This is a genomic window from Verrucomicrobiia bacterium (genome assembly GCA_035460805.1).
Classification (GTDB): Bacteria; Patescibacteriota; UBA1384; order CAILIB01; family CAILIB01; genus DATHWI01.
Genome location: DATHWI010000117.1, coordinates 1 through 49,963 on the forward strand (window position 1 = coordinate 1; position 49,963 = coordinate 49,963).

The 49,963-nt window shown below is 54.0% G+C and carries 49 protein-coding genes; 25 read left to right on the forward strand and 24 right to left on the reverse strand.

Annotated features, from left to right (window positions below; all coding sequences use genetic code 11):
- Window positions 1–693, forward strand: a 693-nt coding sequence (locus VLA04_04700; protein HSI20964.1) for an EAL domain-containing protein, incomplete at its 5' end; no start/stop codon positions are given.
- Between the two features lie 266 nt (window positions 694–959).
- On the opposite strand, the gene VLA04_04705 is transcribed toward VLA04_04700, so the two are convergent.
- Window positions 960–2,162 (reverse strand): GGDEF domain-containing protein, encoded by a 1,203-nt coding sequence (locus VLA04_04705; protein ID HSI20965.1) that lies wholly within the window; start codon window positions 2,160–2,162, stop codon window positions 960–962.
- A gap of 91 nt (window positions 2,163–2,253) precedes the next feature.
- Window positions 2,254–2,913, reverse strand: a complete 660-nt coding sequence (locus VLA04_04710) for a M23 family metallopeptidase (protein ID HSI20966.1) — start codon at window positions 2,911–2,913, stop codon at window positions 2,254–2,256.
- Window positions 2,914–3,001: 88 nt separating this feature from the next.
- Here VLA04_04710 and VLA04_04715 point away from each other — a divergent pair, with 88 nt between their 5' ends.
- Window positions 3,002–3,577, forward strand: coding sequence for a sigma-70 family RNA polymerase sigma factor (locus VLA04_04715; GenBank protein ID HSI20967.1), 576 nt, complete (start codon window positions 3,002–3,004; stop codon window positions 3,575–3,577).
- A complete protein-coding gene (locus VLA04_04720; GenBank protein ID HSI20968.1) occupies window positions 3,574–5,025 on the forward strand; it encodes a hypothetical protein in 1,452 nt (483 codons plus the stop codon). The genes VLA04_04715 and VLA04_04720 overlap by 4 nt, the downstream gene beginning before the upstream one ends.
- Here VLA04_04720 and VLA04_04725 read toward each other — a convergent pair.
- A complete protein-coding gene (locus VLA04_04725; GenBank protein ID HSI20969.1) occupies window positions 5,009–5,440 on the reverse strand; it encodes a DUF3052 domain-containing protein in 432 nt (143 codons plus the stop codon). The genes VLA04_04720 and VLA04_04725 overlap by 17 nt on opposite strands.
- 85 nt (window positions 5,441–5,525) lie before the next feature.
- Here VLA04_04725 and msrB point away from each other — a divergent pair, with 85 nt between their 5' ends.
- From msrB to VLA04_04750, 5 genes are all read left to right on the forward strand, one after another.
- Window positions 5,526–5,921 (forward strand): peptide-methionine (R)-S-oxide reductase MsrB, encoded by a 396-nt coding sequence (gene msrB / locus VLA04_04730; protein HSI20970.1) that lies wholly within the window; start codon window positions 5,526–5,528, stop codon window positions 5,919–5,921.
- Window positions 5,921–6,457, forward strand: coding sequence for a peptide-methionine (S)-S-oxide reductase MsrA (msrA, locus tag VLA04_04735; protein ID HSI20971.1), 537 nt, complete (start codon window positions 5,921–5,923; stop codon window positions 6,455–6,457). Before msrB ends, msrA begins: the two co-directional genes overlap by 1 nt.
- Window positions 6,458–6,507: 50 nt before the next feature.
- On the forward strand, window positions 6,508–9,165 hold the full coding sequence (locus VLA04_04740) for an ATP-dependent Clp protease ATP-binding subunit (GenBank protein HSI20972.1): 2,658 nt from the start codon (window positions 6,508–6,510) through the stop codon (window positions 9,163–9,165).
- Between the two features lie 68 nt (window positions 9,166–9,233).
- Window positions 9,234–9,536, forward strand: coding sequence for a hypothetical protein (locus VLA04_04745; protein ID HSI20973.1), 303 nt, complete (start codon window positions 9,234–9,236; stop codon window positions 9,534–9,536).
- Window positions 9,533–10,246 (forward strand): 6-phosphogluconolactonase, encoded by a 714-nt coding sequence (locus tag VLA04_04750; GenBank protein ID HSI20974.1) that lies wholly within the window; start codon window positions 9,533–9,535, stop codon window positions 10,244–10,246. The genes VLA04_04745 and VLA04_04750 overlap by 4 nt, the downstream gene beginning before the upstream one ends.
- Here VLA04_04750 and alr read toward each other — a convergent pair.
- From alr to VLA04_04765, 3 genes are read right to left on the reverse strand one after another with little or no spacing between them, the layout of a single operon-like run.
- Window positions 10,243–11,367: an alanine racemase gene (alr, locus tag VLA04_04755; GenBank protein HSI20975.1), complete on the reverse strand. Its 1,125-nt coding sequence runs from the start codon at window positions 11,365–11,367 to the stop codon at window positions 10,243–10,245. The two genes, VLA04_04750 and alr, sit on opposite strands and share 4 nt — an antisense overlap.
- Complete coding sequence (gene murI, locus VLA04_04760; protein ID HSI20976.1) at window positions 11,364–12,161, reverse strand: glutamate racemase; 798 nt, start codon at window positions 12,159–12,161, stop codon at window positions 11,364–11,366. The genes alr and murI overlap by 4 nt, the downstream gene beginning before the upstream one ends.
- Complete coding sequence (locus VLA04_04765) at window positions 12,161–12,328, reverse strand: hypothetical protein (GenBank protein HSI20977.1); 168 nt, start codon at window positions 12,326–12,328, stop codon at window positions 12,161–12,163. The genes murI and VLA04_04765 overlap by 1 nt, the downstream gene beginning before the upstream one ends.
- A gap of 62 nt (window positions 12,329–12,390) precedes the next feature.
- Between VLA04_04765 and VLA04_04770 the strand changes: the two genes are divergently transcribed.
- From VLA04_04770 to VLA04_04780, 3 genes are all read left to right on the forward strand, one after another.
- Window positions 12,391–13,464, forward strand: coding sequence for a PilT/PilU family type 4a pilus ATPase (locus VLA04_04770; protein ID HSI20978.1), 1,074 nt, complete (start codon window positions 12,391–12,393; stop codon window positions 13,462–13,464).
- A gap of 83 nt (window positions 13,465–13,547) precedes the next feature.
- Window positions 13,548–14,564 carry a thymidylate synthase gene (gene thyA, locus VLA04_04775; protein ID HSI20979.1) on the forward strand — a complete coding sequence of 339 codons (1,017 nt, stop codon included), beginning with the start codon at window positions 13,548–13,550 and terminating at the stop codon, window positions 14,562–14,564.
- Complete coding sequence (locus VLA04_04780) at window positions 14,561–15,514, forward strand: dihydrofolate reductase (protein HSI20980.1); 954 nt, start codon at window positions 14,561–14,563, stop codon at window positions 15,512–15,514. Before thyA ends, VLA04_04780 begins: the two co-directional genes overlap by 4 nt.
- Before the next feature lie 23 nt (window positions 15,515–15,537).
- On the opposite strand, the gene VLA04_04785 is transcribed toward VLA04_04780, so the two are convergent.
- From VLA04_04785 to VLA04_04805, 5 genes are all read right to left on the reverse strand, one after another.
- Window positions 15,538–16,395: a deaminase gene (locus VLA04_04785; GenBank protein ID HSI20981.1), complete on the reverse strand. Its 858-nt coding sequence runs from the start codon at window positions 16,393–16,395 to the stop codon at window positions 15,538–15,540.
- Window positions 16,395–16,958 (reverse strand): adenylyltransferase/cytidyltransferase family protein, encoded by a 564-nt coding sequence (locus VLA04_04790; protein HSI20982.1) that lies wholly within the window; start codon window positions 16,956–16,958, stop codon window positions 16,395–16,397. Before VLA04_04790 ends, VLA04_04785 begins: the two co-directional genes overlap by 1 nt.
- A 230-nt stretch (window positions 16,959–17,188) precedes the next feature.
- Window positions 17,189–18,274, reverse strand: coding sequence for a glycoside hydrolase family 15 protein (locus VLA04_04795; protein HSI20983.1), 1,086 nt, complete (start codon window positions 18,272–18,274; stop codon window positions 17,189–17,191).
- 9 nt (window positions 18,275–18,283) lie between these two features.
- Window positions 18,284–20,044 (reverse strand): alpha-glucan family phosphorylase, encoded by a 1,761-nt coding sequence (gene glgP, locus VLA04_04800; protein HSI20984.1) that lies wholly within the window; start codon window positions 20,042–20,044, stop codon window positions 18,284–18,286.
- Between the two features lie 33 nt (window positions 20,045–20,077).
- Window positions 20,078–21,298 carry a DUF2157 domain-containing protein gene (locus VLA04_04805; protein ID HSI20985.1) on the reverse strand — a complete coding sequence of 407 codons (1,221 nt, stop codon included), beginning with the start codon at window positions 21,296–21,298 and terminating at the stop codon, window positions 20,078–20,080.
- Between the two features lie 90 nt (window positions 21,299–21,388).
- On the opposite strand from VLA04_04805, the gene VLA04_04810 reads away from it, so the two are divergent.
- The gene (locus VLA04_04810) at window positions 21,389–21,868 is read left to right on the forward strand and encodes a hypothetical protein (GenBank protein ID HSI20986.1); all 480 of its coding nucleotides are present in this window, start codon (window positions 21,389–21,391) and stop codon (window positions 21,866–21,868) included.
- A gap of 336 nt (window positions 21,869–22,204) precedes the next feature.
- Here the strand turns inward: VLA04_04810 and VLA04_04815 are convergent, their stop codons facing one another.
- From VLA04_04815 to VLA04_04825, 3 genes are read right to left on the reverse strand one after another with little or no spacing between them, the layout of a single operon-like run.
- On the reverse strand, window positions 22,205–23,965 hold the full coding sequence (locus VLA04_04815) for an amylo-alpha-1,6-glucosidase (GenBank protein HSI20987.1): 1,761 nt from the start codon (window positions 23,963–23,965) through the stop codon (window positions 22,205–22,207).
- Between the two features lie 4 nt (window positions 23,966–23,969).
- The gene (locus VLA04_04820) at window positions 23,970–25,730 is read right to left on the reverse strand and encodes a glycosyltransferase (protein ID HSI20988.1); all 1,761 of its coding nucleotides are present in this window, start codon (window positions 25,728–25,730) and stop codon (window positions 23,970–23,972) included.
- 6 nt (window positions 25,731–25,736) lie between these two features.
- Window positions 25,737–26,069, reverse strand: a complete 333-nt coding sequence (locus tag VLA04_04825) for a hypothetical protein (protein ID HSI20989.1) — start codon at window positions 26,067–26,069, stop codon at window positions 25,737–25,739.
- A gap of 336 nt (window positions 26,070–26,405) precedes the next feature.
- Here VLA04_04825 and VLA04_04830 point away from each other — a divergent pair, with 336 nt between their 5' ends.
- Together VLA04_04830 and VLA04_04835 are read left to right on the forward strand one after the other, a co-directional pair.
- On the forward strand, window positions 26,406–26,798 hold the full coding sequence (locus VLA04_04830) for a hypothetical protein (protein HSI20990.1): 393 nt from the start codon (window positions 26,406–26,408) through the stop codon (window positions 26,796–26,798).
- 133 nt (window positions 26,799–26,931) lie between these two features.
- Complete coding sequence (locus VLA04_04835; protein ID HSI20991.1) at window positions 26,932–27,285, forward strand: MGMT family protein; 354 nt, start codon at window positions 26,932–26,934, stop codon at window positions 27,283–27,285.
- Here the strand turns inward: VLA04_04835 and VLA04_04840 are convergent.
- Complete coding sequence (locus VLA04_04840; GenBank protein ID HSI20992.1) at window positions 27,203–28,510, reverse strand: glycoside hydrolase family 57 protein; 1,308 nt, start codon at window positions 28,508–28,510, stop codon at window positions 27,203–27,205. The genes VLA04_04835 and VLA04_04840 overlap by 83 nt on opposite strands.
- A 7-nt stretch (window positions 28,511–28,517) precedes the next feature.
- Window positions 28,518–29,822, reverse strand: coding sequence for a glycosyltransferase (locus VLA04_04845; GenBank protein ID HSI20993.1), 1,305 nt, complete (start codon window positions 29,820–29,822; stop codon window positions 28,518–28,520).
- Between the two features lie 229 nt (window positions 29,823–30,051).
- Between VLA04_04845 and VLA04_04850 the strand changes: the two genes are divergently transcribed.
- The 3 genes from VLA04_04850 (at window position 30,052) to VLA04_04860 (ending at window position 32,012) form a co-directional block, all read left to right on the forward strand.
- Window positions 30,052–31,107, forward strand: a complete 1,056-nt coding sequence (locus VLA04_04850; protein ID HSI20994.1) for a hypothetical protein — start codon at window positions 30,052–30,054, stop codon at window positions 31,105–31,107.
- 18 nt (window positions 31,108–31,125) lie between these two features.
- Window positions 31,126–31,506 carry an MscL family protein gene (locus VLA04_04855; GenBank protein HSI20995.1) on the forward strand — a complete coding sequence of 127 codons (381 nt, stop codon included), beginning with the start codon at window positions 31,126–31,128 and terminating at the stop codon, window positions 31,504–31,506.
- Between the two features lie 101 nt (window positions 31,507–31,607).
- Complete coding sequence (locus tag VLA04_04860) at window positions 31,608–32,012, forward strand: hypothetical protein (protein HSI20996.1); 405 nt, start codon at window positions 31,608–31,610, stop codon at window positions 32,010–32,012.
- A gap of 48 nt (window positions 32,013–32,060) precedes the next feature.
- Here the strand turns inward: VLA04_04860 and VLA04_04865 are convergent, their stop codons facing one another.
- Genes VLA04_04865 through VLA04_04875 form a run of 3 tightly spaced genes read right to left on the reverse strand, consistent with a single transcriptional unit; the run spans window position 32,061 to window position 34,643 of the window.
- Complete coding sequence (locus VLA04_04865) at window positions 32,061–32,381, reverse strand: ferredoxin (protein ID HSI20997.1); 321 nt, start codon at window positions 32,379–32,381, stop codon at window positions 32,061–32,063.
- Window positions 32,381–33,949, reverse strand: coding sequence for a DNA polymerase III subunit gamma/tau (gene dnaX, locus VLA04_04870; protein HSI20998.1), 1,569 nt, complete (start codon window positions 33,947–33,949; stop codon window positions 32,381–32,383). The genes VLA04_04865 and dnaX overlap by 1 nt, the downstream gene beginning before the upstream one ends.
- Before the next feature lies 1 nt (window position 33,950).
- The gene (locus VLA04_04875) at window positions 33,951–34,643 is read right to left on the reverse strand and encodes a coenzyme F420-0:L-glutamate ligase (GenBank protein ID HSI20999.1); all 693 of its coding nucleotides are present in this window, start codon (window positions 34,641–34,643) and stop codon (window positions 33,951–33,953) included.
- Between the two features lie 119 nt (window positions 34,644–34,762).
- Between VLA04_04875 and VLA04_04880 the strand changes: the two genes are divergently transcribed.
- Genes VLA04_04880 through VLA04_04905 form a run of 6 tightly spaced genes read left to right on the forward strand, consistent with a single transcriptional unit; the run spans window position 34,763 to window position 40,418 of the window.
- A complete protein-coding gene (locus VLA04_04880) occupies window positions 34,763–36,721 on the forward strand; it encodes an ATPase, T2SS/T4P/T4SS family (protein HSI21000.1) in 1,959 nt (652 codons plus the stop codon).
- A 1-nt stretch (window position 36,722) separates the two neighbouring features.
- Window positions 36,723–37,928: a type II secretion system F family protein gene (locus tag VLA04_04885; protein HSI21001.1), complete on the forward strand. Its 1,206-nt coding sequence runs from the start codon at window positions 36,723–36,725 to the stop codon at window positions 37,926–37,928.
- Between the two features lie 23 nt (window positions 37,929–37,951).
- Complete coding sequence (gene pilM, locus VLA04_04890) at window positions 37,952–38,926, forward strand: pilus assembly protein PilM (GenBank protein ID HSI21002.1); 975 nt, start codon at window positions 37,952–37,954, stop codon at window positions 38,924–38,926.
- Window positions 38,923–39,495, forward strand: a complete 573-nt coding sequence (locus VLA04_04895) for a hypothetical protein (GenBank protein HSI21003.1) — start codon at window positions 38,923–38,925, stop codon at window positions 39,493–39,495. Before pilM ends, VLA04_04895 begins: the two co-directional genes overlap by 4 nt.
- A gap of 5 nt (window positions 39,496–39,500) precedes the next feature.
- Window positions 39,501–40,097 (forward strand): type 4a pilus biogenesis protein PilO, encoded by a 597-nt coding sequence (gene pilO, locus VLA04_04900; protein HSI21004.1) that lies wholly within the window; start codon window positions 39,501–39,503, stop codon window positions 40,095–40,097.
- A gap of 9 nt (window positions 40,098–40,106) precedes the next feature.
- Complete coding sequence (locus VLA04_04905; GenBank protein ID HSI21005.1) at window positions 40,107–40,418, forward strand: hypothetical protein; 312 nt, start codon at window positions 40,107–40,109, stop codon at window positions 40,416–40,418.
- A gap of 42 nt (window positions 40,419–40,460) precedes the next feature.
- On the opposite strand, the gene VLA04_04910 is transcribed toward VLA04_04905, so the two are convergent.
- The 5 genes from VLA04_04910 to VLA04_04930 all read right to left on the reverse strand — a co-directional run bounded on the left by VLA04_04910 (window position 40,461) and on the right by VLA04_04930 (window position 46,720).
- The gene (locus tag VLA04_04910) at window positions 40,461–40,871 is read right to left on the reverse strand and encodes a response regulator (GenBank protein ID HSI21006.1); all 411 of its coding nucleotides are present in this window, start codon (window positions 40,869–40,871) and stop codon (window positions 40,461–40,463) included.
- A 66-nt stretch (window positions 40,872–40,937) separates the two neighbouring features.
- On the reverse strand, window positions 40,938–43,112 hold the full coding sequence (locus tag VLA04_04915) for an ATP-binding protein (protein ID HSI21007.1): 2,175 nt from the start codon (window positions 43,110–43,112) through the stop codon (window positions 40,938–40,940).
- Between the two features lie 16 nt (window positions 43,113–43,128).
- Complete coding sequence (locus VLA04_04920) at window positions 43,129–44,139, reverse strand: hypothetical protein (protein HSI21008.1); 1,011 nt, start codon at window positions 44,137–44,139, stop codon at window positions 43,129–43,131.
- Complete coding sequence (locus VLA04_04925; protein HSI21009.1) at window positions 44,136–45,308, reverse strand: ThiF family adenylyltransferase; 1,173 nt, start codon at window positions 45,306–45,308, stop codon at window positions 44,136–44,138. Before VLA04_04925 ends, VLA04_04920 begins: the two co-directional genes overlap by 4 nt.
- The gene (locus VLA04_04930; protein HSI21010.1) at window positions 45,290–46,720 is read right to left on the reverse strand and encodes a phenylacetate--CoA ligase family protein; all 1,431 of its coding nucleotides are present in this window, start codon (window positions 46,718–46,720) and stop codon (window positions 45,290–45,292) included. Before VLA04_04930 ends, VLA04_04925 begins: the two co-directional genes overlap by 19 nt.
- A 93-nt stretch (window positions 46,721–46,813) precedes the next feature.
- Here VLA04_04930 and trpS point away from each other — a divergent pair, with 93 nt between their 5' ends.
- Together trpS and dnaB are read left to right on the forward strand one after the other, a co-directional pair.
- Window positions 46,814–47,785: a tryptophan--tRNA ligase gene (trpS, locus tag VLA04_04935; GenBank protein HSI21011.1), complete on the forward strand. Its 972-nt coding sequence runs from the start codon at window positions 46,814–46,816 to the stop codon at window positions 47,783–47,785.
- A 9-nt stretch (window positions 47,786–47,794) separates the two neighbouring features.
- Entirely contained in the window at window positions 47,795–49,189 is a 1,395-nt protein-coding gene (gene dnaB / locus VLA04_04940; protein ID HSI21012.1) for a replicative DNA helicase, read from the forward strand.
- Window positions 49,190–49,963 lie beyond the last annotated feature (774 nt).

Below are 49,963 nucleotides of genomic sequence, written 5' to 3' on the forward strand. Positions count from 1 at the left end.
AAGGCCGAGGCCTTGGTGCGCTGGAACCATCCTACCCGCGGCTTTGTCCTGCCAAACGAGTTCATTCCGGTGGCAGAAGAGGGCGGGCTGATTGTGGAGATTGGTGAGTGGGCCATTGAGCAATCTTTGCTTCAGGTGAAAAAGTGGGAGTCGCAAGGGGTGAGGGACTGCCTCATCATCAGTGTGAACATTTCGCCCATTCAGTTTATTCAACCCGATTTCATCGATAAGCTGCGGAAGATCTGCAAGCGTCTCAAGGTGAAGGACCTAAGCTGCCTGCAATTTGAGATTACAGAGGGGACGCTCATGAACAACTTGTTCGTGGCTAGTGAGCAGTTGTATGCCTTGAAGGAACTGGGTGCCAATATTAGCATCGATGACTTTGGGACAGGCTACTCCTCACTGAGCTACCTTAAGGAGCTTCCCATTGATCAGCTTAAGATTGACCAGAGTTTCATCCGCCACTGCCTTACTGACGAGCGGGACCGCGCAATTGTGGCCACCATTATTTCCCTGGCACGCTCCCTTCACCTCAATGTGTGCGCGGAGGGGATTGAACATAGCGAGCAGCTAGGCTTGCTCCGCGGCCTTTCCTGCGACGCAGGCCAGGGCTACTTGTTCAGCAAGCCGTTGGCCCCAGACGAGTTTGCCCGCCACTGGAAGAAGGGCAAAGCCACGAAGGTATTAAAATAAGACCCCGGGCGGGGTCTTATTTTGTTATACCAAGGTAAGGATGGCTGCTACGGTGAGGCCGATGCCAAGTGCCACCGTGAAGAGACCCTTTACGCAGTAGTAGTCCGGATCAACGTTGTTGTCCGCCATAACGCCTCCTCAATTTACGTGGATAGGGTGCTCCCTTCTCCGGGGCACCGTTTTCATAGCTAACTTGTAGCAAGAAAAGGCCAAAATGGCAATAAGAAAAGGCCCATCCAGGTTGGATGGGCCATGAAGGGCTGAGGCTATTCGCCTTGGGGATTTTCCCTGAGCCGCATTTGTTGCTCATGGTATTCCTTCAGGGTCAGGCCTTTCTCGAGGGCCTCCTCAAGCGAGGGGAGAGGTGCTTTGCCTTCCCGGATATTTAAGAGGTCCTCACGGAGTCTTTCCCTGGTGTGGCGAAGTATCTTTGTCTCGTCCTTGGAGGCGATCATGTCCAGCGAGGCTTCGTTGACGATGCCCGCAGGGTCCAGGTAGTCGCTGAAATCATCGACAATCCTGATGCCGGCAGTGACGCTGACGCGCACTGGCACGCCATCGATGACGATGGTCCGGTTCCGCATGGTTTCCGAGACTCGGCGGGCGAGGCTCTTGATCAGCTTTACCTGGTCCGAGCGAATGGGCTCGACGCCGTCCGTCTTGATGAGAATGTCCGGGTGTTTCCACCAGGGCAGGTCGTAGGGGACGATCCAGCAGAACTCGTCACCGCCTTTTCTGTAGACGGCATCTAGGCTTCGGATGTTCTCGCTAAGGATGGCACCAAGTTCGCGGATGACAATATCACCGCCGCTGTGCCCGTACTTAGTGTTGAACATTTTGAAGTCATCAATGTCGAAAAAGATGACAGCAAAAGGATGCCTCTGCTCGATGAGCGATTGGATGCACCGCTTCCCGTGGGCGTCCGTGTAAACACAGCTCACCATTTGGTCACGGTTTTTCAGCTCAAACGTTTCCGTATGGTCCACCAAGTCCACTTTGACGAGTGGCACGCCTTGCCGTAGCGGTGACGCGGTCACCCCTATGTACCGGGCATGGATCAGGTGGGCCAGCGGCTCATCTTCCCGGTTGGTGTACCGGGGGATGGTGAGCATGACATGGTCGGTCCTGCCAGCGCGCATTTGCTCGGAAAGGTGTTTCCAATTCCTCATGTGGTCATGATGCCGCTTAAAGAACGGCAGCATCGTGAAGTAAAAGGGGCTGGGCACCTCTGGCAGGGCAAACATTTCCAAGGCGGGCTCGTTCAGTGCTACGACTACAGGGTCTGCGCTATCGGGCTGAAGGCGTAAGAGCGCTACCGGAATATCGCTCATGGCGATGTTCTCTTTGCACTCATGAATGAGCTCGCGCTCGGTGCATTGGGGGTCAAAGACCTGTTTGACGTGTGCGAGCGTTGAGCGCCACGCACGATGAAAATACGTTTTTGGCTGCTTCTGGGCTCTGGTAAACACGTTCTCTCCTTTTTCAAAGTGCCAATATTTTGACACTGACAAGCATGCCTTGACCGTACTGCACGAAGCCCTTTTAGTCAACCTGTACAGGTTAGAAGAAGGTCAGCGGGTCAAGCCATTTGGTGAGCTCTGCCTTGTCCTGCACGTACCCCCTAAGGTCAATGGAATCGCTTTTAAGCAAGCCAAAGTGCAGGTGGCGCCTTTCCCCACTCGTCTCGGCGCTATAGGCCGTGCCTAGTACCCCTAGCTGGTCACCTCGCTTCACTGGACCTTCCTTAATAAGTGAAGATGGCCGGAGGTGGCCATAGATGCTGTATACTTTTTCTTTTTGAAAAAGATGTTCAATGACAACCAGTCCGCCGTAGCCATCCACTACGGTGCTGCGGACCACGGTCCCGGCAGCAATAGCCATCACGGGGATGTCGCTGGTGATATCGCCATACTCTACATCTACGGCTGTGTGGTAGCCCCTAAAGCGCTCTGGCTGTACAGGTGAGTTGGAGGGGCTTACAAACGTGCCTACTACCTTTTTGGTGGCGCGCTCCCGGAACTCTGCAATGGGAAAGGTGTAGGTGGGAGTGGGTGTGGGTTGCGGAGTGGCGTCAGCGGTGGGGACGGAGCTGGGCGAGGGAGATATAACGGGGGAGGCAGTAGGGCTAGGAGTAGCCCTGGGGGGCGTGTCATTGCGCACAAAGAAAAGCCCTGTCCCCAGGATGGCAAGCCCAAAAAGTGTAAGGAGAAGTTTGTGCATAGGGTGGTCCTGTATGCCGTATACTGACACTAACATGTTACGCAGTACCGGCAACGCCCGTAGTACTAGGTGAACCCTTTTGTTTAATATGACAGCTACCTCCATAGAAGAAGCGGCGATTGCCCAATGCCAGGCCGGCGACCAGCAGGCCTTTGGCGTGCTGTACGAGGCTCATGTAGAGGCAATGTATGCCTACTTCTTTTACCGGGTGCAAGAAAGGGAGTTGGCCGAGGACTTGGTGTCCCAGCTTTTCATGCGGGCGTTGTCCAGAATCAAGCAGTACAAAGGCGAGAAAGGCAGCTTTAAGGGTTGGCTTTACCGCCTCGCGCGCAACATCCTTATTGACCACTACCGCTCCCACAAAAAAGTTTCTTCTTTGGAAGAAGCAGAGCAGGTGGCGGGGAAGGATGACGTGGCTAAGGCTGCATCTACCCGCCATCAGTTGGCGGCAGTGGAGGCATACCTGCAAAAGCTCCCGGATGCCCAACGCGATATGGTGTATATGCGCCTGTGGGACGAGCTTTCCTATGAAGAAATTGCAGAGCTTACTGGCAAAAGCATTGGCAGCTGCAAAATGATACTTTCACGCACCTTGCGCACCGTCCGCCACGACTTGGCGCACGTGCTGCTTGGTTTCATCCTTATGATAATTACCCTCCAATGAAGCCTTACCAAACATTGCTTGAAGAGCTGTTTGCGGCCGACCCTTCCCTTAGGGAGCATGCGGCTGAAATTGAAGCATTACTTCCCACCTTACTAGCGGCAAAGCCAGTCCCTGTTTTGGACGAAGCTTTCCGGATATCCCTTAAACAGCGCCTTATGGATTCTCCTATTGCACAGCAACCCCTGCCGCATGGCCTCTTTATGCGCAACGCCTTTATTGGCGTGTTGGCCCTTGCGGTGGCAGGCGTCAGTACCATTACCTACCTGGGTACCCGTTCTGAGCGGGAGGGTACACCTGTGGTGACGACATTGGGCAAGGGGGCATTTGGTACGCTGGCCAGCTCCGTGGGCTCTGCTGGTATGAGTGAAACAAAAGCTACGGATATGGCTTCACCGGCCATTGCCAGTTCTGATGGTGGTGCGCCTAGTGCTGGGGTTACCATGTCCGATGAGCGCTCCAGTTCCAGTACCTCACCTGCTTTGACGGGGGTATACCGGTTCTCCATCCCAGAAGGGGGTATTCCTGCGCTACCAAGCGACCAGCTGGATGTCTACAAGCGGGTGACCGATGCGCGTATCGCCGAGCAGCTTGGCATCCAGATGCCTTTGGTGAACCTGAAGAGCTTTGAGAATGCCAAGTTGCAGAACTTTACGCTGAACCAAAAGGATGGGTACACCGTTACGGTTGACCTAGACCGGGGACGGATCTCCATTAGCGACAATGTGTACCGGACCATGGATTCCACCATGCGGAACACTGTGGCACTTACGGATGATGAGCTAAAAACCATTGCTAAGGACTTCTTGTCTGCACATGGCGTGGCAACAGGCAGCTATGGTGAACCTGTTGTGCAAAAGTCCTACGATTACGCTGTTGCTGCGGAAAAGCAAATTGCTCCTGAGATGGCCCAGTCCATGATTGCCTTCCAGGTTCAGACGGGTACAGTCTTGTTCCCACTGCTCCTCAACGGTAAGAAGGTTGTTGGCATGGGAGGTGAGACGGTGGGGATGACCGTAAGCATTGATACCCATACAAAGCGCGTAAGCTCTGTGTATGACATCTTTACCAACCACTACGAGAGTTCTGCTTACGACGTAGAAAAATCCGCCGAGAAAATTAAGGAGATAGCAGAGCTTGGCGGCATGTACAACAAGTATGGCGCCGCAGGGTTCACTGAAGGGGAGACCAAGAGCCTAGGCTTGGACACTCCTGAGCTGGGGTACATGCTTCTCAGTACCTACGTTGAAGGCAAGGACATAGAGTACTTAGTCCCAGCTTATATCTTTGCCATTAAAGATGCTGTAGTAGGCTCTTGGCAGGAGCGTGTGGTGGTGCCCCTCATCCCTGAGCTGATTGCTGAGGCAGGGGTTGGTGCTAGCGCAGGCGGTGGCGGGGAAATTATGCCTCTTGATGCCGTTGCTCCTGCAACTGCTATCCCGCAACAGTAGGGCGCACCTCTTTCCGCCAGACAAACTTCAGGCCCGACCAAACCTGGGAAACTGCGCAGACCTTGACGTCTACCAGGCCCAGGGGAAGACACACTTCTCGGAGTGTGTCTTCTGTTAAGTCCGTCGCAAAGCCACTCGCTTTCTTGGGCCAACTAATCCAAATGGTACCGTGGGGACGTAGTACATCGACCAACGATACAAGCTCTCGACGGAGCTCGTCTTTCCTGGTTACGAACAGGTGAATGAAGTCCACTCGTTCCATAGGCTTTCCAGGTTTGATCGATGCCTCGAGGGGTAATGGTCCGAGGAGATCTGCGTACTCCGCGGGGCTGTGCACCACATGCACAGTAGTGCCTTCCTTAATGCCAAGCTTGGCTACCAAGGGGGTGGCGGAGTATCCTTCAAGTGTATTCATGCGGGTACTGTAGCAGAAAACACCTTGTTTTCTGCGTATTTCTGGTGCACCATGACACCAAATACCGTCCTTAACCCGCACCTCTATGGAGAAGATTGTCAAAACCGAGGAAGAGTGGCGGAAGGAACTGAGCCCCGAACAGTACCGGGTCCTAAGGGAAAAGGGCACAGAGCCTCCTTTTGCCAACGAGTATTGGGATAACCATGAATTGGGCACGTATGTGTGTGGTGCCTGTGGCTTGCCCCTCTTTAGTGCGGAAGCCAAGTTTAACTCTGGGTCAGGTTGGCCCAGCTTCTTTACGCCCCTTGTAGACGAAGCGGTGGAGTTGGTAGGCGATACAACCCACGGCATGGTGCGCGATGAGCTGGTCTGTGCCCGCTGTGGCTCTCACCTGGGGCATGTCTTTGACGATGGCCCAGCCCCAACAGGGAAGCGGTACTGCATGAACTCGCTCTCCCTTCGTTTTTACCCGGAGGAATAATGACAGAAACAATCACCTTGGGTGGCGGTTGCTTTTGGTGCATCGAAGCGGTCCTCCAAGATTTGAGAGGGGTAGAATCGGTAGTTTCCGGGTATTCAGGCGGGAGCGTGGCCAACCCCACCTATGAGCAGGTGTGCGGTGAGCGCACAGGTCACGTTGAGGTGGTGCAAGTGGTTTTTAAACCAGAAGAGATTTCCTTGCATGACTTGCTGACTATCTTCTTTACCTTGCATGACCCCACACAGCTAAACCGTCAGGGGAACGACATTGGCCGACGGTACCGATCGGTAATCTTTTATCATACCCCCGAACAGGAGGCTATGGCGAATGCGGTGATAAAAGAAATGGTGCACAAAGAGGTTTGGCCAGGGAAGATTGTGACTACCCTTGAGCCGTTTGAGGCTTTTTACCCGGCGGGGGAGGACCATCAGCGCTATTATGAGCGGAACATGGACCAGGCGTATTGCCAAGTAATCATCGCGCCAAAGGTGAGGAAGCTCCGCAAGTTCTACTCAGACAAATTGCGGGACCAGTAGGGAAAGCTGCCATGGGGCAGCTTCTTTTTTGTGTAAAGATCTTGACATCAATGGAAAGTATACTTTACATTTACGGCATGCAACTATGTGATATTTGCGGGCTACGCCCCGCTACAACCAAGTTAGTGGTAAGGAGAAATGGCCAGGAGCGTGTGCTGCACCTGTGTGCGGAAGACTATGCCCAAATCCGCCAGCGCCAGAGCTCATCTCCCTTTGAGGCATTGCTCTTTGGCGAGCATGACCCTTTGGATGCGCCTGTAACAAACAGGGAATCGGTTGATATCACCAAATACCTTTCGGAAAGCGCACGGGCAACCCTAGACCGCGCGGCCCTGGTGGCGGGAAAATTCGGCCGCCGCGAGATTGATACTGAGCACCTCCTCTATGCCCTCACCCAGAGCGAGCTTATCGAGCAAGTGCTCACTGGGTTCAAGCTCCGTACGGAAGATATCCGCGGCTACATTGACGCCAACACCCTCAACGAAGGCAAGGAAGCAGAGAGCTTTACCCTTACACCACGCGTAAAACAGGTAATGCTTCGTTCCTTCCAGGTTTCCCAGGAAATGGGTCACAGCTACATTGGTCCCGAGCACATGTTGGTTGCTCTGGTAGAAGAGCAGGACGGTATGGCCGGGGAGCTGTTGCGCAAACTAGGCCTTACCCCGCAGAACCTCCGCGAAAAGACCCTGAAAGTATTGGGTGCCAAAGAGCGCGGGGCGGACTTGGCTACGGTGGATACGCCAACGCTTAACCAGTACTCCCGTGACCTTACCGCCAAGGCCAAACAGGGTAAGTTAGACCCCGTGATTGGCCGGGCCAGTGAGATTGAGAGTACCATCGAGATTCTCTCCCGCCGCACCAAAAACAACCCAGTTCTCATTGGCGAACCCGGTGTGGGAAAGACAGCTATTGTAGAGGGCTTGGCTCAGAAAGTAGTCTCCGGCATGGTGCCGGAAGAATTGCTGAACCGGCGAGTCTTAGAGGTGAATATTAACGCCATTGTGGCGGGTACCCGCTTCCGCGGTGAATTTGAAGAGCGCATTCAGAACATCCTCAAAGAAATTACCGAACACAAGGACAGCCTGATTGTCTTCATTGACGAGTTGCACACCTTGATTGGCGCGGGCCAAGGCGGGGGTGAGGGCGGCCTGGATGCATCTAACATTATTAAGCCGGCCCTGGCGCGTGGCGACCTGCACCTGATTGGTGCCACGACGCTTAACGAGTATCAGAAACATATCGAGAAGGATGCCGCCTTGGAGCGCCGCTTCCAGCCGGTTTTGGTTGGTGAGCCAACGCCGGAGCAGGCCATAGAAATTCTCCGTGGTTTGCGCGATGCCTATGAAGCGCACCACAAGGTGCGCATAACTGATGAATCGCTTACTGCTGCTGTGGAGCTTTCTGACCGGTACATTACCAACCGGTTCCTTCCTGACAAGGCAATCGATTTGGTAGACCAGGCCGCGGCTCGGGTGAAGATTGCTATGAACTCTTTCCCACCTGAAAAACAAGAAATGGATGAGAAGCTGGCCAGCTTGCGCCGTGAGCACGAGGCGGCAATCAGCCATAAAGATGACCAGCGGGTAGAGAAGTTGGCCAAGGAGATAGAGAAGACGGAGGTGCAGTGTAACAAGCTGGTGGACAAGTGGCGCAAAGAGAAGGGGGTTGCCTCGCCAGAGGTGACCGTGCGCCATATTGCAGAGGTGGTAGCCAAGCTTACCGGCGTGCCCGTGTCAGAGCTGACGGAAGAAGAAAAAGAGCGACTGACCCGGCTGGAAGAGCGTTTGAAGCAGCGGGTCATTGGACAAGAAGAGGCTATCACCGCAGTGGCCAATGCTGTCCGCGTGTCCCGTGCTGGACTGACAGAAGGAAAGCGCCCGATTGCCACCCTTATGTTCCTGGGGCCTACTGGTGTGGGTAAGACGGAGCTGGCCAAAGCGCTGGCAGAAATGGTCTTCGGCAGCGAAGATGCCATGATCCGCATTGATATGTCGGAGTATATGGAGCGGCACTCCGTTTCCCGCATGATCGGTTCCCCTCCAGGCTATGTGGGATATGACGAAGGTGGGCAGCTGACCGAGCCTGTGCGCCGCCGTCCGTACGCTGTCATCCTTTTGGATGAGATTGAAAAGGCACACCCCGATGTCTACAACATCCTCTTGCAACTCTTTGACGATGGCCGTCTCACGGACGGCAAGGGACGGGTGGTGGACTTCAGTAATACCATTATCATTGCCACGAGCAACTTGGGGTCAGACCTGCGGACGGAGTTTGATGGCATTGGGTTCAAGACTGCCGCCGGAAGCGAGAAGCCCACCGATGAGGCAAAGGATCGGCTCATGAACGTGTTGCGCGGCCACTTCCGCCCGGAGTTCATTAACCGCCTCGATGAGGTGGTGGTGTTCCATCAGCTTTCCGAAGAGCAGATTGCCTCCATTGTGCGTCTTCAGCTGGAGCGCGTTATCCGTGTGGCGCATGGCCAGGGGATTACTCTTTCACTTGATGAGAGCGTGGTCCGGCATTTGGCAGAAGTAGGGTATGCCCCTGAGTTTGGGGCACGTGAACTGCGGCGTAAGATTAAGCGGGAACTGGAGAACGAATTGGCCCGACAGATGTTGGAGGGGATAGTTAAGGAAGGTGCGGCCGTAAAGGTTTCCTATACCAAAGGAGCTGTTTCCTTTAAGGTTGCCAAACCTGTGGCTGCGTAAGCCAAATCGCTTGCCCCTACTGGAAAGTCTTTCTAGGGGATGATATCCAGAAAAAATTTGGTGCGGAAATGATAATTTTCAGATTGCCCTTTCTGGTGAATGATGGCAAAATGATGCTTATCATGCTTCGCACGAGCCGATTTTTCCTTATCCTCCTCCTACTTGGTGCTGCCGTAGCCGCAGGGGTTATGTTCACTGGCATCTTTACGGATTTCAACGATCCAATCTTTCAGCGCGCCCTTCTTCGCCTTCTGGCTGTAGTGGGGCTGGCTTCCCTGTTGGCGATGACCGTTTCACTTATGGCGCGTGTGGAAGGTGAGGAGCTGGCACCTACGCCCGCCCCTAGTCCTCGCCGTTCGCGCCGCTCATGATTGAGCACATTTTCGTTTTCTCAAACGAGTCCGACCTCTGGGCGGTGTGTGAACAGAAGTTGCGGGAATCAGTTGACTGGGTGAGTGGTACGGGGCGCCGGCCGGGTGTCTTTTTTTCTGGTGGTGGCACCTTTATCCCGTTTTATGAACGCTTTGGTGATATCCAAGGCGACGTGTTCCCTACCGATGACCGGATGGTACCGGAGGGGACGGTGAGCGATACCACCTCCATGCTGCGAAGGGAATGGCACAGGAAGGTGGTGGAGCCCGGCAGCCGCGTGGTAGGGGTGGAGCGCTTGGGGAGTGCTCAGGAGACCGCTGCCCAGTACGAACAAAAAATCCGCACCTGGACAGAGCGGGGCGGGGTTTTTGCGGCCGCCTTGTTGGGAGTGGGTTCTGACGGGCATACGGCATCCCTCTTTCCGGGCCAAAGGGATATGTGGGAAACAACGCAGTCCTGGGTTGTTGCAACCGAAGGCGAGCAAGAACCGTTAGTGCCACGCGTAACCGTGACGCCGGAGCTACTGCGCACCGTGCCGCGTCATATTTACGTCCTCATGGGTTCGGGGAAGCTTCCCATTGCCAATGCTTGGTTGAAAGAACGGAAAGTACTGCCATGTGAGCTTGTCCAGCCGGCAGAGGAGCGGTACGTGCTCCTTGATTCCGTTGCTGCCCGTGACTTGGATCCAAAAACCTATACGCGCTACTAGACCAAGAGACGGGGTAGGAGAGGGTTCAGGCGGGCAACCACTTCGTAGTTAATGGTCTGGGAGTGGGAAGCCAATTCTTCTGCACTGACACGGTCTTCTCCTTCTTCACCCAAGAGCACTACGGTGTCGCCAGCCGAGACCTTGGCCAACTGGGTGACATCTACGGCAAACATATTCATGGCCACGCGGCCAAGCACCGGGCAACGGGTGCTTTTTATAAGGACCTCGCCTTTGCTGGAAAGGAGGCGGTCGTAGCCGTCACTGTACCCCTGCGGGACAATGCCGAGGCGGATTGGATGTGGGGCAATATAGGTCAGGCCGTAGCCCACGGGGTGACCGGCGGGGATGTCCTTAACTTGGGCGAGCGAGGTCCTCCAACGTAGGGCTGGCTGCAATTCTAAGGGCTCATATTCGGCCGCAAGCTGGGGTGAAGGATACAATCCATAAAGACTGATCCCTAGGCGCACCAAGGGCCGTTTGCTGCGGTTTCCTTCGTACGTCAAAATGCCGGCGCTGGAAGAAATGTGTTCCTCAAAATGTTTGAAGCCTGCTTCGCGGATCATCTCCACAGCTACCTCAAAAAGGGCAAGCTGTGCATCGCCGTGTTCATGAGAACTGGTGTCTTCGAGGTTGGAGAAATGGGAATACACACCGGCAAGCTGGACATGTGGCGCACGGCGCAGCGCCTCGAGGAAGGGGGGCAGGCTGGCGGGAAGGAGGCCTTGGCGCCCGAGCAGGGCGTCTACTTTAAGGTGGATGCGGACAGGGCTTTCAGGTGTCGCAATCTCGCTGAGGATGTGGAGGCGTTCTTGGTCATAGACGGCAAGTTCCGCATTAAGGGCCACGGCTTCGGGGAGCTCGGAAGGTTGGATATACCCCAGGACGAGCGCGCGTTTTTCAGTGTGGTTGCGCAATTCCCTAAGCTCCTCAATATCATCTACCTGAAAGGCATCCACAACATCGTCAATTGCTTCTACTACTTGGGCAATGCCGTGGCCGTATGCATTTGCCTTCACTACGGCCATTACTTGTTGATGTCTTCCAACAACTCTGCGGATAGCGGCAACGTTGTGACGCAAAGCATCACGGGAAATCTCTAGGTAGGAAAGGGGGAGGTTCATACGGGAAGGTCTATTCGTTCAAAGGAGATTGGCTGGCCAATCAGCGTGGCAGAGAGGGTGCCGTAATGGTCCAGTACGTCAGTGACAAAGTACTGGCGGCTGCCGTTTTGGGTGAGGGTGTTGGCAATCTCAGGGTGCCTTTCCAGGTAGGAAACCAGCTTGTCCGGGATAATATCCTCTTGTGCCAGGATAAGTACGCCGGGGAGATGCTGTTCAATAAGTGCCTTGGCCAGGCCGTAGTGGGTGCAGCCTAGGATGAGCTCGGTAATGCCCGCTTCCTTGAGTGGCTGTACGTACTCTTCTACGACGGGCTCTGCCCACTTGAGGGCATCGTTCTCAATGAGGGGGACAAGGAGCGGCGCAGCGGCCTGAATGACTTGAAGATGAGGATGTAGCTTTTCAAGCTCGCGCGGAAAGGCTTGGGAACGCACCGTGCTGCGTGTAGCAAGGACACCAACTGGTCCATTTCCCGTGATACTTTCGGCAGTTGGGATGATGACGCCCAGTACACGGCGGTTAGGGTAGTGGGCGGGGAGGTATTCTTGCTGAATACGGCGTAATGCCTCGGAGGACGCGGTATTACAAGCGACAATTATGAGGCCACATTCCAGGTTAACGAACAATTCGTCCACCGCGGCCGCGGTGAAGCGAAAGATGGCCTCTTGCGAGCGGTCGCCGTAAGGCACGCGGGCCGTATCGCCCAAATACACGAGGTCGTGATGGGGTAATGCGCGGGCAATGGCTGCTGTGACAACAAGCCCGCCAAGGCCTGAGTCAAAAATGCCGATACGCATTACTGGGGAACGGGAGTGGGGGAGATGAACATCATGCTGAGTAGGCTTAAGGCGAGCACAACGATGATCACAGCAATGACCACCTTCACGAAGAGGGGTTTGTCTTGTGCTTGAGGAGCAGATTTTGCTGCCTCTGCCAGTTTGCGGCGCTTTGCTGAACTACTCATTACTTCCAGAGTATAGCAAACTGGGCATCCCATTACACAGTGCTGGCATGTATACTAAATGCATGTCCAAATCGCTCTCTATTCTCCCAGGCATTATTAAAGAGGCGGTCAGCCAAAATGCTGCCGACATCATCCTTTCCGAAGGGTGTTTTCCGGTGCTGAAGGTAGGGAGTTCCCTCAAAAAACTGAACGACTTTGGTGAGTTGTCTGACGACGCCATTCATGGCGTAGTAAGCGATATCCTTCCTTCAGCGAAGCTGAAGACCCTTGAGGATGACCGCCAGGTAGACCTGGCCTATGCCCAGGGCGATGCCCGCTTCCGCGTCAATGTCTTCTACCAGCGTGGCCACCTAACGGTGGTGATGCGGTATGTGAAGAATAAAATCCTCTCTCTAGAGGAGCTGGGTTTGCCAAGTTTACTCAAGGAGCTCGTAGAAAACGACAATGGCCTCATCCTCATGGTGGGCCCTACCGGATCTGGTAAGTCTACTTCTTTGGCGGCCATGATTGACCATATTAATGGCAACTTCGAGAAGCACATCATTACCATCGAGGATCCCATTGAGTATGTTTACGATAATAAACAGTCTGTCATCGAACAGCGCGAAGTAGGGGTTGATGCGGTTAGTTTTTCCTCCGCCCTCCGCTCCGCCCTCCGAGAAGCGCCAGATGTGATCCTCCTTGGTGAAATGCGAGACCTGGAAAGCGTGTCCACTGCCGTGACGGTGGCGGAGACCGGTCACTTGGTCCTCTCTACCATTCATGCCAACAGTGCACCTGGTACCATTGACCGTATTATCGATATTTTCCCACCCGAGCAGAAAGAACAGATTAGGATTCAGCTTGCCGACATTCTGGTGGCAGTTCTGAACCAGCGGCTTATTCCACGGGCTGATGGCGTGGGCATGACAGTTGCCTTAGAGGTGATGATTGCCAATTCAGCCGTGAAGAATGCTGTCCGCACCGGGAACACGGCCCAGCTGCCCACCATCATGCAGACGGGCGCTGCTGACGGCATGGTGCTTTTGGATGACATCCTCATTAAGGCAGCCAAGCACGGCGAGATTACGAAGGAAAGCGCTTTGGCATATGCGAATGATAGGGATGAGGTGCGCAAAGGGCTTTCTGCGGTTTAAGTACTTTTTTGCTGGCGGGATTGAGAGGCTTTTGGTAGGATCTCCTCACAGTATGTGTACCTTGTACAACTTGAGGAGGAATTTTGGATATAAGCTATAAGCCTTTTTTGGAGCGCACACCTGATTCGCAATATCAGGATGCCCTGCGCGCAGTATTCGAGCGCGGCGTCCGCGCCAGCTCGGCGCACGAAACCGGTTCAGTGACCCTCATGGGCCAGGTGAACTTCTGCTACCACATGTCCAACGGTTATCCGCTTATACCGGATCGCAATATGGACCCCCCACCATCTGAAAAGATGCCCATCCCGCAGTGGCAACAGGCCAAGGCGGAGATACTGGCGTTCATCAATGGTGCCCACACACAGGAAGAGCTAGAGAAATTTGGCTGCCTGAGCTTCTGGCGTGACACTGTCACGGGAGAAGAAGGGGAACGCAAATGCAAAAAGCGCGGCTTGGAGGTTGGGGACCTGGGACCTGCATCATACGGTGCGGTCTTTGGGAAGTTTCCCCTGATTGAGCCAAAGCTGCTGCAGAAGATCCGCCATACCCTCTCTCCCGATGCTTTGACGGAGTTTGACGCTGCCCTCAGGGCACTTAAGGTGGCCGATGGCTTTAACCAGGTCAAAGCGGTACTCAACCAGATCAAGAATGAGCCCAAGCTCCGGACACACTGGATTGAGCCGTGGTATTCCCCAGGCATTTGGCGCGAGGACCAATCCGTGGTCGTGTGCCCTTGTCACGGGTGGATTCACATCCGTATCCTGGACGATGGCCAGCTCTACTACCACATGCACCAGCGCTCCGGCGACATGGTGTTGGGGGTTCCCAACAATATTGTGGAGCATGCAGGGTTGGCGTTGGCGTTTGCGCGGGCAACGGGATACCCCTTAGCCCAGTACAGCCACTCCATCTCGGACGCCCACCTCTATCTAAACCATATGGAGGCGGTGGAAACACTGCTCTCCCGCCCACCTCGCCGGCTTCCAACCATGAAGCTGCGTGAAGGTGTGGATGACCTGTTTGCTATCCGTAGGGAGGACTTTATCCTTTCCGACTATTTCCCACACCCTGGGATCGGAGGGATACCATTAAGCGTATGAAAGGATCTACCTTTTCCATCATGATCGCCATCGCTAAGAACGGCGTAATCGGCAAGGATAACGACCTGCCGTGGCCTAGCTTGCGGACGGACATGCGCCATTTCATGGCGACAACGAAGGGTAAGCCGGTCATGGCGGCACGGAAAACCCACGAATCAATCCTGGCTCGCAGCAAAGGCAAGCCGCTTGTTGGGCGCCACACCATGGTGCTCACACGCAACCAGGAGTACACCACCGACCCCAAATGCATTGTTTTTCAGGATCAGGCAAAGCTCTTAGAGTATGCCGACTCCCTGAACGATGAGGTGTTCGTGATTGGTGGTGCCGAGCTCTACCATATGATGCTGCCTGTGGCCGACAAGGCCTATGTCACCATCGTGGACGCAGAGCCGGAAGGGGATGCGTTCTTTCCTCTTGAAAGCTTCTCGAGAGAGAATGGCTGGAAAGAGGTGAGTCGCACCCACTTTGAAGCCGATGAGGAGAATACGTACCCAGGTGACATCGTCATCTATGAGCGGTTGAGCCCGTACGTGTACATCCCCAATGCGCGGACCTTTGACCAGCGCATGATCATGCGCCAGATAAGGGCCGACGGCGTCTGTCCATTCTGCAGGGAGAACCTGGAACGGTACCACACCCAGCCAATCCTGGCTGAGGGAAGGTACTGGGTGATTTCACCTAGCCAGTATCCGCGGAAAGGGGCGTCCCGCTACCTCATGGCCTTCTACAAGGCTTCGCACATCATGCATCTCCACGAGCTGCCTGGTGAAGCGATGGTGGAGCTACTAGACCATGCCCAACGGCTTGGCATTGGTGCTTCTGGCGGCTTGGCAATCCGCTTCGGTGAACCAAAGGATACGGGTGGAAGTGTCCACCATCTCCACGCGCACCTCATTTTCCCAGATCCTAACCAGGACCCCGTCCGGTTTAAGATCGGTCCCAATATGTAGGGACAAAAATATAACCCCTCACCTTACGGTGAGGGGCTTTTAATGTGTACGCGCACCAGCTTGGTGCCGGCATCGCGAAGAACGGTTGCTCCATCGAGGGTTCCGTACCCTTCGCCAAAGTAGCATGTGGCAAAGCCTGCTTCCGCAACCAGCTTGGCACATGGCGGACAGGGGAAGGTGGAGGAATAAAGGGTTGCTCCCTCTAGTGCGATGCCGTTTCGGGCTGCACGAGAGATGAGGGTCGCCTCAGCATGGTTGGCTGTGCTGCACTCAATGTGGAGGCCTTTCTTGAAGTCTGACCGAGGATCCCCATCGATATACGGGGTGTACTCAGTGGGGAGGTGGTGGTTGTAGGCGGTGATGAGGATTTCCCCGTCACGTACCGCTACGGCACCAACCTGTCGCCACCAGTCTGAAGACTGCTCAGAAACCTGAAAGGCCTTGCCCATAAGCTGCTGCTGCAGCTCTTCGGTGCTGACCTCGCAGTCAAACTCGATCTCCTTGGGGGTGGTTGAGTTTTCAGATGTGTGCCGGAGAAAGGTGGAAACCCATTCGACACGGTCTGTAATGCCCAGCCAATCCGCCAGGTCGCGCATTATGTCCTCGTTAGGGAGGACAAATGTGCACTTTTGATTGACGAAGTGCTCACGCAAGGCCTCCTCCTCAAGGACTTCCACGCGAAAACCCATTCCTCGTAAAGATTTCCTTGCACTCTCGGGTGAGAGGCGTCGGAGGTCTTTTTTAAGGTGTGGATAGCGTTCGAGTAGGGTGGATCCCATGACGTAGATGGCATTCACCGTCCCGTCCAGCTCTTGAAGGAGCTTTTCGTACCCGGCATGGGGAGTGGGCACGTAGCCAAGGAAGATGCGAAGAGCGCCCATTAGCCACCGCCTTGGGCACTGGTAGCGTGAAGCCGTCCGAGCACGTCCTCGATGATTTCCGGAATACGCCTTGTAAGCGCGTCACGGACGTCGTTTGAGACGGACTCCGGCAGGGTTTGAAGAAGAGAGTCGCGGAACTCTTGGGCACCGCCGCGCATCATGCGCCGCATGTGCTCACTAGTGCCTTGAGTGGCGAAGGGCTCCTGCACAACCACCTCACCGCAGAACTCCTTGAGGGCTTCAAGTTCCTCAGGGCTATACGTTTCCTTGGTTGCCTGCAGGACATGGGGTTTCACCACTTTGATGAGCGCCCACTTTTCTTGGTCGACATCCTTCAGGGTGATGACATCGACGGGTCGCTGGCCGGCTAGTTGCCGGACGCGAACGTTTTGTGAAAAAAACGGGCGCAAGTCATATTCGCTCTTCTGTTTCCGTTGTCGGATTTTTGCGTCGCTATCGAGACCGACAACGAGGAAATCTCCGAGTGCCTTAGCAGCTTCAAGGTAGTCCTGGTGACCCTCGTGGATGATGTCGTACGAACCAGAGGTCAGGACGACTTTCATGCCAAGAGTTTTGCACGCGGTAACTACTTCAGCGAGTTTGGCATAGTCCGGAATGAAGCGATCGTTAACATTGGCTCGTGGACTAAAAATCCCGGTGTTCATTCTTTCATGCTCCTGTCAAAGTCCAGTTGGACTCCAAATCATGCTAACAGGAGTAGGAAAATAGAGAAGGCTTCGTAAAACACACTCGAAATTCTTTACGAATTTCTCAATGGTTTTACTACGCCTCTCTATTTTCCAAAGGGTTTAACGTACTTCTCATTAAAGAGATGGGTGGCCACAATGAACATGCTCTCACTCCAACCAAGTGGGGAGTTCTCGTTATGCTCGTGAGAGTGTGAGAAATAGAGCTCGGGAATATCACCACCCTTGTTTACCGTAGCCATGGCCCGCTGCAAGTAGTGCTTTGCCTTTTCCTGGTCTCCCATTTGCTCATAAATAATGGCAAGCCAGGAAAAACCAAAGGTCCACTCTGCCTCTTGGGAGCGCCCGTCTACCTTATCGCTGTTGTAGTACATGTCGTTTTTGTACCGCAACACGCCCATGTCCTTTACTAGGTGGTACTCCATGTTGCGCAAAATCTCGTCCCGCTCAGTGGCGGTCACAATGTTGTACGGGTAGATGAGGGAAAGCAGGGCAAGATCGGTGAATTTTTGCTCACTTTCTCGCGGAAGCATCTTCCTAAGCACCTCTTCGCCGCGCGTAATAAGCTGGGGTTTGACCTTAATAAAACCCAGCTCCTGTATCTTCTTTAAACCTGCTACACATGCCCCGACGGACGAGGCGTGAACCTCTTCGTTTTCCTCCCACATGCCATTGTCCGTATCCATCCAGTATTCCAAGCTCTCCAAGTAGTTCACCAGCTTCTGAACGATGCGTTTGTCGTTGGCGTTTTCTATCAAACTGAACTCTGGGTGCTGCTCCAGCTCGCCGATGCGGAAGAGAATGGCGCCCACGGCGTCGTTCTGTTTGTTGCCCCAGTCCTCCCAAAATTGTTCAAACGTAGTGGGGTGGTAGCGGGGGTGAATATAGGCGTGCGCAATGGTGGGCTTCTTCTTGATTGCCTTGTCTATCTGCGCCTCATGCTTGAGAAAGATATCCAAAATGGCCCGGTAAGTCTTGCGGACGATATCCCAGCGTCCTACGTACTCAAAAGCCAGGCATTCGTAGAAATTGTCACGTAACCAGGCCTTGTCGTACCCGGTAGTCACACTGGAGGCGGAAGCCCTGAATAGCCCAGAAGGGGCCTGGAGTTTTTCCAGTACCTTTAAGTGGTGGGCAATGATGGAGTCGTAGTCTAAGTGGGCGCGCGGCATACCAGTCTGTTAGCCCTGCGTGTCGTAGAGCTCTCTTGTATAGTCGTGAACCATGCGGGCACTGGAGTAGGCGGGGGAAACGCTGGCGATGGTCTCTAGCATCATGGCTACCCAAAGCTCGGGGACATCGTCATGATTACGCCGGAAGAAGGTTGGGATGGCCTTGCGCTCCAGGATGCTGTAAATGGCCTTCTCTGCGCCTTCTGCGGGTAGTTCGTAGCCCATGCCGTACCAGTCAACTTCGTGGGCCCAGCCATCAGAGACGGTAACCTGAACAACGCCGTTGGCGGATGCCTTCATGCCGCTTGTGCCAGAAGCCTCTAGTCCAAAGACTGGAGTGTTGAGCCAAATATCGGCACCAGAAACCAAAAGGCGGGAGAGCGAAATGGAATAGTCTTCCAGGAACACCACCTTGCCCTGTAACTCGGTAAGGGCCAAGTCTTCAATCTTCTGGATGATCTCTTTGCCTTGGGTGTCGGCAGGGTGCGCCTTGCCGGCCACAATGATCTGAATAGGCCGGTCTGAACGGAAGATGAATTTCTTCAAACGGTTCAGGTCGCTAAAGAGCAGGTCCGGGCGCTTGTATGTGGCGAAACGGCGGGCCCAGACAATGGTCAGGGCGCGTTCGTCCATCTGCATGCCGGTACGCAGCTCAACCTCTGCCAACATGCGCCGTTTCAGGGTCATGTGTACCTCCCAGAGGCGCTCGTGTGGCATGCGCCGCACACCACGCCATACTTTAGGATCGGCGGCGTTAGGGCGCCATTCCGGGGCAAACTCCGCGTAGAGCTTTTGCAGTTCGGGTGCAATCCAGCCAGGTAGGAATACGCCGTTGGTAATAGGGACTAACGGGTGATGCGGCCAGAGGGAGAGTGCCTTTTCTGCATGTAGGCGGCTGACTGCGGTAGAAACACCGGCCATACGCAGTGCCAGCATGGTCATGGAGAAGGAGTTGGGCTGTTCAGGCGCATTTCCCCAGTTGATAATCTCGCTCATGGTAAGGCCGCTCTCTGCCGCAAAGAGGGTCAGGTAGCTGCGTACCAGGGTGTGGGAGAATGCATCGTTACCTGCGGCAACCAGGGTGTGGTTGGTAAAGCGGAGGCAGCCCTTGGCAATCTTGCGCGCGTGCTCACTAGGAATGTCCTGGTCGCGCATGAGGCTGCTTACAAGCTCCAAGGAGAGGAAGGCGGAATGGCCTTCGTTCATGTGGTAGACCTCGGGTTTGTACTTCATGAAGCGGAGTGCCCGGAAGCCCCCAATACCCAGCACAATTTCCTGTTCGATGCGCTTGGCCTGGTCACCGCTGTAGAGCTGGTCCGTAATGGCGCGGTCCTCGGCGGAGTTTTTCCAATGGTCCGTATCAAGAAGATAGAGATTTACCGTAGAACCAAGTTTCCAACGCCAAATTTGCACATACACGATGCGCTCCGCGATAGGGACTTCTATGAGGACGGTTTCCCCGTCTTTGTCCCTGATGAGCTCTAAGCCGCTTGCCACCGGGTCAATGGTGGTGGTGAACTCGTGCTGGCCTTTGGTGTCTACGTGCTGGTGAAAGTATCCTTTGCGGTAAAACAAGCCAATGGCAGCAACGGGGAGCTTTTGCTCCGCCGCCTCTTGGACAATATCCCCAGCCAAAACCCCTAAGCCACCTGAGTAAATAGGGGTGGCATCGTTAATGCCGTATTCTGCACAAAAATAAGCAACCAGGCGACTGCCTTTCTGTACACGCGTGCTGACTGCAGCCCCTCTTTTGCGGTCACGAATCTTCATTACCTTTAGTATACCGACCCTTCCAGGAAAGGGCTACAGCATGCTGAGGATCCAGAGGATGGCAATGGCCAAGATGAACCAGAACCAACCTGCTTCATCGTGACGGACCTGAGCCCGTTCGGCGGGTGCTAATTGAGGAAGTTCTTCGCCTAGGTGCTCCCAGCTTGTGTTTGGCAGGACCATAAGTGAATGGGACCAGCGGGTCTGGCGGCGGGTGCTGAGGACGGCGATAAGGATGAGGAGGATGCCACCCACGAGGAGGAGGATGGGCCAGAAAGCGGCCAACTCTTTGATACCGAGGAGAATGAGGCGGATGGCTGCAATAACCACGCCGGCTACGCCGAGCCCACGGAACCAACTCACCCGGATCTGTGTGCTGAGGCCGATACTCACAATGCTTGCGCCAAGGAGTACTAGGAAGGCACCGGAACTATCGGTAAGGAGGGTGGCAAGCGCGGCGGGGATGATCATGAAGGCGGCAGCCAGGTGCTCACTAAAGCTGCGAATACCATGGTAGTAGTGAGAGTCCTTGTTTGCCTGCCAGAGGCGGCTGTAGACAACGGCCAAGCCAAGGGAGAGGAAGCCGGCGGCTACATAGTAGAGCGGGATAAGGGTTGCGTTGATCTCTTCACCGCGCATTCCCTCTACAAGGGCAGGGGGAAGGATAAAGAGGCTGGCAAGGAAGAAAATGACACCAATACTGTGCCAGGCAGTCGTGCGCTCTTCCTGGTCGGGCTCTTGGCTCTGAATGAGGGCAAGGGCAATCATGAGGGCGCCAGTGATGAGAATGAGGGCAGCGGCACCTGCCACTTCTAGGTTGAACCAGCTGACCAAGGCCACATCGGCCACTATGAGGGATGTAATAGTCAGTGGGGTGTGCATCTTGTCCCGGTACAGGAACTCAATGATCCCAGAGTTGGCGGCACTGAGGAGCGCGAGTGCGGCAATGAGTGCCGCGTCTACTTGCGGGTAAAGGCCGCTTTGGAAGACCACTACGCCAAGGACAAACGGGGCAATGACACTTGCCGTGATGCGGGCGTACTTACTAATGGCGTGCGATTCCGCGTCACGGGAGGCAAACGCCGTGAGGGCGTATAGGATAACCAGGGGTAGCACGGCCGTAATGATGCGCCCGGTTGGCGTGAACGAAGCCCAGCTGGCAATGATGAGTGCCAAGATACCCATAACGACCAAGATTCCACCGAGAATGGCCAGGATCTGCGCGGTACGATGATGCGGAGCGTGTTCTTCCATGTGATTGTGCAGGGGTAACCCACTATTTAGCTTGCGCTCAGTATAGGCTCCTGTGTACACCATCGCAAATACGGCTTATGATAGTTGTATATGAACGATCTGGATCGCGAGCATCTTTTGCAGAAAGTAGTTGCAGTAAGCGGGTTCCTTTTTGCCCTGCTTATTCTTCCTATTGCCCAGTATATGTTGGTGAATGGGCGTGAAGGCGTAGCGGAAAAAGGCGCAGTGGCAGGTGTCTCTACTGGTGAGACGGTATTGGGGAGTGTGGTGGCGGATGACCCGGTAGCCTGTCAGGCTACCAAGGAGAAGGATTTGCGTGAGCTCCAGGAATGGAGCGACTCCCGTTTGCTAGCCTTGCAGCGCGATTACAATGCAGCGATTGCACCGTACGAGCAGGCCATTCCCTTGGTGACGGGTCAGAATGTGGAGCAAGAGCGGGGGGCGTTGTCCAAGTTGATTGCGGGGGAGACGGTTTCCTACAACGCCAAGAAAGAGCAGATTGCTGCTGCGGTAGACGGTAAGGTGTCAGAAATCTCACGGGTCGATTGCGGTACTGTTCCTGCTGAATAACATTGCCCAGAGCCTAAAAGCCCTTGACAAAAAGGGCTTTTTGTGGTAAAGTTCCGCTCGTGATTGAGAACAAGATTGAGCGTGTAGTGCACGGAAGGTCTTCGTCCAACGATGTTTGGGCCCCGGCCAAAAGGCGCTCCAAGAAGCGCCTCGCACACAAGCGCGCTCGCGTCTTGCATAGCAACGAGAAGGGCTTCGCCTTCGCTCGCAGCTAGTGCGTCACATCGCCAAAACTTTTACGACAAAGAAGAGGGTAAGAAGGTATGGTGTAACAGTTCCACACAAAAAACTGAATAGCGATCCACAGGGCTCCCGCAAGGGAGCTTTTTTCTTTGCCTAAAAACCAAGTTCTTCGGTGAAGAAAAGATACGTGCCGGCAGAGAATGCCTGGGCGCCACAGCCCCAAGATGCGCCATCAGCGGCGGAGGCAATTTCCCCAGAGTGGCCAATGGTGTGTTTCCAGAGAATCTCCTCCGTACTGCTACGGAGGATTTCTTGGACAACGGGCTTAAATTGTTTCATGCCAAACCGGTTGAGCGCTACGCCAGCCAGGTTGTTCACAAAGAACCAGCTGTCACCTTGGTGGTAACTCTTGTTGTCTTCGCCAGTGCTGTGCGCCTGGAAAGAGGGGTGGTTCTGATCTAGGGAAGCCAGGCCGCCCCAGCTGGTGCGGAGTGGGGCCAACGCTTTGCCAAAGGCACGCTCCCACTCAACGCCGGAAAGCAGGTCTGGCTGCAATAGGTATGCCAAGAAAATGTTAGGCCTGATGGTGGCATCGTCATAGCCATCCCAGAGAGCGCCTTTCTTGAAGAAGTGGGAACGGACCAGCTTGATCCACGCCTTGCGTTGTTCGTTGTACGTTGGATCTTCTGTAAGGTCGCCCAAGAGTTCCAGGGCAAGGCCGTACATGGCCTGGATCTCAATGCGGCAGCCACTGCGGCCGATGGTATCCATCCAGGTGGCATTGTGGCCAGAAGTCACCAGCCCTTCCGGTGAGAAGTGACTTTCCCTGATCCCCGCCAATGCTTCCAGAAAGAACCTGGTGGCGCGCTTTTGCTCTGTGGGCTTAAGGGTGCTTACGCCGTATTCCCGGATGAGAAGGGCAAGCCAACCTACGCCATCGGCACATGTCGTACCGGAACCTACGAAGGTGGGGAGTTCACCTCCGCCCAGGCTGGTTTTGAGATACTTCTTTATACAAGCCAACTGGTCTGTGCGGGGCATGCCGAGGGCAGCAAGCAGCTCGTCACGTGACCACACTTGGTGAAACCAGGGAAGCCCGGCATAGGTGCCGGTTTCGTGCATAAGGATGGCCAAGGTCTCGGCAGTGCTGAACCGGGCGGCGTGGACTTCTTCGGTGAGGGTGTCTGAGGCGTGGGCGATGCCAATCCCAACCAGGGGAAAAGGCTCCCGCGCAGCCATGGCGCAGGCTTGTTGGGCGGCTTCCGCCGAAGTACCGGCACCAAAGGCGGTCCAGTTAGCATTGCAGACCCCTAAGGTGTAGACACTTTTCTCTGTGGGGCTAGAGTTGCGCTCCTTGTCCCAAGGGTATTGTACGGTTTCCCAGGTTCCTTGAAGGGTGAACTCGCCATCGGTCTTCATCGCCACATATACAGTCTGGCCAATGAGTGGGTCATCATACTGGATGAAAATGCCGCCGGGGACTTGGTGTACTTGGTGTACTTGGTACGCCCTTCCCACGTCTGGACTCTGGTAAATGCCGCGGATGTCGAACGTAAAGGAAAGGGCGCTCTTGCGGGCAGATTGGAACCGCAGCGCAGGCACATCGGGTGGGGCATAAAAGCCAATCCGGGCGCCATCTGCATATTCCCAAAAAGCGTGCTCGCCGTTAACGGTGACACCGAGCGGGGAGGCGGGAACATTGTGTTCTTCACCTTTAACATAGCTTACTCTCTCGAGTATTTTGAGAAAGCTGTGAGGAAGGGTGCGGCTGTCTTCTATGAACCAGCCTTCGTAGCGGCTCTGCCGTTCCGTACTCATGCCAAACCAATTACTGGCACTTCCAATACAGAACCCTACGGGGCCTTCTACCTCTTTCCTACAAGATGCAATAGGGTAGATGTGCCGGACGCGCATAAGGTTAGTCTGAGGCTTGTGCGGTTTGGTATGCGGCCAGGTATTTAGGGTAAAGCTCCGCCCAGTCAAAGGCATCTACAATCTGGTAGGCTGCCAAGCGGCGCGCTACCCACTGGCGCTTGGACTCGGTCAGGGGAAGTCGCATAAGGCGCACTAACTCGGCCAACTCTTCTTCGTGTTTGTCGTTGTCCCGGTCCAGCACAAAGGCTCCCTTGGTTTCCTTAATAGCCTGGCCAAACCCGGCTAGGGTACTGGTGATAGCAGGGACGCCAAGCGCCACACTTTCTACCGGGGTGTATCCCCATGGCTCATAGAGGGAGGTGAAGAGGCCTAGGTCGCAGCCACTTACCAAATCATAGAGCGGCAGGTTGAAGGCACCATCGAAACCATCTAGGTACACAGGGAAGAAGAGGACTTTTACGCGGTCTTCCTTGGTGTTGTTAAGGCCAAATGCTGCCGCTCCCTTAATGATGGCGTCTTCTTCAGGGTGCCTCAGGTCAAACGGGGAAACGAGCGGGTCCTTGTCGGTGCGTACCCCATCCAAGAGGCGACGGGCATGGTCGCGCGCACTCTCTGGCATAAGGCTGCAAGAGCATTCAACATCGTCCCAAATTTCGCGTTCTACCCGCCGGGCCTCAGAGGTTGAGAAATCCTTAAGGATGCCATTAAGGTGCTGGTAGGTGACCAGTTGGTGGGTGACATCTGGACGGAGGCGCAGGCTGTCACCAGGCACAAAGAAGAAGGCGACAATGGTCTGATTGCTCTTTTCCGCTTTCAGCTCTTCGTTGAGTTTGCCCAAACCTTCCAGTTCAATATCGTACCCTTTGTTCTTGTACTCGTACCGCCCCATGGTGAAGAGGTAGCGGGTATCGGCCAGGTTAAAACGGTAGCTGGGGAAGAAGTAGGCGCTGATAAAGTCATCCAATTTCTCGCGGATTTCTGGGCGTTGGTTCACAATCTCGTCGTACGTAGGAAAGAGCGCACCGTCGATGCCGTTCTCTACCACTATAGGCTTGCGGCCCAGGAAGGCAGTGGCTTCTTTGGCGGTCACTTCGCTTACGGTAGTGAACACATCCGCCTCGTTAGCTCCAAGCTTCTCCAGCTGCCACTTGCTGACAATGCGGTACTTCTTGGCTTCTTCCTCCGGCTTGAAACTATCTAGCTTATCGTAGATAAACTCGTTGTTTGAGCAGAGGGAGCGGCCAAGGATGGTCGCATGGGTAGTGAAAACGGTCTTAACGGGGGCCTTGCGCTGCTTTGCAATGAGGATGGCACCAGTAGTGAGCCATTCATGGGCATGCAAAACAATAGGGGTGCCAGGGTGGGCGGCGGCATACTCTGCCACAAAGTGACCCACGGCGGCAGACCACAGCAGGGGTTCGTCGGTATCAGGGCCTGCATCCAGGGTGTCCAGCTTGAAATCTGTCCAAAGTGTCCCCTTCATGGTGTTGAGCTGCGGCAGAAGACCGTCCCATCCAAGGAGGATGGCGACGGGCTTGCCAGGGACTTGCCAGGTGCCGTAGTGGAAGGCGACACCTAGCTTTTCAAGATTCGTGGCGATGCCACGCCACTCTTCTGGAACATCGGATTCTAAAAAGTCCTGGATAGGGGTGCGGTATGCGCCCACGGGAATATACTGCGTTCCCGGAAAGTGGGCACGCGCATGTTCCAGCTTGGTGGTGAGGACGGTATAAATACCCCCATCTTTATGGGCAACCTCCCACGAAGCCTCAATGAGGACTGTTTTAGGATCGATATTTGGCATGCGAGCTTAAGCGGCTTGCTCTGCGTTGGCGTTGGAATCTTCTAGCGGGGCCAGGTTGTTCCGGAGGAACTTCTCAATGTGAACCATCATGCGGAGCGGAGTAGGGTAGCGACGGAGGTACTCTGAAAGGAGTTGCTCGTCAAAAACGTGCTGGACCCATGACGCAAAGTCATTCTTCTCAGCATTCACGTGGTGCATGAATGTCTCAGGGTCAATAAGGTTGATGGCCTCACTAAGGTCATCAAGGCTCTTAAGCTCCTGACCGCTTACCAACTGGAAACTTTTACCCTCTGGGACCTGCCAGTGCCGGCGGTCCTCAACTTCTGTAGGAATTGGCATATTCCTTCCTCCTGGTTACTGTTGAAGTACTTAAACAAATGTACTCTCATATTGTATGACGAGGGGAAATAAAATGCAATAGCGCGGTAGGGGCAAAGCTGCTATTGTGCCAATTATCAGATATGGAGGATGAGAAACTTGAAAATTACAGTCCCTACTTTTGGCTCAGAGAGTAAGTCTCTACTTGAGCACCCAACCCTAAGAGACATGGAAAGCTTCAGAGCACTCAATAGGGAGGTGGTGGCGCAGGTCGTGAGAGTATGCCAAAAGCATATCTCCAAGGTCATTGTGGGCCCCCATGCTTTTTTCCGGGGCGGTCCCCATAACCCGCGTGGAATGGAATCCTTTCTCAACGAGCGGCTTCAAGAAGACAAGGACAAGCTAAGGGCCTTGGATCCTGAGAGCTCGGGCTTGGTGATCCTGAACTCCCCAGATATGTTTGGCGCGCCCCACCTCCGCCTTCATAATATGGAGCTCTACCAAACTATCAACCTCCCTCCTTTTCTTGGGGTGATACCAGAGGAGGAAGCGGAGTGGAATGATGAGTGGCAGGCAAAGTTTGACTTACTGATGCTCATTCAGCACTTGCAGTTTGAGATGGGGGTTTATAGGCAGAAGCAGGCGCATCTTCTTGCGTTCTCTGAGGACTTGGAGGAACTCTTCAAGCAACTAGACATGCTCATGTCCGCATGGACTAACCCTGCATCGGTTGCAGAGCCGGAGGCATAAATTAGCGAGGCACCCATAGGGTGCCTCTTTTTTTATTTGCTACACTAGGAATAGCTCCGTGCGCTCAGAACTGCGTTTTGCGCAAAACAGACGCGCAAAGCCGATCATTCTTCGCTGCACATAGCTATTCCTTATGCCCAAATCCCCACTCTACCAAGATATCTACGCCGCTATCCGCACCATCCCTTTTGGGGAGGTGGCTAGTTATTCCCAGGTTGCCAAATCTGTGGGCTTGCCACGTGGGGCGCAGGTGGTGGGTTGGGCACTAGGGGCACTCTCAGGCCTTGAGAACACAGACATCCCTTGGTGGCGGGTCATTAATGCCAAGCGCTGGCTTACCATAACAAACAAGCAGGCGGGGCCTGCCGATCAGAAGCTCTGGTTAGAAAAAGAAGGCCGGACGGTTACAGAGAAAGAGGGCGTGTTCGTCGTGGACGGGGAAGACTGGTGGGACGCGCCGGTTGTTCCGCCTCGGGGCGCTTTTTAGGGGCAGAGAAGGCATCCATAGAGCGCTTTTTGGCGTGGACAGGGTGTTCCTCTAGAAGCATCTCTAAGTCAGTCAGGATGTTGCTTAAGTAGACGTAGGCCTCATGAGGTGACTCGTAACAAGAGAAGTGTTTGTGTACGTCACCATCAGCCCAGAACTTGGTGCACATATAATAGAAGTGGTCCGAGGTCTGCAGCTTCCTCCAAGTGTGCAGCAGCTTAGGGTCATTGGTGGCGCGCACTTGCTCACCTACCTTATATACCCACGCAATGGCGCCATCCTGCATGGGGTTGCCAAGCCAGGCGGAGGTGTCGCGTTCCATGTCTGCCCAAGAAATAGGAATGGGAACGTCCAGCTTTTCACGGGCAGGGTAGCGGTCTGCTACTTCGCTCGGTGTGGCAAAGTCAAAATCTGGGTGTTTAAGGAGAGCGGCCGGCAGGTGGCGCAGAAACTCAAAGATGCCCGTCTCTTCCCATTGGTGCTCGCCAAAGGTTTCATAGTCCATGAATAGGTTGAGCGTCTCGCCGTTGCCCGCAAGCTTATGTGCCCACATGGCAAACTTGTCAGGAGTGAGGGGCCAGGAAGGCCAAGAGCGCTCGGAGAAACGGAAGGCGATGTCATCGGAAAGCTTGTAGCTCTTAAGGAGGAGCTTCATGTCGTCGCTGTGCATGGGGGCGTAAACGTGGGCAGGTGACCGGTGGCCCAGGATTTGGTCTGCACCCTCCGTAAGCATCACCTTGAAGCCCATTGCCTCTACCATGGCGGCAATCTCATTGGAGTAGATAAGCTCCGTGTTGCGGAAGGCAGTAGGGGTGACACCGAAGTGCTCCTTAATGGCCTCTACGTGCTTCTCCACTTGGGAGCGGAACTCCTGCGGGTCAAAGAGGGCGGAGAGGGAGTGGTAGTACGTCTCTGCCAGAAACTCCACTTGCCCTGTAGCGGCCAGTTCTTTGAAGGATGCCAAAACCTCGGGGGAGTATTCTTCAAACTGTTCCAGGGTGATGCCGGAAATGCTGTAGGAGATCTTAAACTTCCCAGGATTCTCCTTAATGAGCTGGAGCATCAGCTTATTGGTAGGGAGGTAGCACTTGCGGGCTACTTTCTCACAAATTTCTTTGTTCAGCTCGTCGTTGAAGTACGAGGCTTTTGTGCCAATGTCAAACACGCGGTAGGGCCGCATGCGGTAAGGCTGATGAACCTGAAAATAAAAGCAGACGCTAGGCATGAAAGGGTTAAGAAGCGGTCGGCCGGAACGTGCGGACTACGTCTTGGTATACGTCATGAAGGGCCTTCCCAGAGTCGTTCCAGGTGAGGCGAGTAAGGTCGGCGAGGCCGCCCTTTTTAAGCTTGAGACGGCGGGCTGGACTGCGCAGGATGCTTACTACCTCTGAAGCCATCTTGTCGGTGTCCCAAAAGTCTACCTTCACCATGTTGTTGGTTACCTCTGCAACGCCGGACTGCTTGGAAACGAGTACCGGTGTACCGTTCTGGATAGCCTCAAGGGCAACGATGCCAAACGGCTCGGAAACAGATGGCATGACAAAGAGGTCGGCCAGCTGGTAGGCACGGTCAACATCCACGCCACGCAGGAAGGAGGAGAAGAGCATCTTGCCGGTCAAGCCTTGGCGGGCGGCGCTCTCAATGCACTTGCGTTCCATATCTCCACTCCCAACCATGACAAAACGGACATTTGGGTCTTGGGAGGTCACCTTTTTGGCAAGCTCTACAAAGTAGTCGGGGCCCTTTTGCATAGTGATGCGGCCCATGAAAAGCACAATCTTGTACTTTTTCTTGAGCTTGGCCAGGTCAAACTTAGCGGGTTCCCGGTAAGTAGGGATGCCGTTGTACACCACGGAGATTTTTTCCCGTGGGATGTTGTAGTGCTTGTGGATGACCTCTTTGGTGTAGTGGCTTACGGCAACAATACGGTCAGCGGCAGCCAGGCCCTTCTTTTCAATCTCAATAATGTCTGGGTCGCCATGAATGCCACAGCGATCAATTTCCGTGGCGTGGACATGTGCCACGATAGGGACATGCTTGTGATGTACCTTCTTGGCAATTTTCTGTGCAGCAATGCCGGCGTAGTAGGTCATCCAGTCATGGGTGTGGATGACTTCGTAGTCGCCCTGCTCACGGGCAATGTGCTCTGCCTTGTTGGCGTACCAGGTGGCCTGGATATGTGCGGGGACACGGGCACCACCGTTTTCCATCTGTTCAATCCAGACCCGCTTCTGGTCATCGATAGAGAGCTTGTTGCCATACCCAACGGCAGAGGCAAGAAGCTCTTCATCGATTTCTGCATCCGCAAGCAGCTCACGGAGGTCCGCTGTTGTACCGTACTCGGTGGCATCTACCACCTCCATGTGGGTGTATGGCATGGCACCAAAAACCTTGGGCACTACAAAGCGGATGGACACGCCCAGTGGGGCAAGTCCCTCTGTCAAACCAAGGCTAGCTGTGCCCAGGCCGCCAGAGTTGTATGGTGGCAACTCCCAGCCCAGCATTAATACGTTGATGCCGCTCCTTTCGTATCGCACATGAGGCAGATACCGAACTATTTACAGTACGTATTTAGTGTAAGGGAGCCCTTCTTGATTTGCAACCGATTTAAAGGCTCTGTAAATGATTAATTTCCAATAATACTTTCCAGAGCCATTATCCATTTTGTTGATTTTAATCAACAGTTTTGGCAAAAAGGTTTTGCCCTGGACGCAACCTGGCAGTTTGGTAGTATGGTTTTAACCTTAAGTACTTCCTGAAACCCTTATGCGCACCATACGTACATTCTTACTGGGCCTGCTGGCGGCCGCATCTGTTGGCACCACCGCTGCCCTGGCGGTTGCCCCACAATTTGACACCGTAAAAGATATCAACCTTGAAGATATCTATAGTGCCCCCCAGGAAATCACCAATGTCTTTGAGGAGACGGGGGTGTACGGGAAGCTTGATAGCTACGCTGACGTATATAAGTTCACGGCTAGCCAGGATGGTGAGCAGACCATTGCCCTTATGGGTGTGGCAAGCTCAAAGGCCCAGCCTTACTTGGTGCTCTTGGACCCTACCGATGTGACTGAGGCGCGTGAGTTGGGCATTCCTGTCCCAGGTGAGGGCTACCACACCTCGTTGGTGAAGCCGGTGGAGGGATTGAAGGTTTACAACGAGACGCTCCTGTTTCAGAAATACAACCTCTACGCAGAGGAGCGTATCAAGCTTCAGAAAGACAAGACGTACTACCTGATCGTGTTTGATGCTGCCTCAGAGATGAAGCGTTACACCATTCGTTTTGGTGATGGCAAGGTATGGAGCGGTGGTGACCTCTTCCTCCACTTCGGTTCTTGGTTGAAGGTAAAGGCCGATAGCTATGGTGGCACAAGCCCGTTCGATTTCACGCCTGCCACGTTTGGTTCCATCCTCTTCTTCCTTTCCTTTGCCATCCTGCTTGGTATGTGGGTGATTGAAAGCACATTTGCCTTCCTGGCCGCCAAGACAAAGATGGCTGGCTACCTCTTGATCAAGCTTCAGTACTACGGGCGCATCTTTACCTGGATCGGACTGTGGTTCATGGCGATCGGCGGGTACATTTACTTTGGTGCTGCAGGCTGGCCTGGCATCCCGTTCATTCTGGCCATCGTCTTTATCCTTATGGCGGCTGTCTTCATTACCCGTTCCTTTGTCCTGAGCCCTAAGCTTATGGCGATTGAAGTGACCAAGCAGGAAGCGGCTATCCCTAAGAAGCTGCAGAAGCTGAACTACCTATTCTTTGTCCTTTCAGTCATCACCGTGGGCTCGTTCCTTACCCTCCTTACGGTCCATCTCTCGTAAGCAATGGCAGAGACTCCCATGGAACCCGGGAAGGAGCAGCTAGGTACTCAGATGATGACCCCTAAGCAGGCAAAGCCCCATCCAGACACGCTACGCTTTGCCCGGGGCTTCATGCACTTTGTGCGTCAGTACAATGTAATCCCGCTCGCCATAGCGGTGGTGATAGGTAACTCGTTGAACGATGTGGTGAAGGTGGTGGTGGAGGGGATGGTGACACCGTTCATTTCACTCATCTTGCCAAGCACGGCTTTGCAGGGGTACGAGATTACGGTGAGGAACTCCACGTTCCAAATTGGTGCGGTTGTGAATGCGGTACTTGGCTTCCTGGTTGTGGCCCTCATTGTCTACGTCTTTGCCAAGAAGGTTTTGCACGACGAAAAGGTCCTTGAGAAGAAGTAGGCTTCGGCCTCTGTGGCCGAAGAAAAGCCCTTTCCTATGAAAGGGCTTTTTACTTGCCAGATTTTTTGGTACACCTAGACAGCATCGAATGGAGGAAACCAATGGAGCTTGCGTACGTGCACCTTGAGCCAAACCCCGGGATTCGGATTTTGCTACAAAAAGCACTTCCGGGAACCAAGTACGAATATGTGGCCTGTCCTGAGGCGCCAAGCTTTCACGAAGCCGTGGAGAGGCTGACGGCCGACAGCGGGAAGAAGGTGGTGGCAATTGTTCACCCGAGCAAACTAAAGGGAAGCCTTACTCTGGGAGGGCTAAAACAGGTGTATCCCCGCCTTGTTGTAGTCTGCTTCTGCAACCAGACGGACGAAGAAGTAGCGCGTGATCACGGCGAAATCCGTGGCGATTACTTTATTTCTATGCGGGTGGCAGAAAGCCCAGCCCACCTTAGGGCTGAGTTGGCCAGAATCATGGAAGAGGTGCTCCCGGGCACCGTTCCCGCAGCCTAGTTGCAAAAGACCGCCACATGGCGGTCTTTTTTCTTTTGGTAGACAGGTTTAAAGAGGCCAGATTTGGTTGCCTTCCGCATCCTTTACGATGATGGCGTTAAAAGGACAGATCTTAGCGGATTCCAGTACAAGCCGCTGCATTTCTTCCGGGGTCCTCCCGTCAGGGTTCACAAGGTCACTGATTGCCACCTCACCCTCCATGTCGCGCAGGGGGTTGGTTTCATCGTCAGAATTTTGACCGTTATTAGTGAGGAGAACGGCCTTGCCTTCGTCATCCAGCTCATACATATGGTATGCCAAGCAGATGGCAGCCGTTTGGCACATCTCCCGGTCCACAAACACGGAATGAGGCGTAGCTTCTTCAGACATTACGCTGTTGCTCCAAATACGGCCGCGGCGGCCTCTGCGGTAGCGGCGGTTATTTCTTTGGCAGGGCTCCTGCGGGGGAGGGTGTCCTTCAGTTGGTAGTCCACAATCCACTTGTCGTGGGTAATCTGCTCAAGGAGTCCTTCTACGCGAGTGCGGTGCTTTTTCTCAGAGAGCTTCTCCACGTGGAACTTGTACTTAATATGTACGGTAATGATAAAGTCTTCCGCGGTGTGGATGACGGCTTCACGCAGCATCTGTGCCATGGGGGCACTGTCGCGCCCAACGGCTTTGATCATTTCCTTCCAGGCTTGTCGAACATCCCGAACAGGTGACTCGCGGAGCTCCACTACCGGGGCCTTTGGCTCTCGTACAGGTTCAGGAGTGACAGAGATGGCCTCCTTGACTACCCGGGGCGCTGCAGGGGCTGGTGTGGCCGGCAGGGTAATGCGTTCTTCTGTGGCTGGTGCAGCTGGATGGCTGTCTTCCAAGATAGGGGCCGCATCTGCCCTAATTCCCTTTTGGCCAGAAGCCGCTATTTCGTAACAGGTAGATTCCAAGACGAGCTTGGGGTGGGGTGAGCCTTTGATAAGTACAAAGCCTTCCAAGAGGAAGGTGAGGCCTCCCGTGAGGTGGATCAACTGCTCCTCTGTGGGGGCGGGTGATGTATAAATCTTTGCCCGGGTCCGCTCAATAAGTTCTGTCATGAGCATTTCGCAACGATGTTGGTCGTTTACCTCAATTGCGGTGAGCGCCAGACGCGTTTCGGTGAGCGATCCCTTCTGTACTGCCTCGAATAATTGCTCAACCTGGTCGGCATCGGTAATACCTAGGGCGTCGATGCATTTTTTTAAGGTTAGAGGAGCAAAACGGGTACCTAATTGTTCAAGGAGTGTTTCGGCATCACGGAAGCCGCCTTGGGCATGTTCCGCAATAAGTTTGGTCACCCCTTCTTCTGCTTCCCAGCCTGAAGAAGCCACGATGTGGTCAAGCTTGGCCGAAATGGACTCAACGCTACCTCGCTCAAAGCGGATGAGTTGGCAGCGGGACCGGATGGTGGCGGGGACCTTGTGCAACTCAGTAGTAGCGAGGATAAACACGCAGTGTTTTGGCGGCTCCTCGAGTGTCTTAAGGAGGGCGTTAAATGCATCGGAGGTCAGCATGTGAACCTCATCGATGATGTACACCTTCTTCTTGAGTGAAAGGGGAAGGTAGTGGGCCTGCTCACGCAGCTGACGGATGTCCTCAATGCCCCGGTTGGAGGCGGCATCTATTTCGACAATGTCAGGGGCTTGGTCTTGGAGTTGGGCCACGCAGCTAGCGCATGTGTTGCAAGGCTCAAACACTGAGGCGCCCTTCTTTTCCTTGGTTACAGGGTGCTCGCAGGTAGCGGCACGGGCAAGGATGCGCGCGGTAGTTGTTTTGCCGGTGCCCCTAGGGCCACTGAACAGATAGGCATGCGACAGACGGTCCTGGTTCAGGGCGTTTTGCAAGATAGTACGAGCAGTATCCTGCCCAAAGAGGGCGGAGAATGTGGTGGGACGATACTGACGGTACAGGGTGAGGGCCATGTTACTCAGGACGGATGATTGCGAGCGGGGTTTGTTCGTTGGTTTGACCGAGGGGGTTATCGGCAAAAAGTGCCTTAACCAGGTCTACGGAAGCTCCCCTGGGAGCGCTTCCCAATACTTCTACGCCAAGGTCATTGGCATCGATGACAAAGAATGGGACACCGAGCGCGGCAGATACTTCTGCGGCAACCTTGGCTGGCTTGGCAGGAGCCAAAGTGACAGCGCGGTTATAGGGCGGCAAGGTAAAATCGCACGGCCCATCAATGCCGGCAACGGCACGGCCAGCGACGTGGTAGAAAAGGCCGCGCATACCAAGTGGCTTGGTAATGGCTGCTACGAGTGCGGCGATAAGGATGCGGGGGAGGCCAACTTCTTCCAGTGCTTTTTGCATGGTGAAGGGGCTGGCCAGTCCAATGCCGTGAGGGCTCTTGGTCACAAATTTATAGAGGAAACGGGCCCAAGGGCCAGGTTTAATATCCTCAAGAGGAAAAGATCGCCCCTGCATAATAGCAATAACCCGCTCGCTCATGGCAACCATATCGCCAGCTTGCAGGTTTGGCTTTACGTACTGGGAGAGGAAATCCAGCAAGACTTCGCCACGCTGTACCACATGGGTCTTAACGGGGATCCTTTGGTAGGATTTTCCCTCAACGGTGACAGCAAGCTCTTTACCGGAATTTGGCATTGCATTCATAGCTATGATTATAGCAGGCCTTTCCATGTACGTGCCCATTTGTCCATAAGACGGCAAAGCTTTAGTTGCGATGCGTTTCACCTGTATAATGACAACATGTACAGACAGGAGAGGGCAGAGTGAACAGTACTGATCTTTCTCGCGCCTTAGCAAGTGCGGCCGAGCTGGTGGAAAAAGACGCCACCCTTCTTAATGACGCCCTTTGGGAGTGCATTGCCCGCGAACTTTCGGTGGGAGAGGAAGTGGTTATCGACGGGCTTGGGCGCTTTTTCACCGTGAAAGAACCCGCCCGCAACGTGGATGGCAAGATAACCTTGCCAAGCATTGAGGTGGAGTTTGAGCCAGCACGCGTGTTGGCAAAGCATGTAGAAACTGAGATAGAGGCGCATCCGGATTTGTTTGCGGAAGAAATGCCAGATGTACCAGATGAGGATAAGGCTGCCCCTGTGGCCGTTGCCCAGTCTGCCCCGCCACCTGCACCCAAGCCAGCTTCAGCAGAAGAAGAGTCGCCAAAAGAGAAGCCGTTAGGCAGGGTTTCCCATGTCGAGTTCCTGGATACAAGCAATGTGAAGGTTGACAGGGAAATCCTGGCCCTTCTTCCTGAGCATATTGCCAAGCAGTACAACGTAGTCCCTCTTGACTTGAAAGAGGGGATCCTGACGGTAGCCATGATTAACCCAGAGGACTTTGATGCCCTCCAGGTCATCCGCAAGGAGTCGGGGCTTGTGGTCAAACCTGCCCTTTCTACTAAGGAGGGCATTAACGCCATTTTGGACCAGTACACCGGGCTTCAAGCTGAGGTGCAGGAGGTAATTGAGAACTCCGACCTGGGCATTTCCAAGAAGGACTTGGCTGCCGCCCAAGAAGAGGACATTGACCAGACAAACGACGATGCGCCAACTGCCCATATCGTATATTCGCTCCTGAAGCGTGCTGTGAAAGAAAAAGCTTCGGATATCCACATTGAGCCTTACGAAAAGAGGGTGGCAGTCCGTTTCCGTGAGGACGGCGTACTAATGGAGAAGGTGACACTGCCTAAGGAAATCCAGTCTGCAGTCACCGCGCGTTTGAAGATCCTGGCTAACCTGAAGATTGATGAGCAGCGCTTGCCACAGGACGGCCGTTTCTCCTTGACGATTGAAAAGCGCCAGGTAGATTTCCGTTTCTCAACCATCCCGGTGGTGTACGGCGAAAAGATCGTAATGCGTATCTTAGACAAGTCGGTGGGTATCTTGGAGCTTGAGCAGGTAGGCCTGACTGGGTACGGCTTTGACATCCTCTCCAAGAACTTGCGCCGCAGCCACGGCATGATCTTGGTCACCGGGCCTACGGGTTCTGGTAAAACCACCTCGCTGTATGCTGTCTTGGGTAAGATGATGGCGCCGGACGTAAACATCCTGACGCTGGAAGACCCGGTGGAATACCGTATTGAGAGTATTAACCAGAGCCAGGTCCATAGTGCCATTGGCTATACCTTTGCTTCTGGTTTGCGTGCCATTGTCCGCCAAGACCCGGACATTGTGATGCTTGGTGAAATCCGCGACCAAGAAACCGCAGACATGGCCATCCACGCTGCGCTTACGGGACATATTGTACTTTCTACACTTCACACCAATGATGCAGCCGGTGCGTTTCCCCGCCTGATTGACATGGGCATTGAGCCGTTCCTCATCACTAGTTCCGTGCATACCGTTATCGCGCAGCGCCTTACCCGGAAGATCTGTGAAGACTGCAAAGAGGAGCTTCACTTGTCCAAAGAGGAGATGGCGGAAATTGACGAGGAAATTGCCCGCATGCCTAAGGATGTCCGCGAGGCAATCAAGGACAAGCGCACCCTCTACCATGGCAAGGGCTGTGATTCATGCGGCGGCAAGGGCTACAAGGGCCGCCTCGGTGTATTTGAGGTTTTGGATGTTACCGAACCGGTGCGTGACCTTGTGTTGAAGCGCTCCAGCGGACTTACCATAACCGAGGAAGCAATCAGCAACGGCATGGTTACCATGGTGCAGGACGGCATCCTGAAGGCGCTTAACGGCGATACTACTATCTCAGAAGTCTGGCGGGTCACACGAGAATAATATGGCTACCTACCAGTACAAGCTCCGCACGCCGGAGGGAAAACTTGAGAAGGGGACACTGCAAGGCGGTTCGCAATCCGACGCCCTGCTTAAGGTTAAAAAGCTGGATGGCATCCTTATCTCTCTAGAAGAGGTAAAGGAATCCACCTCGTTTGCCGCGGGGTTTTTCCGAGGAAAAATCAGCCTCAAGGACCGCATTATCCTGACAGAGCAGCTGGCAGTCATGTTGAACGCCGGCATTACCCTGGTACAAGCGCTACGGAGCCTGGAAGAAGAGTCTTCCAACAAGGCCTTGAAGCATGTCCTCTCGCACTTGGTGACGGATGTCCAAGGCGGGGTGCAGTTCTCCTACGCCTTAGAGAAGCACCCTAAAGTCTTTTCCAACATCTTTATTCAGATGGTCCGCTCTGCGGAGAAGACGGGCAACCTGGCAGAAATCCTGAACAAACTGACAGTGCAGCAGCAGAAAGAGTACGAGCTGCGGGGGAAGGTCCGCGGTGCGCTTATGTACCCAGCAATTGTCAGCATCCTCATGATTGGTGTCATTGTGCTGGTTATTACGTTCATCCTGCCAAAGCTTACCGGCATGTTTGTGGATTCCGGGCAGGATCTTCCCGCTAGCACCCGCTTCCTGATGGCTCTCTCCAGTCTCATGACCCATCAGTGGTACCTGTTCATCATTGCAATAGGTGGCCTGACGGTGGGCGCAAAGCTCTTGGTGCGCAACCCGCGTGGCCGTTTGCTGTGGGACACCTTTAAACTTCGTATACCGGTATTGGGCTCATTCATGAAAAAATCATGTATGGCCAGGTTTTCCCAAAGCTTTGGATCGCTTGCCCAAGCTGGGGTGCCGGTATTAGAGGTGTTTCAGACTGTGAAAGGGGTGGTTGGCAACTCGCTCTACGAGCAGGAAATTGAAAAAATTTCCAAAGATGTTGCCAACGGTATCAAGGTTTCGGTGGCCATCAGGAAGAGCAAGCACTTCCCCGCTATGATTGGCCAGCTTGTGGCGGTGGGTGAGCAGTCCGGGGACCTGGCTGGCATTTTCAAAGTGCTAGGCGATTTCTTCGAGAAAGAGGTGGATGGAATGGCGAAAAACCTCTCAACATTGCTTGAGCCGGTTATTATGATTGTGATGGGTGTGGTGATTGGTTTCATCCTGGTTTCTGTACTCCAACCTATCTACGGGTTGGTGAATGCCGTTTAAGACCGTATACTGAAAGGGAAGTTATGGGGCTCTTTGGATCCAACCAAGTTGTGGGCATTGATCTGGGCTATGCGAGTATTCGCGTGGTTGGACTTTCGCTTGGGAAAAAGCCCTCGGTGAGCGGTTGTGCGGAGATACCAGTGGATGCCAAGCTTCTTCAAAAAGATGCGCTTGAGCAGCCAGCTGAGGTGGCGAAGGCATTGAAAGAGGCTTTGAAATCGGCAACGCCGCACGCGGTGAAGACGAAAGAGGCCTATGTGACGGTTGGTGAGTCTTCCGTGTTTCGGAAGATCCTAGAAATTCCGCGGAATGTGAAGGATTCTGAATTGGATGCAGTGGTTCGTTCGGCGATTGTAGAGTTTCTTCCTGATGACTTGGATAACTTGGAGCTTGATTACCAGCCTTTGGCTACTCCACAGGATACTGAGCATCAGCAGATGATGGTTGTGGCGGTGAGTAAGAAGTCCATAGAGCAGTATTTGAACCTTTGTGAGTTGGCTGGACTTACTGTGCGGGCAATTGAGCCGAGACCATCGGCTCTTTTGCGTTCAGCAATTGGCCCAAAGCTCAGGGAGCCAATTGTGGTGATTGATGTTGGTTCGGAGATCAGTACCTTGGCATTGTGTGCGGACCAGTCCGTATGGGTTGCCAGTGCGGTGACAGCGGGAAGTAATATGCTTGTGGATTCCGCAACTGGCCAGGTTGATGAGGACAAGCGTGCAGAGAAGACGAAGCGGTTGGTGGGTATGTTGACTGATGAACTTGACCACGTGGTCAAGTTCTATACCAACCGCGCAAGCTTCTCTGCCGCTGCCGTTAAAGAGGTGCGCCTTTGTGGTAAGGGGTCGTTGATTGAGGGCTTGGATGCTGCCCTGGCTGCGGCCTGTGATATCAAAGTCACGTATGCCAAGCCAATTGTGGAGCTTCCATCAGGCTTTGACAGAAGGTATATGGGTGCACTGGGTTCCGCGCTCTATCCAATGTACGAACTGCTATGAAACAGTTGAACTTACTTCCCCAAGCAGTACGGCATAAGGCGGCCAACCGGCAGTCTGTACCGTACATGGTGCTGGCTGGCCTCGTTGGGTTGGCCCTTGGGCTTACCGTTTGGTTTGGGTTCAGCATGGAAGCCCGCTCCCTGGATAAGGAGAAGGAGATGCTCATTGCGGATGCCACGGCAGCCCAGCAGAAGGCCGCCAAGGAAGTAGCAGACCTTAAGGTCTCAGGAGACCTTAAGACCCGGGTGAACCACCTCAATACATTGGCTCAGGCCGATGTGGATTGGGATCGTTCCTTCGAGTATGTTGCTTCACTGGTGCCTAAGGACATCGTGCTCTCTTCCTACAGCTTTGGGGTGAGCCAGGGGAATGTAACCTTGAAAATGACAGGTGAAGCCCCTTCCAACGTGAGTTACGCAACTTTTGCTGAATACCTTAAACAGAATACGGGTAAGACAGTTACCAGCTTTAAGGTCGACGGCTATGTGTATGCGCCTCAGACTGGCAAAGTCACATTTACCGTTACAGTGGTTGCCCCGCCCACAGCCGTTAAGTACCCCAAGTCATGAGGTCAATGACGCTTTCCAGTAAGATGCTGCTCTGCTTTGTCCTGCCCTTGGCCGTGGGCTATCACTTCCTGGCGCTTCCCCAGATGAAGAAGACTGCGGAAGCCAGGGCAAGCGTTAAGGAGCTCCGCCAATCAACAGCGGCCGTTTCAAGTGCCAAGCAGCGTGAGGAATACAGGGCCAAAGCTGTGCAGGTCCAGGAAAAGGCCCTAGGTCTTATGCCTGTCTCGGATGACCAGTACGACCTTTCCGTGCAGGTAGAGGCCCTGGCCAAGGCTAATAACCTTACTATTGGGGGGCTTACTATCAACGCTGCTGCGGCCACTGTGCTTCCCAAGACTACACCTCCAAAGGATGATGTCCCCACTACAACCACGGCTGCGGCAACCCCGGTTGCGACGGCTGCGCCATCGAGTAGCGGACCGCTTAAGGTACAGGTTACGGCCAGTGTCGTAGGTGGTTATGCCGATACTAAGAAGTTTGTGACCGGCCTTACTACGCTGGAACGGTTTGTCCAGGTTGACCAAGTTTCAATCACAGCAGCTGCAGATGGTAGGCTGACCACGTCCATTGTGGCCAGCGCATACTATCTTCCTGCCCAGTAGGTGACACATATGCCTAAACAAACCCCCACTACCCCTGAATCGCAAGCCAAAGCTGCTCCGGTCCCTACCCGTAAGGACAAGAAGCAGTTCAGCGTGTCGCCAGCCTTGCTCACCCTGCTCTGTGTGGCGGGTGTGGTTGGTTACCTTGCCTTTGCCAGCTGGCAGGCCCTCACGGCCACTCCAGCAGCCGGTGGAGCGCCACTCGTAGCCGCTACGCCCCCCGTTCCCCAGCTCAAGCTGAATGGGGACAACAAGCGGTCTGTGCCAGATATATCCGTGGACGAAAAGGCCATTGGCAAGGACAACCCCTTCGTGAAATAGGTACAAAAAAACTCCCCGGTAGGGGAGTTTTTTTGTGGGGCACTAGGCGTTAACTTCGCCTTCTGGGGCAACTTCCCGGTTGAGGCGGGTTTTGACCTGTTCAATAATCTCTGCCGGCAAGACTTCTGACTTTACGATGTAGGCATCGGCTGGGTTCATCATCTTGTTGATCTTCTCAATTTCCTGAACCAGTGCGGTCACGATGATGACAGGGATGTTCTTGGTCTCAGGGTTTTCCTTGAGGGCCTTAAGCACGTCGAGGCCGTTCATCTTAGGCATCATGATGTCCAAGATAATGAGTGACGGGTTGTACTCAGTCACCATCTTAAGGGCATCTTCACCGTTATTGGCGTGAACTACCGTAAAGCCTTCCTGCTTGAGGCGGTCGGTGTACAGCTCGGCCAGGATAACGTCATCTTCGGCAAGCAGGATAGTGGTACCTTCGTAGGCCATGGTATGCAGTTAATATACGTTTTTAGTCTAGCACAGGATAAGCGGTTGGATGTATTTTCCCGCTACCTAAACCATGGTTGAGGTTTCAACCTTAAAGAGGGGAAGGATAAACGAGAAGGTGCTGCCTTTGCCCACTTCGCTCTTTACCGTAATGGCACCGCCCATCTTCTCGATGATTGACTTGGTGATGTACAAACCTAGCCCTGTCCCTACTATGCCTGTGGTCTCAGGTGTATCTACCCGGTAGAACTGGGTAAAGAGGTGCTGCATGTTGGCCTTGGACATACCAATACCGGTATCGGAGATGGCAGTAGTCATGTAGCCGGCCTTTTTATCGATACTGAGGGTAATGGTAAGGCCGCCTTGTTTGGTGTATTTGATAGAGTTGCTTACCAGGTTGACGAGTACCTGCATGGTGCGGTCTGGGTCGGCCCAGACAGGTGGGCACTCGGAAGGCGGGTTGTAGGAAATAGTCAGGTTCTTGTCAGCCGCCATAAAGCGGAGCTGGTCGATGGTGTCGTTGACCATTTTGTTCATGTCCAGCTGCTGCGGGTCAATCTTCATCTTCCCAGATTCAATGCGGGAAACGGACAGCAGGTCTTTGATGAGGAGGGAGAGGCGCCGGGCCGAAGTGTACACCTTGGTGAGGTAGTCGCGGGCCTTGTCATCTACCTGCCCGATGTTTTCATCCAGGATCATGGAGAGATAGCCTTCAATGGCAGAGATTGGCGTGAGTAGCTCGTGTGAGGCAATGGAGACGAACTCGCTCTTCATCTGGTCACCCTCGTACAGCTTGGCCTTTTGGATGGAAGAAATGGCTTGGCCTCCTACTACCTCCAAAAGGGAGAGGTCTTCATGGGAATAGCTTTCACCATTCAGCTTTTCTGAAAGCATAATGAGACCAATGGCTTGCCCGTTTAGGTGAAGGGGAACGGCTACGGCAGTGTCCAGCGAGGTGAGCTTTTGGTAGACGGCCTGCTTAATGGCGTGGGCGCGGACTGCTTGGCCATCGCCATTCTTTTTAGAGAGCGCTTCCTCGCGTTCCAGTTCCAGTTGCATGTCGCGCACCAAGGCGGTGGCGGGGTGTTCTGCAAAATATGACACGGTGAAATCGCGGTCTTCCAAGAAGAGTTTGGCCGAAGAGCTGTATCCCACCTGCTTCACGCGCTTTACCGCAAAGCCGTTGTTCTCGGCAGGCTGGAAGACGTACGTAACCGCATGCTTGAGGTGCAGGACCTTCACAATGGTCTGCATCACAATCTCCAAGGCTTCATCTAACGCAATGACATCGTTGAGCTTTTTGGACAGGTCCCTAATAACCACTTGTTGCTCGTACTCCTTCTTGAAGAGCCACTTGTCAGTGCGCTCCGAAATGAAGTTGCGCATAGGTTCAAAGGAGAACCCAACGGCAATGGCGGCGGCCAGGTTGATGGCATAGCCTCGAATGGAGGTTGCTTCTTCCTGGAAGAGGCGGGAGAGCAGGACGATGACGGCGGTGTAAACAACAAAGCTGAAGGCAACGAGCGCCGTAAAGATAACGGTGCGCTTGATGACCAGCCGGATATCAAAGAGATGGTGCGCCACAATGGCATATGCCGTGATAAACACGAACAAGAGGGAGAGGTACGGGGCTACCGGCAAGAGGGAGGTGATGCCCAGTAGGTTTACAAAGACAAAGTTGGTGATGAACGCCACTACATAACTAAGCCCTACTGCGCCCATAAGGTACTGGAGCTGGGTACGTCGCGCACCATGGGCGGCCTTGGCGCGACGGATGATGATATAGACCGAGGCAATGAGGAAGCCAAGGTTGGCTAACCCATAGACGGGGATGAGTGTCCCCGGTGTGACCTCCACATTGGTCCCCGTGCCTACAATGCTGGAGAACACGTACGGGGTTTGGGTGAGGGCAATCACCGCCGCTGTCCCCAGTCCCAAAAGGACCAAGGAGAAAGGCTTGATAGTAAGCTGGTTCCCAGGGAAGGTGCTCACCGTCAGGAGTACGCAGAAGGAATAGAGGATGCCGGCACCCAGCTCCCAGCGGGCAAAGTGAAGCGTATCAAGGGAGGTTGCCTGGGTAAGGGAGAGGTAGTTGGCAATGGTCCAAAAAGCAGCAGCGCTCGTTAGGAGGAAGAATGTCCAGTTCGTGGCGCTCTTAGGCTTAAAAAGCAATACGAAAAAGCCTGTGAAGAGATTGGCAGCGACTGCCGCAATGACCAGTAATAAGTTGAGCCCCACCATATAGGTTTAGTATACGCTACTCACCCGCAATGCTCGATACTGTGCGCCTAGGGGATTGGTGGGTAAACGAGGGATCCTGAGGAAAACCTATCCTAAAAGTGAGTTGCGGCCGGCCTTCCGTTGCAAGAAGGCGCTTCATACGGGGGACAAACGGCGGGATCTCGGTAGGGGCAGCCGCAATGCAATGGGCAAGGCCCAGGCTGGCCGCCAGGTTGAGGAAACGCTGGACGGTGCGCCCAACTGCCAACCAGGACGGCATGTCGTCCTGAGGTGTACTGACTACCACGATGAGGGGCGTAGAGCGGAACTTCTCGTAGGCAAAGCGGGCCTCACCGGGGATGTCTATGCCGTTAAGGATGAACTGCTCTCCTGTTTCGCTTGGGACGGGGTTCTTCACCATGGCCTTCACGAGCATGCCAACGGTACTATCTTCCTTTTCCCACTTCACAAACCTGGCCAGCTCGCGCCGGAGGCCTGGCATGGTGACGGCGGTGCGGAGGCCACGGCCTGCCATCTCCGCAATTTGTTCCTTGTCTTCAACAGAATCGATGAAATGAAGGGTTACATTCTCTTCCCGAGGCATATCGCCAAGGGTTTTGAGTGTAGTTTCTGCCAGCGGTTCCGGCTGGTAGAGGCCGCGGTTGGTGTGCCGTTTTGTCATGCCGGTAAAGGCGGGGTTGTCACTTTTTGCGCCAGCCCATGTCACGGTAAGTGGAATTTCCAATTGGCTTAGTGGGACGGAGAGGGGAATTTTGCCCATGTGCACAGCAAAACCAAAGTGCTCGGCGGCGCAGGCGAAGTTTTCCACGAAAGCACCCAGTGATACTGTGGTGAGTCGAGGTATTCCAGCGGTAGCTAGTTCCAGGTTTGGACGTACAATTATGCCATCTTCCAAAATGGCCACATCCCATGGCTGGTTGTTGTGTGCGGAGGGCGCAAGGGCGGCAAATTGCAGCCAAAAACTGAGCTTTTCACGCAGTGTCCATCCCTCATTGTACGCATCTACGTCAAAATCCCAGGCGCTCATAGGGGATCCTCCAGGCGGTTAAAGATGAGGTCAAAGCCAAGGTCAAATTCGTCAGTCAAACGCTGCCGTTCAGCCGTTGCCTTGGAGGAATTGAAGCTTGGGTCAATGTCGCGGTCAAAGTGTACCGTGTAACGGCCGGATGGCATCTCTTCGCCGGTCAGAATGCGCCGTGCGGTATAGCTGGTGGCTGCCCCGGAGAGAATGGCGGCGTTGCCTAGCTGGGGCCACGAGGGCAGCGTTTGGCCTACCTGCATGAGGGAGTACTGGGTGCGAGGGGTGATATCTGAACCAACAATGGCGCTGGCCAGTTTTACCTTTTCAGAGTTAGGCATGGTGGCGCTTGCCCGGCTAAGGAGTTCCTCGTCTGCACGCCCGTGGAAGAGAGGCCGGTCTGGCTCCAGGTCAAAGCGCTCCACATCGATAATAGTGTTGTCCCCGTTGTCTGTGGCCATGATTACAGGCACGCCCAGCTCCCGTGCTTTGCGACGGGTAAGCACCTTGAGAAGGATGTCATCCACCTCTTCAATGAAAAGATCTAGTTTGCCACCTTCAACAAAGAAAGCATCCAGCTTTTCTTCGGTGACACCATCCCAGAAGGGCACCAGCTCTGCGTAGGGGTTAATCTCATAGACCCGCCGCATGGCGGCAGTCAGCTTGGGAACCGTCAGGTCACACACAGAACCAAAGAGGCGGTTCAGGTTGGTGATGGACAGGGTGTCGTGATCGGCCAGGCGAAGGTGCTTGCCGCCTCCGGAAAGGACGAGGGCATTCAGGACGGACGAGCCCACGCTCATGCCTGCAATGCCAATCTTTGCGCCGTAGAAAGCCCGTTGCTCCTCTTCTGTGATGAGGAACTTGTTGCGTGCAGTACGGAGCTCGTGGAAGGTTTCTTCATCTGGCAGGTGAACCAGGGTGTTCTTCCAGGGAAAGTAGGCCCATTGGGATTTTTCTTCCACCTGAGGGGCGCCCCAGGCATCCGTATCCCAAGCGGCGCGGGTTGCCTTGGCTTCGGAAGAGCCAGGCATGAGGTGGGGGAAGCGGATCTTAAAGAGGTCATCCAGCGCTTCAGGCATGGCCTCAATGACCAGCGGCGCATGTTCCTCCTTGAGGGCAGCTAGCGCCGGGTCATCCACACGGTAGAATTGTGGCGTTACTGCTTGCTGGTCCATCGGTGTTTGATCTTTATCTCAAATTCCGGGGCGCCATAAGCCAAGAGGTGGATGCGTGGCCGGGCCTTGGCTCCCATTTCGCTGTAGAGCTTGTTGTACTCGCTGTTGTACTTACGCAGGCTGCCCATGACGGCTTCTTGTATCTCAAACGCCAGTGACTCGCTCTGTTTCTTGTCGCGCCGGAGCTCCACATAGAGGTGGAGGGTCTGGTTCTGCTTGCGGTCGTACTCGCTGCGCAAGACAAATTTTCCGGTAATACGTTCCTGGAGCTCGTGACTCTCTAGTCCATATTTAATGTTCTCCGGAAAGATATCGAGGGCGTAAAAGGTGGTGGAAACATCGGAGCGGCCGTAGAGTGCCAGGTATTGGTCATAGCCGTGTGCCTGGATAAGGTCTGCGGGTATTTCTATGTCAGATTCAGCCAGGGCAGCCGTCAGCTCCTCTCCTGTAATAAGGCGGCCTTCGTCGTTGATCTTGTACCTAATGAGCGGCATGGCGTTGTCCGCAGTAAAGAGAAGGTAGTTCTTGTTGGTCTCAAAGTAGCGCATGTCCGGTCGGTAGCCCACCAGCGTTGGAAGGAGGGTTGCCTGAGGGAAGAGGCTTTTCATGAGGGCCTCATTTTCTACGATTTTCCGGCGGGCAAAGATGGAGAACGGATTCTCAAATCCCATGATCCCGGCATCGGCCGTACCGTAAATGCCTACCGAGGCGGTGATGTCGTTCTGCTTGCCAATCTTCTTCAAGACATAATCCCGCCACATTTCCGAGTAGTTCTCGCCGGCAAAGAGGAGGGAGACATTGAGGGTAGTGAGGGGTGCGCCTGCCTCTTCCGCATCGTCCAGCACGTCTTTGACAAAGGGAGGGTACCCAGCAATGACGGTACGCTCAAAGTGAGGAGCCAGGTTCTTGAGGATGTGGATGATCTCACCCTTGTTGATGCCAGGGGTGACCAGGGAGATGTGGTGGTCTTCTTCGGCCAGCTTAAGAATTCCGGTGAACATGTAGGTGCCGGCAATCCAGGTGCCCATGGCGTACGCAATAATGACCAGTGTTTTCTCTTCGTGGGACTTATAGCTTGTCCGGAAGAGGGTGTTGTTGAGTTCAACGGATTGGCGGGTGGCAATGTCGTTCCTAAACCAGAAAGAGGGCGTGCCGCTGGAGCCGGAACTCATGGAGACCACATGGCCCGTGGTAACATCGCCATCTTTTAGGAGATCAGGAAGGGGGTACGCTTTGAGGTAGTTCTCCTTGGTGACAGGGGGGACAACCGAAAAGTCCTCGGGAGTGGTCACCTTTTCCGGGTCAATGCTGTTCTTTACCAAAAAGTCACGGTACGCAGGTACCCTGGTAGCTGCTTCTTGAAATGTAGCCAGTGCCTCAGCAAAACCAGCAGGATGCGGATTCGTTTTCATGAGTACTTTAAGCGTACGGGATAAAGGGGTCATAGGGCAATTGTCATCCACTTTCTTTTGTCTGCGGGTACCTTCTGCTAGCATGAGAGAACTATGTCCCGAATCGTTACTGGTATCCAATCTACGGGGAACATTCACCTCGGAAACTACATTGGCGCAATGCGCCCTTTTGTGGAGCTGCAGAATTCCCACGAATGCTTTGTCTTCGTGGCCGATTTGCATGCGTTGAACGGTGTCCATGATCCCAAGGTGCTGCAAGAAAATGTCATGGTTATTGCCAAGGCCTACCTGGCCGTAGGCCTAGACCCTGAGAAGGTGACTATCTTCCGCCAATCAGCAGTTCAGGAGCATGCGGAGCTGGCAGTGATACTGGCGCCTTTCACTAGTCATGGTCTTTTGGAGCGTGCGCATGCCTACAAGGATGCGGTGGCCAAGGGGAAACCGGTGAATGCCGGCCTCTTCTACTACCCTGTGCTTATGGCTGCCGATATTTTGCTCTACAAACCTGAACTTGTTCCCGTTGGGGCAGATCAACAGCAGCACTTGGAAATGACGCGTGAGATAGCGGAGCGGTTCAACCATGTGTATGGCGAGACCTTCCCGCTTCCCAAGGCGCACCTTATGGGCAGCGAAGAGCACATCCTCAAGGGGTTGGATGGCCGCAAAATGTCCAAGAGCTACGATAATGTGATTGGTATTTTTGATGCACCAGACATTATCCGCCAGAAAGTGGCCCGTATTGTGACAGACTCCAAGCGGCCAGAGGAACCAAAGGACCCTGCCACAGATACGCTCTTCTCCATCTACCGGCATGTGGCCAGCCCTGAGGCAGTGGCAGAGCTCTACGAGCGGTACACACAGGGCGGAATAGGGTATAAAGAGGCAAAGGACCTGCTGGCGGAGGCTGTCATTGCCTATGTGGCACCCATGCAGGCCAAGAAAGCCGAGCTGGACCAGGATGAAGACGGGGTACGGGCAATTTTGGAGAATGGCGCAATGAGGGCACGCGCAGTGGCTGAACAAACCGTGAGGGAAGTAAAGGAGAAAATCGGTCTCCTACCGTAACGTTTACGTATGTCAACAGAACCGCGCCGCCGCTTCGAAAAGAAGGAAGAGGTACCGCGTGGGCCAATAATTGGCCGCATGCCGCCTCAAAACCTGGACGCCGAGATCTCCACACTTGGCGCCCTCCTTCTCGATACAGAAGCCATCATGAAGGTGGTGGATTTGTTGACCCCGGAAGATTTTTACCGCCCAGATCACGGCCAGATTTATGCCGCCATGCAGTCTTTGTTTGAGAAGCGGACCCCTATGGACCTGGTTACTGTGGCCGGAGAACTGGAGCGTAACAAGAAGCTGGATGAAGTAGGGGGCATGGCCAAGCTTTCGAGCCTAGTTAGCTCGGTGGCAACTGCTGCCAACATTGTCCACTACGCTACCATTGTCCGGGAAAAAGCGTTGTTGCGCCGCCTCATTGGCGCTGCCGGCACTATTGGTGAACTTGGTTTCCAGGAAGAGCTGGAAGTGGACGCCCTGCTTGATACCGCAGAGCGCACGCTCTTTGGTATTACGCAGCGTTTCCTGAAACAGAACTTTATCTCCGTACGGTCTATCTTGGATGATTCCTTTGAGCGTCTCGGCATGCTTGCCAAGCAGGACGGTGCCTTGCGGGGTATTCCTACGGGTTTTCGACAGCTGGACCGGCTCCTTGGCGGCTTGCAGCGTTCGGATTTGCTTATCATTGCCGCCCGCCCGTCCATGGGTAAAACGGCTTTTGTAATGAACATTGCAGAGCACGTAGCGGTGCAGGAGAAGAAAACCGTGGGCATTTTCTCCCTGGAAATGAGCAAGGAGCAGCTGGTGGACCGCCTTATTTCTTCCATGGGAAGAGTGGACTCTTGGAAACTGCGCAATGGCCAGCTTTCGGAGGACGACATGTCCAGCCTTATCCAAGCCCAGGCCCAACTGGCAGAAGCCAACCTCTTTATTGACGATGCCCCGATGGCTTCTGTTATGGAGGTGCGCGCCAAAGCCCGTCGGCTGCAGTCTGAGCATGGCCTAGACCTGATCTGTATCGACTACTTGCAGCTCATGGTGGGTAGTGCCAAGAACCAGGACAACCGCGTACAGGAGGTATCCGAGATCTCCCGCTCCCTTAAGGCCTTGGCTAAGGAGCTGAACTGCCCCGTCATTGCGTTGTCGCAGCTTTCCCGTGCCGTGGAGGCTAGGAATGACAAGCGCCCGATGCTTTCGGACCTGCGTGAGTCAGGATCCATTGAGCAGGATGCTGACGTGGTCATGTTCTTGTACCGTGAGGACTACTATAACAAGAACCGCGAAGAGCACTCCAACTTGCTGGAAGTGATCATTTCTAAACACCGCAACGGCCCCACGGGGGATGCCAAGCTTTCTGCGCAGCTGCAGCACAGTCGTTTTTACGACATAGACCTACGTTCTGATTCTCATTAGTGGGTCTATGGCGATCGGCGAACATTGACCTCTATAGACTGTGAGCCGATATGATATTGACATCAGACACGATTCTTAAAAAAAGTATTGTGCTTCCGTAGCTTACATTCGTTAAAAAATTGTGTGTAAGTTAAGACGAAATATATACATTGATGGTCGATGTAAGTAGGGAACTTTTGCTAGGCCTTGAACCTAGCATTTTTCATTGCCAACCGAGTGACAAAAAAGTGCCGAAAAGATTCCTAGCGAAATAATGGCTTCCTAAGCCATTTAACGCATACTACAGGTTAACAACCCACTCTAGCTCATTGACCGGGGAGCATTGGAGGATTATAATTAGTGCGTTGAGGATCAGTTTACCAATGTTGGTCCCAACAAGTGCCTGGCGGAAAAATAATACAAATACCTTAATAATTTTTGTACCTTTTCTCCTCGTACTGGCTGGAGTGATACTACTAGCCTGAGTAAGACACAAGTTTTGTTTGGGTGCCAAGCAAGACACTTCAGTTTACAAAAACGATTCGCATCACAGGGTTTAACCATCAAGTGCCCACAGTGATCAATGCGAATCGTTTTTTTGTGTTTAAAATTTAAAGGGTTGACAGGTTGACATCCCTCATGTATGATTCAGATTCGTTTCGGGGTGAGCAATATGAGGTGTCATGGAAGCCTTTTGGTTATCTGGGCACTAGCCCATGAGCCTGACCTTCTCAAAGAGGAGGTGAGGAAGATGACGGAAGAACATATAGGAAATTGCCTTACTTGTAAGGCACT

Excerpts from the sequence above, each read along its gene's own strand:
- VLA04_04710 (HSI20966.1), bottom strand. The coding sequence starts at position 2,913 with ATGCACAAACTTCTCCTTACACTTTTTGGGCTTGCCATCCTGGGGACA.
- VLA04_04715 (HSI20967.1), top strand. The coding sequence starts at position 3,002 with ATGACAGCTACCTCCATAGAAGAAGCGGCGATTGCCCAATGCCAGGCC.
- VLA04_04720 (HSI20968.1), top strand. The coding sequence starts at position 3,574 with ATGAAGCCTTACCAAACATTGCTTGAAGAGCTGTTTGCGGCCGACCCT.
- VLA04_04725 (HSI20969.1), bottom strand. The coding sequence starts at position 5,440 with ATGAATACACTTGAAGGATACTCCGCCACCCCCTTGGTAGCCAAGCTT.
- msrB (HSI20970.1), top strand. The coding sequence starts at position 5,526 with ATGGAGAAGATTGTCAAAACCGAGGAAGAGTGGCGGAAGGAACTGAGC.
- msrA (HSI20971.1), top strand. The coding sequence starts at position 5,921 with ATGACAGAAACAATCACCTTGGGTGGCGGTTGCTTTTGGTGCATCGAA.
- VLA04_04740 (HSI20972.1), top strand. The coding sequence starts at position 6,508 with ATGGAAAGTATACTTTACATTTACGGCATGCAACTATGTGATATTTGC.
- VLA04_04745 (HSI20973.1), top strand. The coding sequence starts at position 9,234 with ATGATAATTTTCAGATTGCCCTTTCTGGTGAATGATGGCAAAATGATG.
- VLA04_04750 (HSI20974.1), top strand. The coding sequence starts at position 9,533 with ATGATTGAGCACATTTTCGTTTTCTCAAACGAGTCCGACCTCTGGGCG.
- alr (HSI20975.1), bottom strand. The coding sequence starts at position 11,367 with ATGAACCTCCCCCTTTCCTACCTAGAGATTTCCCGTGATGCTTTGCGT.
- murI (HSI20976.1), bottom strand. The coding sequence starts at position 12,161 with ATGCGTATCGGCATTTTTGACTCAGGCCTTGGCGGGCTTGTTGTCACA.
- VLA04_04765 (HSI20977.1), bottom strand. The coding sequence starts at position 12,328 with ATGAGTAGTTCAGCAAAGCGCCGCAAACTGGCAGAGGCAGCAAAATCT.
- VLA04_04770 (HSI20978.1), top strand. The coding sequence starts at position 12,391 with ATGTCCAAATCGCTCTCTATTCTCCCAGGCATTATTAAAGAGGCGGTC.
- VLA04_04780 (HSI20980.1), top strand. The coding sequence starts at position 14,561 with ATGAAAGGATCTACCTTTTCCATCATGATCGCCATCGCTAAGAACGGC.
- VLA04_04785 (HSI20981.1), bottom strand. The coding sequence starts at position 16,395 with ATGGGCGCTCTTCGCATCTTCCTTGGCTACGTGCCCACTCCCCATGCC.
- VLA04_04790 (HSI20982.1), bottom strand. The coding sequence starts at position 16,958 with ATGAAAGTCGTCCTGACCTCTGGTTCGTACGACATCATCCACGAGGGT.
- VLA04_04795 (HSI20983.1), bottom strand. The coding sequence starts at position 18,274 with ATGCCGCGCGCCCACTTAGACTACGACTCCATCATTGCCCACCACTTA.
- glgP (HSI20984.1), bottom strand. The coding sequence starts at position 20,044 with ATGAAGATTCGTGACCGCAAAAGAGGGGCTGCAGTCAGCACGCGTGTA.
- VLA04_04805 (HSI20985.1), bottom strand. The coding sequence starts at position 21,298 with ATGGAAGAACACGCTCCGCATCATCGTACCGCGCAGATCCTGGCCATT.
- VLA04_04810 (HSI20986.1), top strand. The coding sequence starts at position 21,389 with ATGAACGATCTGGATCGCGAGCATCTTTTGCAGAAAGTAGTTGCAGTA.
- VLA04_04815 (HSI20987.1), bottom strand. The coding sequence starts at position 23,965 with ATGCGCGTCCGGCACATCTACCCTATTGCATCTTGTAGGAAAGAGGTA.
- VLA04_04820 (HSI20988.1), bottom strand. The coding sequence starts at position 25,730 with ATGCCAAATATCGATCCTAAAACAGTCCTCATTGAGGCTTCGTGGGAG.
- VLA04_04825 (HSI20989.1), bottom strand. The coding sequence starts at position 26,069 with ATGCCAATTCCTACAGAAGTTGAGGACCGCCGGCACTGGCAGGTCCCA.
- VLA04_04830 (HSI20990.1), top strand. The coding sequence starts at position 26,406 with ATGGAATCCTTTCTCAACGAGCGGCTTCAAGAAGACAAGGACAAGCTA.
- VLA04_04835 (HSI20991.1), top strand. The coding sequence starts at position 26,932 with ATGCCCAAATCCCCACTCTACCAAGATATCTACGCCGCTATCCGCACC.
- VLA04_04840 (HSI20992.1), bottom strand. The coding sequence starts at position 28,510 with ATGCCTAGCGTCTGCTTTTATTTTCAGGTTCATCAGCCTTACCGCATG.
- VLA04_04850 (HSI20994.1), top strand. The coding sequence starts at position 30,052 with ATGCGCACCATACGTACATTCTTACTGGGCCTGCTGGCGGCCGCATCT.
- VLA04_04855 (HSI20995.1), top strand. The coding sequence starts at position 31,126 with ATGGAACCCGGGAAGGAGCAGCTAGGTACTCAGATGATGACCCCTAAG.
- VLA04_04860 (HSI20996.1), top strand. The coding sequence starts at position 31,608 with ATGGAGCTTGCGTACGTGCACCTTGAGCCAAACCCCGGGATTCGGATT.
- VLA04_04865 (HSI20997.1), bottom strand. The coding sequence starts at position 32,381 with ATGTCTGAAGAAGCTACGCCTCATTCCGTGTTTGTGGACCGGGAGATG.
- dnaX (HSI20998.1), bottom strand. The coding sequence starts at position 33,949 with ATGGCCCTCACCCTGTACCGTCAGTATCGTCCCACCACATTCTCCGCC.
- VLA04_04875 (HSI20999.1), bottom strand. The coding sequence starts at position 34,643 with ATGAATGCAATGCCAAATTCCGGTAAAGAGCTTGCTGTCACCGTTGAG.
- VLA04_04885 (HSI21001.1), top strand. The coding sequence starts at position 36,723 with ATGGCTACCTACCAGTACAAGCTCCGCACGCCGGAGGGAAAACTTGAG.
- pilM (HSI21002.1), top strand. The coding sequence starts at position 37,952 with ATGGGGCTCTTTGGATCCAACCAAGTTGTGGGCATTGATCTGGGCTAT.
- VLA04_04895 (HSI21003.1), top strand. The coding sequence starts at position 38,923 with ATGAAACAGTTGAACTTACTTCCCCAAGCAGTACGGCATAAGGCGGCC.
- pilO (HSI21004.1), top strand. The coding sequence starts at position 39,501 with ATGACGCTTTCCAGTAAGATGCTGCTCTGCTTTGTCCTGCCCTTGGCC.
- VLA04_04905 (HSI21005.1), top strand. The coding sequence starts at position 40,107 with ATGCCTAAACAAACCCCCACTACCCCTGAATCGCAAGCCAAAGCTGCT.
- VLA04_04910 (HSI21006.1), bottom strand. The coding sequence starts at position 40,871 with ATGGCCTACGAAGGTACCACTATCCTGCTTGCCGAAGATGACGTTATC.
- VLA04_04915 (HSI21007.1), bottom strand. The coding sequence starts at position 43,112 with ATGGTGGGGCTCAACTTATTACTGGTCATTGCGGCAGTCGCTGCCAAT.
- VLA04_04920 (HSI21008.1), bottom strand. The coding sequence starts at position 44,139 with ATGAGCGCCTGGGATTTTGACGTAGATGCGTACAATGAGGGATGGACA.
- VLA04_04925 (HSI21009.1), bottom strand. The coding sequence starts at position 45,308 with ATGGACCAGCAAGCAGTAACGCCACAATTCTACCGTGTGGATGACCCG.
- VLA04_04930 (HSI21010.1), bottom strand. The coding sequence starts at position 46,720 with ATGAAAACGAATCCGCATCCTGCTGGTTTTGCTGAGGCACTGGCTACA.
- trpS (HSI21011.1), top strand. The coding sequence starts at position 46,814 with ATGTCCCGAATCGTTACTGGTATCCAATCTACGGGGAACATTCACCTC.
- dnaB (HSI21012.1), top strand. The coding sequence starts at position 47,795 with ATGTCAACAGAACCGCGCCGCCGCTTCGAAAAGAAGGAAGAGGTACCG.